Below are 55,802 nucleotides of genomic sequence, written 5' to 3'. Positions count from 1 at the left end.
TGGTGCCCACTTAAATTTAAGTGCACACCATGTCTTGGCTTTGCAGGGCTGGGTAGATGACTTCGCCGGACGGATACCCTGCGTTCTGGAACTGCTGTTGCTAGCTGGCAGGCACCACAAGCCCACCGTCTGGGCGCCGTAGGCGTGTAATGTCCCCCTCACGCTCAACGGTCCATTTTTCCCGCTCAGGCCTATCAGGAAAGCCGGCCAATACTTCGACTGATAGCGCACCCGGCTTGATCACAACGCAGATTGATTGACCCGCAAGTGCCTCGGCGCCGGCAATCTTTCCCACTGCTTCGTCTGGGGGTGGGCATTTATCAAAGCCGAAGATCGGAACAGACTGTCCGTTGATACTGACGCGGTATCCAGGTGCCATGACCAAAGTTGCGTGTTGATTGTGAGCAAACCCCGAAAGTGCAAGCGCCTTGCTGCCGACCGCTGCCATGAAGTCACATCCTGTCAGCAGCAAGGCGCAGGCGGAGCTCTGCGCAGCAGTTTTTACTATTCTAATTAGCACCTATCGTCCTTCTAAAAGCTTTTGGTCAATCGCTATGGAGGCGCTTAGGAGTGCATAGTGCTGGCGCTGTACGTTGACCCAAGCCACTAGGGCCGTAAGCATCCAATTGTTCATGCTGGGTGCTTTAAGGGTGCCCACTGAGATTGTCTCGACGCCCTTACGGATTTTGTCTCGTACATTGGGCGGGAAACGCACGATGAATCTTCTTTCTTCCTTGCACGTATCGAGAGTGAAGTCTGGAACCACAGCTAAAACATTTTTGGCCATTTCCTCGCCCAGGTGAGCTTTCAGAATCCTCACCTCAGACAAAGAACGTACTTGCCCGTCCAGTGAATCCAGAATTGCCGCTACGACTTCGGAATTGATGCTTCGGCCTTGGTGGGTGCCGATACCTGATATTTCCTCAAAAAGCTCGACATACCCGCGAATGACAAACTTGTCTGCGCTTCTACTATCCCCTTTGATCCTGCGAACTGGAGGCACCCGGCCTGCTGCTACAGCTGCACGGGTGAAAGCTGCAATAGCCAATGGGTTGGTCAACTGTTTCATAAATAATTCCTTTTGCAGGGCGTCAGCGGTCGCACTGCACGCTTTTGTCACGATAGGCTGCCCAGCTGTCTTCGAAGCCGGTGTGGTGATCTGCATTCACGAAAACGTTTTCACCACAATCGGGCTGAACTTTGAGCATGTAGGACTTGGCAACGTCAGGCGGCACCACGTTGTCGTTCATGCCTATAAAGTGGCGTTGAGGCACCTTGGCCAACTGGTCGGCGAAGTCCACAGGGTTAAGAGAGCCGGTCAGTGGGGCAATGTGTTTCAGTTCTGTCCAGGCAGTAGGGTCTACGTTGCCAGCGATGGTCTGGACCTGTTTGACATCGGTCCGAGCCGCCGCGAGCAGAAGCGCAACCGCCCCACCCCCTGAGTATCCAACCAACTCGAATTCTTGAACCCCATATTGGGATTTGAGGGTGTCCAGCACTTCACTCTCAGCCTGAATCACATCCGTGCTGAATCGGGCTGTAGTCCATACGCTCTGTGTGCAATTCGCCCCCAGGACGAATTGGCAAGGCCGAGCTAAGTACACGGATGGTTGCGGGTCGCGGACTGCAAGCCCCGGAGCCATACTCTTGATTGGTGTAGGGTCATTGCTGATCGTATGACTGGTGATCCAGGCTCGACCATCGCCTTCGATATACACCCGCAAAACCTTGCCCTGCACCGTGGTGGGTTGGAGCGTCTGGATAGTGAATATTGACGTTTTTACCGCAACGGGTTTTAACTGGCTGCCTTGGCTGGCGCTGTTCAGGTCCAGTGGCTTCATGGCGCAACCCGAAGCCAACACCGCAGCACTCAGTGCGCAGACTTGGCCGAGGCGCCGTCGAAGTTGAATCATCGTGTGTGTCCTTGTTCTGGGTGCCGGCGTGGTAGCAGGCCCAGGTTTTGATTCTGATTTGGTTTGTCTGCGTGGATGATAACGGTCTGGCCCTTTATATCCACCGAACTCATAGCACTTCATTATCTGAGGTGGCGGAAACAAAAAACCCGCCATAGGCGGGTTTGTGTTCTAGCAGGGTGGTCTGATTTTAAAAATCATAACGACCTGTTATCGAGAACGTATCGGCATTGAAATCAGCTTTATGCGTGTAGTCATAAGACGCGCCCACGGTGTACTGCCCTTGGGTCCACTCCAGGCCAACGCCAGCTTCGTAAGTCCATTTTGTGGCCGGGGCACCAGTGGTAGCGAAGGTGTTGCCTCCGAGCATGAACGACGATGTGGTGTTCGCATTGTCTTGGGCGAAATCGTGGAAGGCCATCAGGCGAGCATTCGGCTTGAAGTCACCGTAGTTACCTTGCAGCTTGAAGCCACCACCAACGTCGAACACTTCCAGCGACTGGCTACCGGCGTGCAGCGATGCGTCTGTGCCTTTCTCAGAGAAGCTGTCGATCTTGACCTTCGAGTAGCGGGAGGCAAGCGTCGGGATCAAGTCCAGGTTCTCATTCAACGGGAACTTGTAACCTGCGCTCAGATCAGCAGACAGAACGGTCGAATCGTAGTCGCCTTTGGCACGCTCTCCAGCCACATATCGCTTGGATTCGTTGTCACCTTTACCGAACGACAGGCTACCCAGTACTGACAGCGGGCCTTGCTCCCAAGAGCCGTAGGCGCTCAGCAGGTTTGTGTTCACCTCGGTGTCGTTACCGTTGTTGCTGGAAACATTGGTGTGAACGTGGCTGAACGCAAGGCCCAGAGTAGTTTCATCGTTCAGCTTGCCATCGGCGCCGATGATCAGGCCGTTGGAGTTGGCGCCGTAGCCAGAGATTCCGCCGCGAGAACCTTGGTCGCTGTTGCCGTGCAGTACTTTTACCCATGCGCCGGTATCTACCAGTGCATCACCGGAGTTGGCACCCACTGCCGCAGTGCGACTGCCGATAGCAGAGTTTGTCAGGCCAGTTGCGGACAGCGAAGCGCTCTGAGCTGCACGGTTGGTTTCTGGCTGGAGAGAGGAAGCAAGACGGCGAAGCGTATCGCCATTCGCATTGATGAAAGTCTGGTACAGGTTGCTGTTGGGTGGCAGCTTCGACAGCACGTTGTCGATGAATGCCTTGGAAGCAGCGAGACCGTTACGGTCTACACCGATGGCGCTCAGCCCATTACCAGCTTCCTCACCAGTCGCGAGGCCGATGTTTGCGGTCAGGTCGGTGCTGCTCCAGGTAACATCTGTCACGGACAGTAGCGGAGTCAGGCTTTTCACTTGAGCCCCAAGGTTTTCCAGTTCGCCGGCAGAAATTAGAACGTACTTGGTGGTAGCTTTGTTGAAAGCACCGGGATTGGTAGTTACACCAACAACTGAGCCCTGCTCCAGAGTCAGCTTGCCACCTACCGATACGATTGCTTTGCTCGGATCAGTGCTGTCGTTCACGAACAGGCTCACACCGGCATTATTGCGAACGAACATTTTGCCAGTCACGTTGGTGACTTCCGCGACGTACAGGTTGCCAGTCACTACGTCGAGCGAGTCGGCTTCAATCAGGTTGGAGGAAATGGACACGTCGCCGTTGACGAACGCGTTACGAATGCCTTCGATGTTGCCAACGATGCTGCCGCCATTCAGGTACAGATGGCTCTGGCCGTTGCCGTCGATAGCCGCGTCACCGCCGCTAATCAAGCCGTTGTTTTGGGTGATGCGGTAGAAGTTGTCTACGTTGCTGGTTTCACCGTTGCCGGTATTAAGCAAGTCATTGGTGATCTTGATGCCGACGCCTTCTGCAACGATATTGCCTTCGTTGATGATGCCGTTCTTCATCAGGTATTGACCGTCCTGTCCGGTGCTGCTCGACGGCCCGTTGTTCAGGACAGTGTTACCGAACGATTCGCGTACCTCGATACCGATAGAGTCCTTGCCGGTGGCTTGGATGGTGCCGGTGTTCAGGATGCGGTTGTAGTCAGTGCGATCCATGCGCAGTCCAACTGCGTTTTGGCCGCTGGCGTTGATTACACCCCTGTTTTCAACGTCTTGGTCGAAGTTGACCATGCTCAACTCAATACCGCGAGCGTCCTTTCCAGTCGCGTTGATGACCCCAGCGTTCACAACGTCGCGTTCGATGCGTGCGTATTTGAACGTGTCGCTAGCTACTGCGTCTTGACCATCTACCTTGATACCGGCTATGCCGTCTGCTGCAACGCTGATTACGCCGTTGTTAATCAGATCGCCGTACAAGCTGACGTGCTGGAGCACGATGCCACCTTGAACGTCAGTCGGTGCAACGCCGGAGTTGTCCCCGACCATGATGTTGCCGTTGTTGACCACGTTCCCGATGGCGTCATCTACCACTCCCGACTGACCAATTACTGTGTCAGAAATGTTGATGCCCATGGCGTTGTAACCATTGGCGTGGATGTTTCCGTTGTTAACGAAGCTGCCGCCGATGTTGCCGTCTGCTGAGTCGTTATCAATGGTGATGCCAGTAACGGAGTCACCATTGATGGCGAAATTGGAGTTGCTGACAAAATCCCCGGCCACTTGTGGACCATCGGCTTTCACGCCGCCTTGGCCATCAGCTCGCACGCCGTTATTGGTCAGGGTGATGCTGTCGTAGGAGCCGGTAGCGATTTCAGTGCGGTTCTGACCGCTTACATCGAAGTCAGTAGCTTGTGCGGTTTGTACCGTTGCTGCGATTGCGATAGCCAGGAAAGTCTTACTGCCGAAATTAGCCACGTTCTAATGTCCTTATGTTTTTGTCTGATTTCGCCCTGCATCTGGTGGTATGTGCTGGGCGTATTGCTTTGTTGGGGGGATAATAACGACCGTGTGTCTGGAATCCACAGAACTCGCTACTATTTTTGAATTTTTTCTATATAAGGTGCCCGGACTGACGATTTAGGCCTGTGTAACGATTGCGGCCCCTGAATCAGCAAGCTTGCGATTTGCCACTGCCTGTATTCATGGGCGTCTGTTTTTTGGCGTTGTAATCTTGGCATGGTGCTGCCAAAATGGTGGCACTTCTCGATTCCCATGATGGGCATTGAGATTAAAACTAAAAAGTCACTCCTTGATGCCTTCGGGCACGTGGGAATGACAGAAGACAGATCAAGCGACAATGGTGTGATCACAGTGCATCGCGAGTTTGCATCGCCTGCCTAGTGGCCATCGTCGTATTGAAACCAAGGGGATTTTGGTAATGCAACAATGTGCGCGTGCGCGAAGGACACAGTATTCTCCGTCCGAAGATAGTGTGATGGTCGCTCGGGAGCTTGAGGTTGCTAACCGTATTCGTGGCGGAAGTGAGATTTTCTCGATTCGTCAGATGGCTAGCATTCACCAGATGAGCATCCCCTTCCTGCGAGAGTTCGCAGACACACACGGGATCATTTTTGCAGGAGCTGACGGCAACCGTACCAAACGTTTGTCCAGCGCTACGATCAACCGCGAGCGTGTTCACACTTCCGCAATCCTTGCACGTTCAGTATCCCGCAAGCCGGTGGCCTCACTGGATTGCGAAAAGATCACACCCGAGTTGCGTGAGCGCGCTCGGCGCCGGGATCAGGAGTCAGTGAACGGCTTCGTCGAATACCTCCGCGAGTTGTCACTGACCCACACCCGCGAAGAAGCGGCCAAGCAGGCCGGTATCTCGCCCACCTTTATGCGCACCATGGCCTATGACCAGAACTTGGTCTTCCTCGGCGAAAGCACCTCCGTGACCCGCTCTGTCACCCCCGCAGAGATTAGAAAGCTCCAGGGCAGCCTGTTCCGACCAAGCAATAAAGTGAAGTCCGCCACATCGCGGCTGCTCCGTCAGTACGTGATGGATGACTCTGTAGACGAGTTCTAAGCTTTGATTGAAGCGGTAAGGTGCCGGTTTGCCGTCTGCGTTTAATCGTCACCACCGCTTTGTCGCTTCACCCTTCCCCGCAGTGCCTTTGCCAAAAAGTGTTCTGGCAGTTTACGGAGTAGCCTCGATCTGCTTTGGCTCTCCGTGTACACCATCAGCGCCAGCCTTCTCAGTATCGTCGCCCAGTCTCTCCAGAGCTTCAATGAACCGCTTTTTCCGGTTTTTGGTCCGGGCGGTGCCCAAGCCTTTATATGCCTCGAAAAGATTGATCGCATCGCGAGGAATGATCATAGCGATGAAGGTTTTGAGAATAAGTCGTGGGGTAGCGTTCTTCCCGCTGCCCCCGAACAGGATGGTTTCCCTGTCGAACTGGTGGATGATGCCGTTGAAGGAGGCCCCGGTTGTGGCGAAGACGGTCAACTCGATTCGTTTTTCCTGGCAATGCTCTAGGAATCGATTCTGTTCGCGCACAGTACGGTCTACGACTGTTTCCAACGCATAGTTGAATCTCGGGTTCCGTCGATTCTGCTTTTTAGGCACCGGCTGGTCGGGCATTAACTCACCATTTTTCCCTGTGTTATCCCTGCTAAGCCGGATGAAGAACCGTTACTTGGCTTCTGGCAATTCAGTCCATGAGGTAGTGGAGCGTTTAGTTGGATATTGGCAACGGGAGAGCTGACCAAGGTTCTGATGTTCAGAACCAAATCGGACGGTGCCATTCCCTGATTTTCGATTGATCCGGTCGAGCGCGAGCATCAATTCCTTACTGCGTGGTGTCGGTTCGGGTGCAAACAAATCCGGGGTGTAGTTCGACTCGGTTACTGTTTCGAGGATCACCACCCCAGCTCGAATCCACGACCCATGATCCGTAAAGCACAGCTTTAATGCTTCCAATGCGGCGCTGATTAGAACACGGGTATCGCTAGTCGGAATGATGAGTGCGATTGTCGCTGATTTCCCCTGTACTGTCACCGCGGAACTACGGCATGGCATCAGGAAAACTCGCACTGTAGTGGCCATTAGCCGTTGCGCCCTAAGCTTACCCCCAATAAGTGAAGAAAAGGTTGTTAAATACTTAGCAATTTCGCCAAAGCTATCAATCGGGCCGGGGAAGGTACGAGTGCAACTCATTGATTTTTGTGGGCTGCCATCATCATCAGGGCCGATGCACAACTCCCAATTCAACTCCCGTATCGTCCGGGCCAGCCCGATGCCGTGGAGCTTGCGCATACGTCTTGGGTCTGCCTCAGAAAGTTGAAGCGCGGTAGTTATGCCGTGGCTTTTGAGGTGATCAGTCAGCCGCCTACCAATCCCCCATACCTCACTCACATCGGCCACGGCCATCAGCTTCCGCATGCGCTCGTAGTCGGTTATGGCCACCACTGACCCCGTTTGCCGCTTCCACTTCTTGCTTGCCCAGTTGGCCAGCTTAGCAGTGGTGAAGTTGTGGGATATGCCTACGCCAATTGGTATGCCTACTGTTTTCAGTACGTGCTGGCGGATTCGATGCCCAATCTCCCCCAGGTCGCCTCTCATTCCGCTTAGTAGCAACCAGGACTCATCGACGGAATACGGAGATATTTGAACGACCAAACTTCGTAGAGATAGCATGAATCTTCGGTGAACGTCGGCGTACAGGTCGTGATTTGAAGATTTTAAGATAAGTCCTTGCCGGCGTACCAAATCATCAAGCTCCCAGCGGGGCTGGCTCATTTTTACACCAAGAGCTTTCGCTTCATCCGAGCGTGCGACTACGCTGGTATCCCCGTTAGACAATACACAGACAGGACGACCTTGCAGGCGGGGTTCGAACAACCTATGGCACGACACATAAAAGCAGTGACCATCAGCTAGCCCAATGATTTCATTGGACTTCTGCGCATGCTGTGCAAATTCCAAGTTACCACTCCCCAAATTTCAACCTGTTCGTCCTCACCAATCAGGATCGGCGCCATTGCTTGGTTTTCTGGAATCAACGCGTGCTGTCCCCCGGCCCTTCCCAAGCGCTTCACCGTGAAATCGCCGGCCACCACCGCAACTACAACATCGCCGTGTACAGGGTCGAGGCTTTTGTCCACCACCAACACATCGCCGTCGCGAATCAGTGGGTACATCGAGTCCCCGCGAGCGCGCACAAGGAACGTCGAGTAAGCACCTACGCTCACCAACTCATCGAGGGAAAGCGGGGCCTCTTCAAAATCTACCCCTGGAAGCGGCCAACCACAGGCGACCTCGGCAAAAAACCGTAGGGGTATAGGGTGGTCGTTTAAACCGAGTCGCCGTACCACATTGAACATATCGGTCTCGCATATACTGGCTAAGTATCCAGTATATGCAGATTCTTGGCTGGCCGTCATATACGGCGATGGAATGCACGGATTTGATACGCGGGGCGGCTATGGATGCACATTTACGAGAATCGCGCAGCCCAAAAAAAGGGCTCTGCTTGAGCCCTTTTTGCGAGTTTGGAAGGTTCACACAATGACCCAGTTCTGAAAAGCATGGCCACCTCTTCAAGGTCCAGCCAGTTTCAGTTCGGGGCTTTCATTTGCTCTGGGGTAATGGATAAGCGGAACACTTTCACTTGGGAGTAGGTTTGGTCGTTCAGGCGTCCGATTTCTGGGATTGTGCTCATGCGCAGCGCAGCTTTAACAGCGCCATTGTCGAACTCGATCTGGCCGCTGGTGCTGGCTACCTGAACATCTGTAAGTCGCCCTGCTCGATCTACAGCGAGCTGGAGCACCACAACATCATCGTCATCCAGACTTTCGGCGCCTGACCGGGTAGGTGCTATTTCAAAGAACGGTTGCATGCGTTTGCGCACTAGGCCATCGAAGCGCTCATTGACCCCGTTGGGAAGCGGGTGCTGTTCCTTCTTCGCAAGCTGGGCATTCTGCAATGCTTGCTGTTTGACGGCCTCGGAACCGCTCGGTGTTGATTTCGATCCCTTTTTGCTGTCTATCTGAGACTGACGAAGCACTGCGTTTTCAGCCTGCAACGCTTGGACTGTACGGGCGAGCTTTGCCAACTCGGCGCTCAGAATCTGGATGGCCCGATCCTGGGCTCCATCAACCCGTTGAGTGGTGGCTTGGAACGCTTCCAAGCCTTCGATCTTGTTCGCCGACTCAACGAAACCAACGGAGTTGAAAGCTGTGAACGCATGTCCGCCAATGGAGATAACCAGAGCGAGGCTAGCAGCCGCTGATGGAAACCACTGCGCTTTGAAGAATGACTTTACCTTGGCCTTCGTTTCCAAGGTCTGTTGCTGTTCCATAACTCAACTTCTCTATGGGTCTGCCGGTGGTGCGTCCAGTCTTTACAAACAGCTCAGCGCCAGCAACTCAACCCGTTGCTTTTACTCGATGCGTGCGAGGTGCCAAGTAAGTGCACCGACCGCAGTGGCAACGAACTGTGCGTTTTTGGACACTGTGAGGAACCGTACCCGAGAGATTTCCCATGAGCACTTCGCAAAAAACAGATCAATCCAAGAAACTATCTATTGCCGTTGCGCAAGCCAAGCCGATGTTGGCGGCGGTGATGGGGGCCGTCATTGGTTGTGGCGCCAGCCTGCACATTTATTACACGCTACTTGGCGGCGCAGAACAGAATCGGCGGCTAGCCCAAGTAGAGTCCACCGTTGAGCACAACCGGATGGTAAGTGAAGAAGCGCTGGACTTGTTGAAGCAGATGCGAGCTGAGGTTTCCGAACACACAGCCCAGGGCGATGCCCCTCTTTCGAGGAAGCCGACTCAACGTGAGCTGTCAGATGCCTTGGATGGGCTGTTCGAGAAACTGCCGGATGCAACTGAACTGGACATATCTCCGGTCTCTACGGTATCAGAATCAGTTCCGGCACCCAGCGAGCCCGCAAGCGCAGAGCCACAAGCGCTAGAGAATACCAGTGGTCAAGCATTGAGTAGTGATGGAAAGGCAGCCGCTTCGAGCGAAGCGGCAAAGAATTAAGGCAATCCTGAAAGACAAATGGGGCCAAAATTGGCCCCACGCTCCCCATCACATCAAGTCCGGTGCAAGTGGCTACCGAACTCCCCTTCTGTCACAGCGCAAATCCTTTGCCTCTCGTAAGCCTCAGCTTATCTCTTCCTATGCTGGTCACTGTGTGCCAGTCCTTTGGCGAAAGAGGTCATCTTTCGCTAAAGTTATAATAGCAAAGTGACAGTTCGTTTCCTACCCGACCACAAACACTGATGCTAAGGAATCTCCGAACAAGTCCCGGATATGCGAAAATCGCCCGACCACCTGATCCGAGCCTCCCATGAGCCAGATGAGCTTTTCCGACTTCGAGTACGCCGGCAAGCGCAAGCAAACCCGCCGCGAACGCTTCCTTGCCGAGATGGATCAGGTCGTGCCCTGGGCAGGTCTGCTCGGCCTGATCGAGCCGTTCTACCCCAAGGCCGGTGGCGGTCGAAAACCTTACCCACTGGAAACCATGCTGCGCATTCACCTGCTGCAGAACTGGTTCTCCCTCAGCGATCCAGCCATGGAAGAAGCGCTCTACGAAATCACCCCCATGCGCCAGTTTGCACGCCTGACGTTGAGTGCGCCGATACCGGAAGACACCACGATCATGAACTTCCGGCACCTGCTGGAGAAACATCAACTGGCTCCTGCAATCCTCGCGGTCATCAACGGTTATTTGCAGGACAAAGGCTTGTCACTGCGCCAGGGCACCATCGTCGACGCGACCATTATTCATGCCCCAAGCTCGACCAAGAACAAAGACGGCGAGCGCGATCCCGAGATGCATCAGACCAAGAAGGGTAACCAGTATTTCTTCGGTATGAAGGCCCACATCGGCGCTGACGTTGAGTCTGGACTGGTTCATCACGTCCATGGCACCGCTGCCAATGTGGCCGATGTCACCCAAGTCGCTGAACTGCTCCACGGGGACGAAAACGCGGTCTATGCGGACGCAGGTTACACCGGTGTCGAGAAGCGTGAAGAGCACGAAAATCGTGACGTGATCTGGCAAATCGCGGCTCGGCGCAGCACGTATTCCAAGCTGAACAAACGCAGCCTGTTGTACAAAGCCAAGCGCAAGATCGAGTACTGCAAAGCGCAGACACGCGCCAAGGTTGAGCATCCGTTTCGGGTTATCAAGCGCCAGTTTGGTTACGTGAAAGTACGCTTTCGTGGGCTGATGAAAAACACGGCCCAACTGACCACGCTGTTCGCCCTGTCGAACCTGTGGATGGCTCGAAAACGACTGATGGGTTTGGGTGAGTTGCGCACTTAACACGGAGAACCGGGCGGAAAACGCTCCGCTGCACACTGTATTAGGCCGTTTTCAGGGAATAGCGCTGATTGCCTGGTGAATTACGGCCTGCCATCGCTGCGCGGCAAGTTGATCGGAGCATCCCTAAGGATCGACTAAAGCATTAGTCGCCAATTAGACATAGCTGGCATTTATTTCGTAAAGACAACCCGCTTATTCAGAGTTGTTAATCGCCCATAATCCCTCGCGTTATTGGTGGGAATCAGGTCCTAACGGTATGGCAAGCAATAGTAGTTTCGAAATTACTGGGCTCAAGATTGGAAGTTCAATTGGCTGTCCATCGTAGGCCCAGGATTTGTAACAAGAGTGATGAAATACCCCATTTGGTACGCAATCTGTATTCCCCAGCCACATCCGCGCACGGTAGTCAATCACCCGCCCATCCTCCAATTCAAGCCAAAGGTGAGTTGGTGTGCAGCGATGGCCATCTTCTGATTTTATCCTTCCAATCATGCAAGTGTGCTCAATGCCGGCATGAGTAAGCGCTGTATGAGCCAGTCGTGCAAACCCGTCACATTCGACCGGGGCATCGATGTATGGCGCCAGCAGCTGATGTAGTTCAGTGTCGAGCATATGTCCGCCCTCAAGCTTGATCAGGGACCACACCGCTCAGGTGCAAGTCGTAAACACGGCGAGTAGCGGGTTTCCAGCAATCCGGGGCGAAAGTAAACACAGTGGCCAGATAGAGGTAGGGATCGGCACCGGGGCGCACACGCAGCTCACTCGCTACTTTCGCCCATTCCTGATTCCCGTATTGGGCATTGACGATGGGCTCAACAACAGACGCGAAGCGGTCTGCATCCTCAGCGTCGATAACTTTTAGCATTATGTTCCGGTTAGCCTCGACACGCGCCTTTGGGTACTCAGTGTTGAAGTAGCGTTTAGCAAACTTGAAGCACTTCACAGCCGGCAATACTGCGAGCGGGATGCTAAGCCACAACGGCATGAAGGTGTACAGGACAACTCCCACCGCTGCCGCACCGGCGCTGGCCATCAGGGCCGAAAAGATTATCGAGTTCGTTGCATGCACTGCGTTGCTGGCCAATGCTGGGCCTGCGCTCTCTGATCGAATGCTGAGGGAGAAAGCCAGGGGGGCAAAGGTGGGAACTCTCGACTGAGTTGCGTCCATTTGAATGTCCTATCAAAAGGCTAAATACCGGGGTTGTGATATGAGGATAACCGTCCTCCGCGCTCACTACACACCCCACCTCAGATTATTGGGTGTGGCCATTTTGCATGCTTCCCCCGATGACACCGTATCCCAGCCATTAGCCTGAACGCATCAAAACAGGCGAGCACAAAATGAACGACACCAATCTCCCAGCGTGGACAGCTAAGTACGCTAATGGCGAGCGTATGAGTAATGCTCAGGCCTATGCCGAGTACGCCTCGTATTTTTGTGTTGACGGTACAGCAGATAGCGAACCGGGCATTGAGGAACGATTGGCGCCGGCATCGCCGCTACTGCGTCCCTACGCGAGCAGAACTGGGACGAAGACTACGTTGGCCAACATGCGCAAGATGGGTTGGTCAATATTGGTTTCTGCTGCTGGCGTTCTCAGAACTGAGCACTTTGAGCGATGGGCCTTAGACAATGGCGCATGGTCAGCGTATCAACAAGGCAAAAGCTTCGATGAGGATGCTTTCTCGCGAGCGATCGACAAGGTTGGTGAAGGCGCTGACTGGGTTGTCTTGCCAGACATTGTGGCTGGGGGCATGGCCAGCCTAGACCTCTCGCTAAAATGGCTCCACAGGCTGCGTGGGATGCCAGAACAGCAGCTAATTGCAGTTCAGGACGGTATGTGTGTCGATGACGTGCGTGATTATCTTGGCCCAATGGTGGGTTTGTTCATAGGAGGCTCCACTCCGTGGAAGCTGGCAACGCTTGATGCGTGGTCCGCGCTGGCAAGGCGCAAAGGCTGCTATTTGCATGTTGGCAGAGTTAATAGCCTCAAGCGAATCAACGCCTGTGCGCAGGTGGGAGCGAACTCCTTCGACGGCACGTCGATTATTGCCTTCCCGGACAGCATCAACATGCTGACCCGTGGGGTAATCTCCAGTCAGCAGCAGCAGAGCCTTTTCAATCCTCGAACTAAGGAATTGAGCGAGGTCGATTACGACTGTGGCTGGCAGATGTAGCGCAAACAGCAAGCCTGCGAGGCGCGATACACTTGCTATCATTCTAGGGATGGTCAGCGCTGCACCTGATCGACTACTGGTAGCAAAATTTGCTGACGGATAATGAAATGTGTAGCCATTACGAAGCCCCTACCCCCGCGCAAGTCGCCGCTGAATTTGGCGTTAAACCTTACGATCAAGGAAAACTCGACCTTTGGCCTACCTATTTTGGTCCGTTCATCCGCAGGCCGGAAAACGCGGAAGCCCAGGATGAACCCGGTCCAACGCTGGAGTGCATGACAGGTTCTTTCGGACTTATCCCAGGCTGGGCCAAAGACACGAAAATTGCCCGCAGAACTTTTAACTGTCGATCAGAAACCGCTGCTGAAAAGCCATCATTCCGTAATGCCTGGAAACGGTGTCAGCGTTGCATTCTGCCAGCCTCTGCATTCTACGAACCAGACTGGCGAACTGGCAAAGCAGTACCTACACGCATCTTCCGGGCCGATGGCCAGACGATGGGGATAGCGGCCCTATGGGATTGGTGGCGCAGTCCTGCTGGTGAAATTATTCACAGCTACTCGATCCTAACAATCAACGCGGGCAACCACGAATTAATGCGCAATTTTCACAAGCCAAACGACGAAAAGCGCATGGTAGTGGTGCTTCCTAAACGGCTGTACACCGACTGGCTGGATGCTCCTGCCAGCGAGGCTATGGATTTCATGCGCCAGTTCCCTGCTGATCGACTGGCGACCAGCTAGACCCGTTCTGGCATGCAAATGAAACCAAGACACCTCTCGACTATTTCGATGGCCATACATCACGTCGAACTGCAAGTTCAGCCACTCACGGAGAAACCTGGGCATCTTTCCAACGGATTGAACTGGCTAGAAACCCTCATGAGACACTACCGTTACGGGCGCACCAAATAGGACGTTGGTAGCTCCGGTTATCTAGTCGCCCAACTGTGGGCCACGCAGGATCTTAAGTGACAGGCTCAACGAGCCTAGGGCTGGTCTCTTCCCGTACATCGGGGTGTTGATGTGTATACCTGGAGCACGGTCTGAAATCCTGTTGATCCCAACTGTCATGTCCGCCATGGGCAATTGCGACAGAGTTTATTTACTTCCGACAGACTTCATTTCGTGGCAGCACACCTGAATTCACAGAGTTACAACTTTCGTTCCGTTGCGCTGCATACGTGCCCACCAATGCGAGGCTACCAAATCGCAAAACTGTCGCAACACGTCAAAGAGCCGCTGGAGCGGCAAGCTCTAGAGAATTAAAACCGTCGCAACGAACGTAGATTGCGTGAGGGGGGCTTTCCTAGCCGAGAGACGGCGTGGCCACCAAATCAGTCATCATCGTCGAAGCTGTCGATCACAGACACCCATTCATCTACAACGGGTTTAATGCGCGCCCATTCGGCCTCCCTCTTTGATTCCCTCTCTGATAACGCCTCGAACACTGCCGTGGGCCATGTCATGAATGTTACATCCCGCATTGCATTGTTGAATGCGTATATACCGGCGCAGGTATCACGGTTGCCGCCTCCAGGGTAAAGGGAATGGCGGAAACGGTCCCGAAGCTCGATCACTTCCTTGACCCGCACTTGGGCAATGATCGCCAAAACAATCATCACTCCTTGCGTAAGGGCGCTTACATTTTTGCAGGCACGACGCAGGTAAGCAGGCCGCCGGCTCTCGGACGTGGCTATCAGCTCCTGGATGACATCTGCATGATATTTTTCAAAATCGTTGTTGCCCTGAATCGAGTTGGACTCGTAGCTCTCGCGCACGGCTTCCAGGTCGAATGACTTCTTAAGCCAAGCGGCCAAGGACAATGCGTCTTGCCAGGCAAATTGCTCATACTTATGCATATGCGCGTCGCGCAGATCCGTTTTTTGCCGACCCATAGCCCTAGCCACCTCAGATCCCACTCGATGATTTTGTGGCAACCATTTCACCACAATTGCGCAGTGCATTCTCAACAAGTGCCGGTATAACGCCGGAACATAAAACTGACGCAGATGGGCCGGACAGCTTTTATTCTTTTGCGACAGTTTTAATTCTCCAAAAGCACACCCTCACCCTTGGCGAAGCGGTCAGAACGAATCTAAAAGATACCATCATAAGGCATTTTCCCTATTTATAATGGCATCCCTCCCGTAAGAATCGCGTCGTCCTTACTGACGCAAAAACAGACCTGAGCCAACCCAAACAAACTACAAAACTTGCATAGCCTGAACGACACTTTCAGAACCTGCAAAATCGATACTCCAGTGTTGACTTTGACATGACTGCAATTTTGGCCTGTACCGGCCTACCCCACTCAGAAGAATGCGTAGCTGTTATACCCCCACTGCAAATCTGACACACCTCAACTAGATGCAGATACCAACACCCAAACCAATAAACAAGCTTCTAGGCCGCATACCTAAAGCCAAACAAGTGATAACCAGGAAGAGAAAAAAGAGGCAAAAAAAAGAAAAAAACAACGGAAAAAATCCTAAGTGGCGAAGCGTCACAGGTAGAAATGAAGAAGAAAAAAACAGTGAAAAAAACAGCCACTGCGAAAAATCGACATTGCCCCAAAAGTAGCCAAAAAGCAGTTAATCACGGTCACTGTGCCCGAACCGATTAGGCTCGGGAGAAACACCGAGAAAGGCTTAAGTTTTACACGGTTTTTCAGGAAAAATGGGGTAGGGCTTAAAGGAGGCGAAAATCTTATGATGGTATCTATTATTTCAAAACGAAGCGATTACGTGCCGCCTACTGCTTTGAAAGATTAAAAACTGTCGCAGCGTAATAAAAACTGTCGCGCAGAATCCGCGATGGCGTTTTCAAACATGGCACCGCCGAAACGGTTTTACGCCCAGGACTCGACTGCGCCGGCCACTTTGGAGAGCCCACAACAACTATAGTTAATGGTGGTCTGGACGTTCAGCGGGTTAGCATAAGCGGGGATCAATTCATAAATTGGGGTACACGTTCAATGGAAGACAATGAATGGCGACTCGCAGTTCAACGTTCGGCGTTACCAAGCGCACTACATTTCTTGGTTTGTCCCCACTCGCCAGACAGCGGGGTTCTGCTCAATAGGTACGGTGAACCAGTGCTGACTGACTACAGAGAGGTTGACTGGAAGGGGTTGGCTACTGCTGCTCGCGCAGCAATCGAACAGACTGTGCCTAAGAGCATTGGCCTTTTCATCGCCGATGATGCAGTTGATGTGATGGATGTTATGCATGTTTCGACTGAGACAGGCGGGCCGTTTAATAATGAGCCGACTTTTGAAAGTCGTGTCAGATCAACCCTGTCGCAATTGTCCATGAAGGACATGAGAGCCGGGATTACCAGGATTTCAGACAGTGCTCCAGGTATTCACATCAACACCCCGATGGACGGGAAGAGACCGCCCCTCGGATCGTTGATTCTCTCACTCAAGTTCATACGTGGCACCCAGATGATTGACTACCTAACCAGCGCAACCATCGGCCTATTTGGGGCGCCCACACTGGTAGCGACTGTTGAGGGTTTAAAACACGTTCAAACCGTTGGGAAGATGCCGAGGTTTCTCCGTGAGTGGCTGAACTCACAGTTCGGCGTGGTGTATGGCACCGACTGCACAGTATTAGCTATCGAGCGCACGTTTTCTGTTTGAGCATGGCCATCGAAATAGTCATGAGGTGCCTTGGCTTCCCTTTCACGCCGTTACTCCGACAGTTTTTATCCTCCATGGCTACCCACATGTGCCCCGGCAAACTTCTGGGGCAGAGACTTGTGACAACCTTCATTCTTAGGAATCACCTCCAGGCGGAGGGGTGCGCTGCCGACAAAACCCTGCGACCTCTTTGCGCCATCTGAGAAGGCTGGGGTCGGATCATCGGTAGGTGTCGGCTTCCGAACGAATGTGATGAGAATCTGCACAGGGTTGGCTCGCATCGCAAATGCCTAATGTGTGAGGCTTCTTGGCGCTATCGGGCAACTCCGATTATCCAGAGCATAGACAGCGAGCACGATATGAAAATGAGCAAACAGCAAGTGCGTATGGAAATGAGACTTTCGGCCAAAGCTGCGTTCGGCGCCGTGAAGCAGTATTTCAGTGGCACGGGAGCAAAGGGTCGCACAGCCACATTCTTGAAAAAAGTTGGTGCCTCCTTTGTCTATCTAATTTCTGGATTCATCGCAATAACTTCATGGGCAATCGTTGGCGCGTTACTCATTGGCCCTGGGCACGAGGATGTTCTACGCAGTTTTCACGCTTGGATGATCGAGACGCCTGTTGACCAAGTTGTCGCAAGAGGTAATGCGTTAGTGAGCGAACATGCGGCACAGTACCTTGCGTCGGCGCTGCTGATCGCGGTCATGTGGAGACTGGGTGATGTGACACAATCGGCAATAGCAGAGGCGAAGCTACGCTACCGGGCAATAGTAGCTGAGCAAAGTGGAGATACCCCCCAGGTGACTACAAACAATTAAATCCGTTTCTGTCCCGCTCTTGGCACTAGTTCAGGCTTTGCAGGGCTGGCAGCTTGCGCTGCCAGCTACGGACGGACACGTTCGGACACGTTCGGAGACAGGCGAGACAGTTTTTATTGTTTTCCCGAAGCTGAAAACCAGTCCGCTGGTAGGCCGAGACAGACTTTAAGATCCAAATTAACTGGCTACAACGCCTAAGGGACGTGCGGCTGTGAGACAGACATTAATCTCTACTATCACTACGCCTGTGGTTTTAGAGAATTAAAACTGTCGCAGCCGACGAAAGCCTGTCGCGACTGGATACTCTGATCGTGCCATTCAGATGAGCATCGCCCCGATCTGCGCAGTAAAACCGCTTGTCCGCTTGCAGTGTGCGACAGTTTTTCGACTCAACGGCTCTAGGCCGGAGTCGCCAGAGATTCAGCCTGGGCAGTGACAGCTTATATTCTCCAAAACCAGTCCTTGAACTACGAAATAAAGTCTGTCAGGAATTAATGGATTCTGACGCAGGCTTGAGGTATTCCAGTGATGGACACGCGGCTGATCGACCCAACGCTTTGGGCACATTCAAAGCTGATAAGTTTGAGAGGTTTGGCCGCCAAAAACCTAGTGGCGATGGCGGAACTGATATGGACACGGTTTTAACCTAAGAATCAACAACTAGTCCTTCAACCGCCCCGGTCGCTAGACTATTAGTCGTCGGGCTCTGCGTAGGCTTCTGCCAGAAGGGCCTGGGCGTGACCTTCCAGGAAGTCGAAAACCTCTTCTTGGATAAACCCTTTGTATTGCTTCCGCCTACCATTTGATACGACCCCGTTCTGGTCTAAGCACTGCATAATCAGCTTGCTCAAGAGGCTACCGCGCACGTCATAGTTGTCATTAACCACCTTGAGCAACGTGTCGTATCGTTGCAGATACTCGGTTTCTTCCCTCAGTTCGATTTCCAATGCCCGCTTGGCCATTTCCAGCGTGAAGGCCACACATTCAGTCGCATCCCAGTAGCGATAGATGCTTGGGTCTCCGGTGAAGTTAAGCGACATGTTGTCGGCATCGATCCACCGAACGTCCCAGAATTGACGGGCAGGTTTCGAAAAGCTCTGTAGAGCTTCAAGATAGCGTTGCTCCTCTCGCTTCATGGCAACGGAGACTGGCAGTAATAAACCGTTCTCCAGCGCACCGCTGCAACACAATGCCTGATGTATTAAGAAGCGTGACAGTCGGCCATTCCCATCCATGAAGGGGTGCAAGAATACGAACCCGAATGAGGCAATGCCTGCGGCCACCAGCGGGTCAAGCTCCAACGGTGCACGATTTGCGAAGGCCATGAGTTCGAACATTAGTTCCCGGCAAAGGTCTGGTGGCGGGGGGATATAAGTGACCCCTGCCGCTCCGCGAAAGGAGTTGGTAAGATGGTTTTGTTCATGCCGGAAGGCCACCGCCCATTCAAGCGGTTGGGAAATTGCATTGTTTTGCAGAGAGACCAAGTAGTCTTCGGTAAGCGGCTGGCGGTCATGCGCCTGGCGCAACAACTGAACGAAACGCTCTGACTTCTGCTGGCTTGGTGCTTCCTTTTCAATCGCAAATGAGGAATCTGTCTCGCTCAGATAAGCCCAGTTGATAGCGCGATCCATCATTTCCTTAGGCAAGGAAGCAATGAACTCTTTCGAGCGCCCTAGAATGTCGTATTCAAGCAGGGCTTGGACCTCAGGCGTGCGCTCTACCGTCGCGCAATATTGGAGTGTCCCAAGCCCATTGAAGTCCACGCGCCAGCGGTTGTTTCGCACCGATGGACCAGTGATGTACCGCTCTGGATCAAAAAGGAGGACGCCGGGGCCCCGAGGCTTGTCGGCGTAGTCCAGTAAAGCGCCCGTGTAGAATTCCCAGAGGAAGCAGACTTTGCGCAGATAGCCACTGCTGGGAGAATGGGTTATGGCCTCGACAAGGAGTTGACCGTCAATGCGAGGCAGAGCCTGCGCCAAAATAGAGAGATTGACGCCTTCATGTTTGAGCGCAAAGATGATGTGGGCGAGAAAATCCCCAGCTTCCGGGGCAACCGTTTGCGGGACTGCAAGCGCGCCGTTGATCCGCTCAATGCGGGTTACAGGTTGAACGAGTGCGGGCTTCTTTACCTCGATAGCCTTCAGCCCCATCGCATCGATTAAATGGGCGTAACCCACCAGATTTCCCATTTTTCCCCCTGTAATTGGCTAGATTTTTATAACCGAGCCAAGATTATCTTAAAATACGCGCTAAACGCCCAGAAAATATTAACCGAAATGGCCGCGTAACCACTAATTTTGAGGTCTCTGATTTTCGGCGAGCGGGGCATCTGTCTAGTGGTCATCGTGTATTGTTCTGTTGGGCGTATTTCGGCCCCGGACTCACAACGGGGGAGCCCGAAGGTAGGCTCATCCGCGAAACGAGAGCTGGGGACGTGTTTTTATGGGCGGATTGAAGGACGCTAGGCAAGTCAAGGTGACATATGCGTCGTTGACGCAAGCCAGGAAAGCTACCCCACTGAGCTTCGGTAAACTGATAGTAGACAGTCCCGACTCACCAGCGATCACACACGAAGCGTTGTCGTAGTGACATTTTTATGTATGTTCAAAGGAAAATTATGAAGGCTTTAGGAAGAAACGAGCAATGCTGGTGCGAATCAGGAAAAAAATATAAAAATTGCCACCTAAATATTCAGAGCCTACCCTCGGTAAAGCCATACGTGGTAACTCAAGCACTTAGCTCACTCAATAGAACCAAGACATGCAGCGTCCCAGATTCTCTGCTCCACGAATGCTCTAGCAAGATTATCAAAGCGCACACCGTTTCCAAAAGCTCGTCATTGAAATTAATATCTCACGAAGGGCATGTCCTAAAATTATCTGTATGCTCAAAAAACGGTGCGCCACCAAAACTTCAAGCTGAGGAAGTTGGCATAAATAACGCTTCGACTTTTACTGGATTTTGCTCAACTCACGACAAAGAATTGTTTTCGCCTATTGAAAACGAACCCTTTAGACCTATTCCACTGCACTGCTTTCTTGTTACATATCGTGGAGTCTCAAAAGAGATAGCTGTCAAAAAAGATGTTTTGCCAATTTTTGAAATAATGAAAACTCTAGATAAGGGCAAAGACTTATTCCAACAAATAGAAATCCAAGCAGCTGCAAAGATGCTCATTGATGTAAACAACTTATCAGCCAACGATCTAAATTACATTAAAGTAAAGCTCGATAAAATGTTGCTATCTGAAAGTTACACTGAATTATGCTACGCAGTCTTCACACTTGAATCACCGCCACCAATAATGGGAAGCGCCATAGCTGGACCAAAGTTCGACTTCAACGGCAAAAAAGCTCAACACATATCAAGCATTGCTACAGACATGCCAGATTATATTTCCATCAATTCATTTGCTAGTGATGGCAAAGGGTATGTAGTTTTATCATGGCTGCCAGAGCACTCTGACACTTGCAAAAAACTAATCGACCAGTTTTTGAGTATGAAGCTAACAGCTGACACGCTAGGTGCATTTATGATCATCCTGATTGAGAATTTTTACATGTCGCCATTATGGTGGCAATCACTCGATAATGAAACTCAAAAACTTATAACAAAACTGTACTCTCAGGGTGTAGATTCACCCGCCGATTTTGGCTCCATCATACTTTCTCGCTCACTACACTTCCCATCAATTTCAAACATTACAATGTCTTACTTGTTGTGACATTCAATTGGCGGCCTCACTCTAATGCGGCGCAGGTGATCCACCTGACGCCGGGTTGAGGAATACTCATAGGACACAACACAGACGAAGTAAGAGCTTGCGCCCTCTCAGAGCTTCCCTTTAAGAACCAATTGGTCGCAAACATCAGCGCGGTATTGTCCTCGCGTGTCCAGGGGATACCGGTCGCTAAGATTTCTGCGCGCAAAATTGAATGCACTATTTATTCTTTTTATATTCTGGCTATCTCCCTCGTACAGCACCAGTAACGCCTTGAACCTATTAGCTTGTTCTGCTTTAGACACCAGCAATCCGTCGCTGTCTAGGCTTCCGGTGTAGCAAGCAAGAACTACCGATCCAAGTATGTTGTTTTTGGTAGCAACATACCCACCAAATTCGACTTTTTTTTCCACTTTGGTTGCCAGGCTAAGAGCTTTTTCTTTGTTGCTATCTTTTCTGCACTCGTCCGCCTCTGCTTCTGTGACATTCTTGCCGAGCCTAAAGTCAACAAACCCACCAATTTTATCTACCATGTAGTAGCACTTATTTTTATTGCCATACTCATAGTCAAACTTAGGTGGATCACGCCAAATTAATTTTTTCTCCTTATCCAATCTCTCAACTTGATCAACTGCCTTTTCGTCCCAGCACACTCCTGAGCCATCCGGCCCACCTGCTTCACTTCTCAACCTGCCTTGTTCGTCTTTCGTCCACACGCAGTCAATATCGAAACTGCTCAGATGTGTGATTGTGTAGGGTTTATTGAGATAGAGTATTTCATTGTTAGCGTTCTCAGAAAATGCAAACGCCGGTGTGATTATCAAAAAGGATAAAGCCGCCAAATAACTTTTCATCGAATTAGTCCGTGAGTTTAACTAATAATTTTATCAGCTCCAATCGGTGGGTGCCGCACCGTTACCAGTGAGGCAGATGGCAGATGGCAGATGGCAGATGGCAGCTATAATAATCATTGCGTGACCCCACAGCCAAAAACGAGCACAAGATTCAGGATCAGACGCCGGCCATTTCACTAACTTCGACTGCTCGCCAAATGGCCGCTCAATAATCGCCTCCCCTTCCACCTGCCGTAAATGGCTTCAACCTGACAGGCGAATCCATAACGTACGATTTCATCCGTTATCTCTATACGCCCCTAAGTGACTCATTTGCTTCAACAGCCTGCTGTACGTGCTCTTCCTGTTTACCCCAATTAAAGGTGGGTTCACCCTGATACACGGCACGTCCCCCTAGCAATATCTGGTACTGCCTTACCGTTGCCGTTTTGCTTACCTTGGTAATTTCTACCAGCTACCACCGAGCACATACCTACCGCGAATTGGCCGAGCGTGTGCGTGAGGTAGCACGAAAGTAGTGAAGAATTGGCGCTCCAGGCCGGGGGGTGCAGTAAGTGCAACACATGCGGTGGCGCCGCCACCCTCTACCGACATACAGTGGCTACATATTCATCGCACAAGGACGTGAACCTTCCCCAAGGTGTTAGCCCTCCCCCCCAGGAGGGCTTTTTTTTGCCAGAAATTCAACTGTCCTGAGCGAGAATGCCCAGCACCATCGTTATCCTTTTGGGTCTAGTCACCGAATCATGGATCATTCAATGCCGGGTATGCCGATACCTCCCCTCAAGCGCACTGGTACTCATCCTGAGCGCTGGAACTCACGACAACACCTTGCCCATTGGCTGAGTGCATTTCGCACCTACTTCCCGAGGAAGGCTTTCATTGCTGAACGGGTTGCAGCAAGACTGGCTGGTTGCGATTCGCATAAACAACTGAAAGAGCTGTTGCCGGCAAATCCTGTGCATGATGAGTGCATGGAGCGTACCGACATGCACTACGCAAAGCGCAGAATGGTGCAGTTCAAGGAGGACCGATTAATTTTGATTCTGGAGTTCGGGATTCTCCCAGATGCAGCTAACCAGTTTCTGACTTCTTGTCCTGTGGGATGTGGCCAGTTCGTAGTCGATGAAAAAAAGCTCTACTACTACGATGACCGTCTCAGCTACTACCCAGACGATCAGACACCGAGCCCCCATGTGGGAGGTGTGATAGACCAGCAGTACCAAGAAGCACTCAACCAACTCGTTTCCAATGTGGATACGTCAAATAGGCTCGGAATGTACCTTCATCCCTCGATGCTGGTGCATTTGTTCCACTTCCTGAAATGGGAAGTGACCTTTGATACAGACGGGCGCGACTCACTGGGACCATCCGTACCGGCCACTCGCGTTGGTTGGGTTGTTGATAGTGAGCTTGGAAAAATAGAGGTTTTCACGCAGCGCTTCACAGCTCCACCTAACTGGGCACGGGACGAAGTTTTCTGGCAGGTGCTTCGGGCCATCAAGAGCACCCGCGACCTTGCTTCCAAGCCCGTTGTAATCTTGAACAATCAACCGATGCAGTTGTTTCGAGGTGGCCACACTTTCACCTCAGTAGGGTGGCTTGTCATAGAGTCGAAGGTGATGCCCATGCTAGTCAATCATCAAGGCCACCCTCTCAGCTCCCTTTTGGTCGAGCTTGTGACGTTCGACCCTACGACCACTGCAATGCTTGCTGATGAAGGTAACGTTGCGCTCTCGGTTTTCTGGTCCCTGCTACGCGCCAGTGACAAATCAATACCTCAAGCGCCAACATTTCATGTGCTACCAGATGGCTGGATGATCCCTGCTACACAATGAACCAACCTATCGGACAAATAAAAAAGGCGCCTTGTAAGGCGCCTTTTTTTCCAATCGCTGATTACGTATACCTACTGCTGAATGAGTTGGAGCTTTCCGTCAGTCTCAGGCAACTCGCTGATGCTTGTTCCGGGATTCCCGTGCCTGCATTGCATCAACCGACAATATCGACTCAGGGATCAACAACAAGCGCTTCAAACCGATTGGTTCGCCGGTATCCGCGCACCATCCGTAGCTGTCATCCGCGATTGCTCCCAGGGCATTACTGATTTGCTTCAACATCAGGTTGTCCATGTCGATCAACCGTAGCGCCTTTGCTCGATCTTCCTCTGTACTGGCGGCGTCAGACGCGTCTGAGTAACGCTCGATCATGCAGAGCGACTGGTTAGCCGAGATGCGTTCACGCACGCTTCTGGCATTGCCCTGCAACAGCAGTTTGAAGTATTCCAGCTGGCCAGCGTTCATGTAGTCGTCGGCGCTCTGGGCCAGCAATTGTTCCTCGGTCATCTTGATGCCTCGTAGTTGCGGTGAACCCTCATGAAGGGTGATCGACAACTCAGGATAACGAGCTCGCTGGTGAAATCCCTCTCAACTCAGTGCAGATGCACCAACCACGCAGCAATCGACACGGAGGCGCTAAGGAAGCAGGCTGTCGGGTGCTACATGAACAGAGCGATCTGACAAACAAAAGGCGCCTTTTAAGGCGCCTTTTTTTTCTGATCGCTGATCATGTATGCCTACTGCTGATTAAACTGGACCTTGCCGTCAGAGTTAGACAAACCGTTGATGCTTATTACGGAATTCCCGACCCTAATAGGGATTCTGGGGCCAACAATAAGCGTTTCAAACCGATTGGCTGGCCGGTTTCAGCACACCAGCCGTAGCTGTCGTCTGCGATTGCACCCAGGGCATAACTAATTTGCTTCAACTTCTGGTTGTCCATGTCGATCAACCGTTGCACCTTGGCTCGATCTTGCACTGTGCTCGGGGTGTCGTGCTCCATCACGCCGTTCGACTGGTTGGCTGAGAGCCGTTCGCGCACGGTTGTGGCATTTCCCAGCAACAACTGTTTGAAGTATTCCAACTGGTCAGCGTTCATGTAGTCGTCGGCGGTCTGGGCCAGCAATTGTTCCTCTGTCATCTTGAAGTCTCGTAGTTGCGGTGGACCCTCATGAAGGGTGATCGACAACTCAGGATAACGACATAGCGGGTGAAATCCCTCTCAACTCAGTGCAGATGCACCAACCACGGAGCAGCGGCTATATTCCTTTGCTTGGCACTATCCAGATAACCAGCTTCCCCCGCCCACCGTAAAGAACACTACGACCCGAATTTTATTTGTCCCTCATTGCGGATTTTGGGAATTGGGCCGTTATCGTCTAGCTATCGAAACGGAGGTTCTATGGAAGCAGGCTTTGTGGTGGCGCCGGTTACGGCTGGGTTCGTTTACGGGGGATTGGCACCAGCCATCTTGGAAGACCTTGGCCACAGCTACCAGGCAGAGGCTGGAATTCAAGCCCGACACTGGGCAATGTGGGTATTTCCCAACGGCAGTAGCGTCCCCGTTCCGACCCAGATCGACTCAGCCCAGGTTCCGGCAGTCCGTGCTTGCCTTCTGTTAAAGCGTACCTTGCAGAAAGTGGCACGACTTGAAATGCGCAGAATGAGCGAGGCTGATAGATTCAATATCAACACTGCACTCAGCCAGTTGGATGAAATCAACACCATTGGCTTTGCATAGGAGGTTCCCAGTGCTCAAAGCCCTGACGCGTGACACTAGCAATAAACGCTTCATAGCCTACGTAACCCTTTTCTACATCATTGCCGTGACCGCAGGCGCATGGGTGCCAGTAACGAGCCCAGCCTTTGAATACGCTAAGTACATCAAGCTGCTTTTGGTCCCCCTTGCCCAAACCATTTTGATGCAAGGGGCACGCTACCGATGGCCAGACCATTATTTTCTGATCGGCATCGTGGCATGTGCTTTCTTCGCCGGCTTGATCCTTTCAACTTTCAGTTTCGGAATCTCTTAACACAAGACTTCCGAGACAAAACAGGTCATGCCTTACAGCTGGCCGTATGCGTACCCCAAAAGGAAGAGACTATGAACAAATCTGAGCTGATCGACGCAATCGCAGAGAAAGCTGACATTTCTAAGGCCGCAGCTGGCCGCGCACTTGAAGCAGTTACGGAGTCCATCACCGAAACTCTCAAGGCTGGCGAAACGCTGACTCTCGTTGGCTTCGGTAGTTTTCAGGTCAAAGACCGTGCTGCTCGCACTGGTCGTAACCCTCAGACCGGAAAAGAAATCACAATTTCTGCGGCAAAAAATCCTACCTTTAAAGCAGGTAAGACGCTGAAAGAGGCCTGTAATCCGTAATTGCACGTTCCAGTTTCTGTGGCTAAGAAAGTCCTGCATTAGCAGGACTTTTTTTATGGGCAGAATTTAGGTTTCGCCTAAACGTTTCAAAATTGTTCCCATATGTGCACTGATTTCAGCCCTTTCGGAACCTGCCGCCACAGGGAGCTCATAAGAACCCCGCAACTGATGGCGGGTTTTTTTGCGCCTGCTTCAAACAGGAACCAGTGCGGTTCAGGAAATATTTTTATGCCTGGGCATTAGTTCATAGCTCCTTTTGCCCACTACCCCCAAAATCAGGGGCTTCTGCCCCCCACTTATAAGTAGAGCAAACGGAGTTTCGAATGACCCATATCTACACCCGACAAGCGCAGTCGTTTCTTGTTCCAGATGACGGCCTTTACAAGCGCCCGCCTCCGCATCAGCTGATCCCCTACATGGTGAAAATGAGTGGGGCTATTCGCAGCACATCAATGCAGAACCGGACGGGCGCCATCAAGATGGTGCAGGCAAACATGAAAGAGGCGTGGGCAAGCATTCACCGCGCCATGCGGCCCTACTTCTTTAAGCCGATTGATGGGGTCATCGCCGAATACTTGGGCACCCCTATGCCCATCCCGGACCTGTCCGATAAACAGCACATTCACGTAGCGATGCACTTCTGCATCGACGTTCTTGTTGACCTCGACCGCTTGACCATTTTGGTGCAGTCCGACCCGGACGCAACGGACGGAGCGGAAACTATCTTTGCCTGCTGGAATGCCGTTTATCGAGCTACCGGCAGGGTTGATGGCCTTGAGAAGCGCATCAAGAGCGGGAAACAATTTGGAGGCGTATGACTGCCGCTGAAATCCCTGATCCGCAGGTTTCGAATCGAGAACTAGGAACGCTGGTTAACGTCATCCATCGCACCCCAGCTAGTCCGTGGGCTATCGCTTGTTTTCGCCGTGAGGATGGCACCACCTTTGAAGCTACTGGAGACTTTGGCCAGACTGTTCTGTACGAGGAATTCATTCTTTACGGCAAGCGTGTACCGGACATTGAGGGCGGTGATTTCGAGGTCAGCCAATTCACATCACGCCCGCCGCGTTCTCTAAAAGCCATTTCTGGGTATCTGTCAGCACTGACAGGTGCTAGCAGACCATCAACCGTTCAATTGGTAGAGCATTTCGGCGAGAACACTATCGAGGTGCTTGAGCGTTCACCAGACCTGATCGGTGATTCAGGTATCCCCGAGCGGGACATAGAACGAATCGTCACCGGCTGGAAAACCCTACGATCTGACCGTCTCGCGCTTTCAAAAATCGAGGTTAAAGGGATACCGATCTACAAGCTGTCCAAGCTTGAGCGCTACTACGGCAACGACGCAGACCTCAACCAAATCATCAAGTCTGACCCGTATGCCCTCTATATTTTCTTCGACGACCTGCCCTTCAACAAAGCAGTAGGGTTGGCAAACCAGCTCGGGGTAGGCAACCAGTCAGAAGCCGCCATTCGAGGCGCGGTAATTGCTGCACTACGCCGCGAGGCTTGGCTTGGTCACTCACTGATCGAGGGCAAGCAACTGGGAGTGCTGGTAATGAAGCTGCTCCGCATCAGCGTTGAAGCAGTACGCCCACTCCTGGCTCCAGCAGTGGCTGAGTTGCGCCGGCTGGGCCTGATACACGTAGAGGACCGCCGCGTTCAGCTCAAGCAGCTACACGACGCAGAACACCGGTTATTCAGCCAACTGCCCCGGTGGGTCAACATCGACATGGAAGAATTCCCTGACCTAGTACCCTCTGAGGAAATGGGGCTCAAGATGCTTAAGCCCATGAAGCTCAAACAGGGTCGCTCAAAAGCCTTGCTTACGGGCCTGTCAGCTTTATTGACTGAGCCTTTCGCAATAGTCGAATGCCAGACTTACAGCGACCAATTGTTCGTGGCCAAGGCTCTGACGCTAATTTTGGAGGCTTACAGCTCCCAAGCGGTGATCACCACCTACACACTGGAAATGCTTCGAGAGGCGCAGACAACGTTAGGCACCACGATCCCCTTGATGACATATGCAGAAATGGTGGGACTCGACAGCGATACGGGTATCCCGTTGCAGCGATCTTCAAACCCCATCCAGGCAGAAGTAATTGTCATCCTGGGGGCCGATGCGCTGGGCGTCGAGGAAATGAACTACTTGATCGAAGCGGCACCACTAGATGGTCGCCTTTATCTGCTTGGATGCCCCAAAGACTTACCGAGCCTGTCAATCGGACAGCCGTTTGCTGACCTAATGGAGTGGCGCCAGTTCAAAGCGTTTCATTCCAGATTTTGGGGCATTACCGAAAGCATGCAACACACAGTTCAGGAATCACTCTGGAAGGGTCAAGTCCAGCCTGAACTGGAAGACTTCGACCCCACGCAGCCCCTGTCGTGGCTCGCATGCGATGCGGATGATCTTCACAACGTTCTACCCGGTCTGCTGCGGGAGCTCGCTCATAGCTTGGATATTGACCCGTTAGGTGACATTAGGATCGTGGCTCCAGCTGTTGGCAACGACATTGTGAAGAAGGTCAATGAGGCGATCATCGCCGAGTTCTCCGCTGACTCACTGCCCATTACCTTTCAGGGCCGGCAGTACCATGAAGGTATACCAGTGGTCGTGCGCCAGCCTCTGGAATCTGCTGACTGCCCAGCGTTCTCTGTCTTCTGGCCAACTGAAATCACCCCTACCAAGCTCACGCTCAAAAGCCTTAACGGCTCTGTGGCAAGCGTTGCAGTGGAAGACCGTCTCGACGTTTTTGATGCATTGATAATGACGCCGAAATTTGTGCGAGGCCGGCGCTACGAGTTGGTAATTCTGCTGGCCATCAAAGACCAGCTCGAAACCATTAATCAGGAGCTTTTGAGCAGCTTGCTCAATACCTCGATTCGCTCGCTGATCATTGCGGGCGATATTCAACAGCTGGCGGTTGGGATTACTGAACGCCCCTCCAGCAGAACTCGCTCCAAGCTCCTTGATTGGGTATCCGAACGATGACCATCCGTAACGCTCGTAAAGACATTCAGGAAAAGCAGCGTGAAAAACTCACCCGACAGCGAAAACTGACACTTACGACCGCACTATTCGGCGCCGCAATCCCATTCATGCCGCTGCCGTTGATTGTTGCTATGGGTGTCGCTGCCGCCTACCACTGCCTAGGTATCAACAAAGTCCTGAGCGAGAGCGATAAGCCGATAGTCTGGGACTCACAACTCGAAGAAACCGAGCTGAACGACTGCGACCTAAGGCGAAACACCTACTTCGGCCAGGTAATGCCTTACTCCGAGTGGAAGGCGAACATCAATGCCGTGAACAACGAGAAAGGCACTGTCACGCAGAACGATGTGCGCAAGACACTTAACGATGTGTATTCGCAAATGATGCCGTTCATGCTGACGGACGACCTCATGACAAGGCACGTAGCGTTGCTGGCCGCAACCGGGACCGGGAAAACCGAGCTGTTGCTGGCGATGGCCCAACAACAGATCAGGAAGGGGGCAGGTCTAATTCTGGTTGAAGCTAAATCAGACTCCGACTTCGCAGGCTGCATTTACGCAATGATGGAGGAAGCCAACCGCCTCGATCAGTTCAAGTGCATCAACTTCGAGTTCCCCGAGCAGTCGCATACCTATAACCCTTTGTACTCGGGTGGGGTAAGGGCAACGATCTCCACGCTGATGAAAATCCAGGCTAACTCAAGCGAGGAATTCTGGACCGATACCGCACGATACACCCTGACAGCAGCAACTCTGGTGTTGAAGCTACAACCCGGCTCACCAGCTTTTAACATCAAGGACATGATCGCCCTCCTGATGGATTTCGATCTGTTACGCGAATACACCCAGCGCATCAGACCAGAAGACAGTAAGAATCACAAAGACGGTATGGACTGGCTTTACAGCTACATGCGCAAGTGGTGGAAACCAGAAGACGAGACTTGGAACTACTACCAATACAACACCCTTACGAGTGGTCTGGTTTCGAAACTTTCTGCCTTCGCCCACTCGGAATACGGGTCCATCGTTAACACCTATGCACCTGATGTAGACATCAAACAGGCAATCCTCAACAACGAAGTTGTGGTGCTATCCATGTCGAGTCTTGCCGACAAAGACGGTGTGGAGCTATTCGGCAAGCTGTTCATTTCTGACCTTGCACGGGCCGTTGGCGAAATCCAGCTGGAGAAATCGAAGCCGCTAACCATGTGCCCGGCTATTTTCGATGAATACCCTTCGTTCATGGATGAATCCCATGTCCAACTTTTCCAGCTAGCCCGATCTGCAAACGTGCCGATAATCATCGCCTTCCAGGGTGTTGGCTTCTTGGAAAACATATCTCCTGCTTTCGTGGAAATGGTATTGGGCAACTGCTGGCATCACCTTTACTGCGACATACGCGACACGAAGTCGAGGGAATTTGCAGTCAAGCTTGCGGGCACAGCAATCACCAGAATGGAGTCCACAGCGGAAGGACAAAGCATTGGAGAGAGCCACGCATCTGATGAGTCAGGGCTTGTGGCCAACCAATCGGGCGGGGAAAGCGTATCGATTTCAACGAAGTCACAACGTGAAGACATGATCCAACCGGAAGACTTCGCCACCCTCGACCAAGGTGACGGGATCATGGTCGGTAAGTCGGGGACTTATCGTATCCGCATGCCACTTGTACGAAACACATTCCCGAACGTGCAGTTCAAGGACATGAAGCTCGTCCGTCGCAGGCCTCGCGGGCGCCCCGGCATCTATGCCTGGGATGAATTCACGCGCAGAAACAAAGCTATTTTTAACCGGGGATAACCCTGGTCTTAACCCGCTTGCGCGGATGCACTATCGCGAAGGCTAAACACAGTAGACCCGATATTTCCGCGCATGCGCGGAAAAAAGAGGATGGAATGGCAACCTGGATCGACAATTTAAGAGAGTGGAATTATGACCTTGCCCCTGTGGCAACTTGGATCATGGACACAATCGATTACCAAGCAGTGCGTTATGGACCTATAGCCTACGTAGTGGCTGTACTAATAGCGATCATGTTGCTCCTTTCATTTCCACCGACGCGGGGTTTGACGAAATCCATCTGCTCAGTGATTTTCAAACAAGCAATGACATACGTGCAACTGGTCGCCTCATTGCTGACTGTACAGCTAGTAGCATTCCTCGCTCGGTTCACCCTCACGCTGTTCCATAAGGCCCGGATTTGGGTGGTCGAAACCTTCCGCCGCGCTCGCGATTAGCCCATCTGAAAATTTAATTCTCAAGACCGCGCAAATAGGCCCCGAAAAGGGGCCAACGCCTTTGCACTGTAAATGTGTAAAGGAGATTTTTATGCGCACCATCACCCTCTGTTTAGCCGCCGCATTAGCGGCCATCTTTGCCGGCACTGCTCTGGCGGCTGACCCGTACCTGATTGATCAGCGTGACCCGAAGTATCAGGTGTCCCTTGAACATCTTTCACGGGCATCACAAGCGCTCGCACTCGCAGGAAAAGAACTTTCTAAAGCCCAAGCGGCATACCAACTTCCGGGCCTCAACATCCAGCAGATGCTCGGACAACTGAGGCCCATGGAAGACACCCTCGCGGTGTTGCTCAGTCCCGAGAAGAAGCGCATGGCGCACCAAGAACTGGTGCCCGATGGCCTCTTTTTCACACCTGTCCAATCTGGAGATTAATCGTGGTACTCACCAACGTCATGCCTCGTTACGGCCAACGTGAGCATCAGCGACTCGGCATTCTGCTGGTCGCGTTGCTTGCATTCGCCGTGTTCATGCTCATGCCCTCTATGGCTTTCGCCTTCGACGGCACTTTCAAACCCGACTCTGCCACTCAAACCAACGTAGGCACCTCGTTTGCCGCGTGGTGGCGCTTCATCGCTGTTCCAGGTCTGTGGCTCTCGCTGGGCGGGCTGGTGTTCACCTGCTTGTTCATGGGTATGCGCGGTTGGTACATCCCTTTGGCCCTAGCCGGCATCTTCATGTTCGGTGAAATGGCCATCAAGGGCGTCATGTCGCTGATGAGTGCTTAAGAAATGAACCTTAGAGTCACAACAGAAACCGACACCTTCGTTTACGCAACTTCAACGCTGCGAATCGGCGGTTTGGACCCGGAGGATTTCATCATCCTCATATTGCCTATGGCGACCCTTAACACCGCTGGATTCCAGCCGGTGGTATGCACATTCGTAGGTGCCTTCTGCTTGTGGCTCTACAAGAACATGACTAAGGACCAGCCACCTGGATTCCTGCCAGTACTGTTCGCCATTTGGGCAGGCGCGAGTTTGAACACGCGCTTTGTCCAAAGCATCCCGCCGCTTCGAAAAACGTTCCATGCGCTGGTGAAGCTCATCAACAACATCTGGATCAGACACGGCCTGTTGCCGCTGCCCAGCTATTGCAATTATTACGAGCGCTAGTAATGCAGAAGAAAACAAACTACGGGCCACCGCTGAAACAGTTCAATCTACTCGGCACGTCAGAATTGCGGCAAGGCAAGATGATGGTAATTCTGCTGGGTGTCATTGCGGCAACAGTAGCAATTATCGGATTTCTTGTATTTCAGCTTGCGGCTCTTACTCGCGCAAACACGATACTTAGCGAAGAACGCATAATGTATGGCTTTCCTTCTGCCGAAGGAGTGTTTGTGAGCTCGAAGGTAATTCCGCGCACGCACATTGAAGGGTTCGTAACTTGGTACATTCAGAATTATTACAACTTTACTCCTGAATCTGCTGAGGCTAACGCCACCGAAGCACTTCGGATCATGTCACCGAAGTTGAGGGTTAGTCAGGAACAGCCATTAAAGTCTCTAGCTCGACAATCTATTGAGCAAGAAATCACTCAGGTGTTTGCGCCAGAAACCAGATACACCATCGAACAGAAACCGGGCGTAGGTTACATCGTATCGTTCCGTGGGCAACGCATACGCGCAACGATGAACAAGGTTTACAACTCCCGTAAATATGACGTGAAGCTGCTGCTTCGCACTATTAAACCCTCGGCTCACTTTGATTGGGCACTGGTCGTAGACGACTTTATAGCGCAGGAGATTTGAGTTTGAAGATAACTATTCTAGCTGCCTTGGTTGCAGCAGCTATCAGCATGCCAGTGATGGCCGACAACGAGTGCAACCGCTCGCCCCGCACAATCGTCTATGCCGATAAGCCAGTAGATGTGTTCATCAGCGACGACTCTCAACGAGCCAACGTGACCTTCCCGGAACCCTACCTTGAGGGTATATCCGTGGAGCGGCCGGAAGGGATGAACTTCTACCCTACCCCAATCAAGAACCGCCTTTCATTCATGTCCACAGACCCAATGTACACGGGACTTGTGACAATCGACGGAGGGACAGCGAAGTCTTACATCATCAGGCTGATTACCCGCCCAGGATGCGCAGATAGCGAGGTCACGATCCAGAGTGAGCCATTGGCGGATCGTAGCCAAGTAGCTACAACCAACGGCCACAAGAAAGGCCTCATGAATTATATGTTTGACGGCAAACTGCCATCGGGCTACCGCCAAGCAGATTTCTCCACAATGTCGAAAGATGAGCGTGTGGTGTTCAAGCAAGGTTCTCTTGAATTCGTACTACAAAGCCAGTACATCGGCCCTAAATACATTGGAACCACTTACGAGGTAGTAAACAAAGGGCGCACCGCCACTAAAGTTGCGATAGACCAAATCGACTACAGCAACCCTGCCATACGCAAAACCCTGGGCATTACTCGGCAAGTAGCAATGCTGCCCTCGTCTCGTATTCTCGGGCCGGCCCCTCAATTCTTAACTGAGGTCTACGCCGATAGCCATCGCGGGCTCCTATTCATCGTTTCGGAGAAGCAAAAGTGAGCGATGAAGATAATAACAACCCGAACCTGATGACGAAAAAAAACGTCCTTATTGTGGCGGCCATTATTGGCTTAGGTTTGGCTGTCACATTGTTCAACACAGGCGAAAAAAAGCCTGAGCAAGTTGATGTGGGCGCTAAGCCGATTGAAGTTGGCAGTGACCCAGTTAACGCAATTAGTGTCAAAGATAAAGATGCCTCGCTGACAGTATTTGCAAAGAAGTTTGAAACTGTAGATCAGAAATTAGATTTACAACAGAAAGACTTTTTCGAGCGGGAACAGACGTTACGCAAAGAATTTAAAAACGATACAAATACTTTAAAGGCTCAACTTTCGGCTCTCTCCGATGACTTAATCGGTTTGCGATCAGCAGGAGTTGAGGCTACCTATCAGAATGCTAACAAGAACGACAGCAAGACGATCCAGGCGCCACCGCCTATGCCTGAAAGTCTCCCAGACCTTGGTATGAATGGTGGGCTCAACTTTGAAGGCCTGAACTTCAATATGGATGCCCCCAAGCCTCAGAGCACTGGGCAGCAGGCTGCCAATCGCTACGGACCAAACTATTTCATTCTCAAGCCGGAATCCGTAAGCAATACCGTATTGAAGAAGAGCGGCGGCGATTCGTTAAACGCCTCCGAGAGCGATCTGTTCAGCTCGATGAGCACCCCTGCGGCCCAACAAAACAATTTCTACGATCAGAACGCAGGACGCGGGCAGTCAGCGCCACAGGCTAACGAGCATTCCCAGCCACAGCAGCAGTACGCCAGCGCAGCCGAAGCCTACAAGGCACAGCAGACAGCTTCCCAGAGCGGAAATATGCAGCTGAACACTGGGCCGAAGATGGAAAAGATCACCATCCCGGCATTTTCGTTCGTCGATGTGACGACCCTGCACGGAGTGGCCTGCCCTATCGGCGCCAATTCGCCTAACTCGAAATCCAAATCTGAGATTCCAGCACGGCCAATCGTATTGCCGGTGCGAGGCGTATTTCGTGGACCAAACGGTTCAACAGTTGACGTAGGCAGCATTCACTTGATGGGCCTTTGCTCAGGTCGCCGCACGGCCAGCAGCAACTCTGGAAGAGCCACCATCCGCGTAGAGCAAATGTCGTATTGGGATGAAAGTGGCGATTCTCAAATGTCTCGAAGCCCCGGCTACATCGTTGATAGTCGTGACAACGAGCAAGATGTTTATGGTCGCCTGGACCAGGCTTCGGGCCGCACGCTGGCGCTCGAATCCACTTCTGCGGCAGGCGCAGCATTTGCGGCTGCATTGTCGCAATCGGAATACACCACCTCGAACAACCTCGACTCTAACGGATCGACCTCAGTTTCACAGCTGACTGGCAGTGCAACCAAGGCTGCTACCACACAAGGGATCGCGGCCATCTTCACAAAGATCGCGGATCGCTTCGAGCAAGAAGCTAACGCAGCTATCGACACCGTAGTTGTTGAGCCGGGCATCCGCCTGCGCTTAGTCACCGAACAGCCAATCACAATCTATAAGCCTGCCGAAGCATTCGATATTGATGCCGGCAAGAGCGACGTACTGCTTTGAGGAACCCAGGAATGAAAAAGCCGCTATTTGCCCTCGCCTTCCTGACTCAGCTTGCGGGGTGTTCTTCCGAGCCGACCTTTCACAATCAGGCGTCGATGGATGAGATTTACGATCAGGTCCACGCAACAGCTCAACGCGAGACTGTAAGCCTTCTACGGCAAGGGCTTCGCGCACGGCCTGAGCTAGGTAGCTCGGAGCCGTACTACCCGATCCGACAGCCTGATGTAGTGGCGCCAGTTTGGATAGTCCCCTACGCGGACAAGAAAACCGGCATCAAGCATGGAGGCAACTGGGACTACATCGTTGTGGAGGAAGCGCAATGGGCCGATTGACCATGACGCTCGCTCTGATGGCCGTTTCGGGTGTATCCGCCGCTCAAGGTGTACCTCAGGGTATTCCACAGCAGCAGATGGACTCGATTCGTGAGTACCACACCAAACAGATTTTCGGTAGCAGTCAGAACCTGACAAATCTCCAGCCAGACGTAGTGCTGTACCGGAAGATTTTTGAGCGCCGGGAGAACAATTTGGACGTGCAGCGCCAAGTCCCTCTGGACCCAGTGCCAATGGCACAGGTCTTCAAAGCTCACGACCTGACACTCGGCCAACTGGTGAACGTGGCAACTGCTGCAAGCGGTTACGACGCCGTAATGCACCCCCAGGTAAATCAGCAACAGATCGTGAAACTCAACACTCGGCCCAACTCCCTAAACGACATTGCAGAGTACCTAACCCGTGTGACGGACTCCCAGTTCACTGTTTATCAGGAGACCCGCGTTCTGATCGGCCTGCCTAAAGGAAGCGCGCAATGAGCAACGCAACGCAACGCGACCACTTGCACCTGTTCGACACAGACTTGGAAGCGCTCGCTCGCCGCAACTACCAGGGCGGCATGCCAATTGAACTGCTGAGTGATGCCTACCTGTTCGAAGAACACGGCAATTACTTCCACACGGTCGATGGACGATTCGCAAAAATCTGGCGTATTCAGGGTGCCAGTGGGGCCATCCTGAACAACGACGAACTGTTTAGCGTCTGTGCTTCCTTTGGTGAAGCCCTGAACAAATATCCCAATGGTTGTTGCGGCCAATTCATCCGCCACACTCACCGCGACATTCGCGGTGTTATGGGGCACTACTCAGACAATCTCGACCCGGACCTCGGTGAATTCGAAACTGCTCTAGCGGACTCCATCCTCAATCGTCAGTACAACGCCGCAATATCGCCAAACGGATTTTTTGCCAAGCTCACTACTGCCGAACTGGACCTGATGCGCCAAGACGCATTATTGGCACTCGCCGACGAAGAATCGGATGACGTCCGTGAGAACGTCACTACCTCGATCCAGCGTGAAATTAACGAAGGACGCTATCCTTACGTCACTAGCTTCTACCTGATTTTCATGTGGGAGCCGGAATACATGTTTGGCAAGTTCATCGACAAGACCTGGAAAGCCGCTATGGCTTCTGTAGGGCTTGCTGATGCAGACCAACTTGCTTTCGAGGCCTACAGCACGCACGCCGATCAATTTGGTGTACTAAGCAACGGAATTGCTCAGGCATTAGCTGCACAGAATTTCTGTCCAGAAGAATTGAATGGCCAAGGCTTCATTAACTGGCAGTACCAGCTGATGAACCCTATTCGCTATTACAACGTTGAGCCCCCGCGATACCGGCCTGACATGCCGATCTATGAGTGCTTGAAAAATCCTGAGTTGACCCCCTCTCACCAAGCACTAAATACGGCTCCCAACTTTGCCACCGTACAGCCGACCAACAAAGGCTGGATAATCCACGACTCAGACTACGAGTACCACGTCCGGCCCGTCTCCGTGCTCGGCAAACCTCCAAAAGGTGGGCCGGGGATGATGCAACGTGCGATGCGAAGCATTGAGAGTGAATCTCTCATCACGCTGAATTGGTATGTGCCAAGCAAGGCCAAGGTTCTGGCTCGGCTTGTCGGTCGTGGGCGAATGATTGCTGCGAAGAAAGGCCTTCGCATGGGCGACAAAATCACTTTGCAGAAACAGATCGATGAGTTGGAGGCTGTGACCGAGAAGGTTTCTGCTGAAAACGTAGTTGGCCGTGAGCAGTTCTTTGACACCTCCGTCCACGTTTGCCTTATGGGCTTTGACGATCAACGGCTCGATGACCAGTGCCAGCAGCTGGAGACACTTCTTTTTCGTATGGGCTACAGCGAGAAGAAGCGCGGGGATTCCGTTGTACGTACCTCACTGCCGCTCAACTACGTCCAGCAAAGTAGAACTCTATTACGTCGAGATACGCCCCACCTGACAGAAAGCCTATCTCACATGTGCCCGATTTTCATCGAGTACCAAGGTGTCCCTGATCCAGGGATCATCATGAATAACCGTGCTGGCCAACCAATCTATCTCGATCTTTTTGGCAGCCTTGTTGTAACCGGGCACTCGTTGATTGTGGGCACCACAGGTTCAGGTAAGTCATTCGCTTTCAACAACATCCTGATGGGCACCAGGGTGAAGTACAGGCCGAAGGTCTGGATCATCGACAAGGGTGACAGCTATGAGTCGCTGTGCGTGGTGTTGGGCGGAAACTACATCCGACTGGCCACGGAGCCCTTCGTAGAACCGATCACAAACCGGATGATCTACCCGATTTGCATCAACCCCTTCTTTCTCAACAGAGACGAAGACGGAAACAACGAAATTCCTGGCAATGATGAAATTATGTTCATCGCCGATCTGTTGGTTATGGCCATGACTACAGGTAACGGGGATGCCACCCGCTCCGTACACGCCAAAACTACGCCATTGCTCTACAAGGCATTGTCCGAGTTTTTTGCGGACTGGATTGAAAAGCGGCCTCATGACGAACCGATCATGAGCGACTTCATGGTCCAGCTAGCAAAAACGAACTTCACTGGTTTGGCAGGCCAAGACCTTGTTGAGTTGCTGTCCCTGTTTTACGGAAAAGGCCCATACGCAGCCATTTTCGACGGGAAGTTGCAGGTTGATTGGGAGAATGACTTCACCGTGCTGGAAACCCAGCGAATGGCAAAGTCCAACGCGCTTGGGATTGTCACATTGGCACTGTTCCGCCAGATCGATCTGTACTGCAAATACAAGCTGCCTAAACCACGCAAGAAGCTGATCGCAGTTGACGAAGCATGGGCCACCCTTTCGTCACCCACAGCCGCAGCGGCCCTCGCTGGTTTCTACCGTGAAATGCGTAAGTACAACGCAGGTTGTTTGTTGATCAGCCAGACCGTAGGCGACTTCGTACGCATTTTGAGCGCAGAAGCGAAATCGTCAGGGGACAACCAGGACGGGATTCTGGAGAACACCTCCCACTACTTCTTTCTAGCTTGCTCTGAGTCCGACTACAAGCTGGCTCAGGACAACCTTAGCTTTACCCATGAGGAAGTTACGCTCTGGCGCTCCCTCGCCTCCCTACCCCCCCTGTACTCCGAGGTCTTCTACCGCATGCGAACGAAGACTAACCAGTATTACTCGGGGGTTTTCAGACTGTTCGCCAGCTCGGTACAGCTCTGGATTGCATCGTCGAGTCCCGACGACTTCGCATTGCGAGAGAAGAAGACACAAGAACTCATGGTCTCGAACGACGTGGACGAGAAGATCGCTCGCCAACGCGCCATCGTCCAACTTGCCAAACAATATCCATACGGAGCCCGATTCCATGTTCAAGAAGCTGCGTAAAGCTGCGTTGTTAGTCCCTATAGCGCTAGCTTGCGCGGGCTGCTCGTCTAAATACGAACCCCGCGAAAGCATTATCGATGAGGCCAAGGCCGAGGCACAGGCGAAGCCGAAGATTGTAGCCCCTCAGTCTGTACAGGAACGCCGAGCATACGAGAAAGGTGTTCAGGACGTGCTGATCGACATGAAGGGCAAGATGCGGGCGCGTGATCGCTTCACATGGGAGGCCCCGATCATCGAATGCGGCATACAGATTCCAGGGCGTGTCGTAAACGGCATGCTCGTTCCAAGTCATGAAGAATGCGTACAGATCGCCCCTGGACGTTTTATTGAAGAAGCTCCCACCTATCTGCCGGCTCTGGGGAAAAATTAAATGAGCGATACAAAATCCAAACTGAACTCAGTCGCCACCCGTATCAGGGAGGGGTTGGGGAAGCTCAACAACGAAGCCAAGGCAAAAGCTGCTGCAAAGCAATCTCCCCCTCCTGTAGAAGATTTGGACCTGGACAAGGAGTTTGATCAGCCTCCACCCCCTGCTGCTGGCGAACGCTTGTCTGCAAGGTCCGCAGACGATGGCGAAATTGAAGATGCTTTCATTATCGAAGGCGAGTCTGAGCCAGCGAAGCCGAAAAAAAAGGGCCTAGACACCAAACAGAAGATATTGGTTGTTGTGGCTGCTGTAGCGGTTGCTCTGTGGTACTCGAAGAACCAGAGCGAAAGCACCGTTCAAGTACCAACCGCTCCAGAAGAACAGCATCTTGAAGGTTTCCAATCGGAAGACTCAGCGAGCACTAACGTAGCTGGCCCGGTCTTTGAAATGGATGATTCGTCAAATAGCGCTGTTGAAGCAGCCGGGGGCTCTGACGATATGTTGGGCTTTGGCGGCTCAGGCCCAAAAGATGCAGCAAATAGCCCTCTTGGTACTGATGCACTCACTGCTGATCTGAATCAACAGTTCAGTGGCACTGCCGAGGAAAGCAACGAAGTTCTCGATCCGTTCACTGGAAAGGTGAATACGGTGGCAGCTCATCCAGCAGACCTTCCAGTTCCTGAGTCGCATGAGAACGCTCCATTAGCGATGTTGCCGGAAGCGGACCTCACGACTGGCTCCGCCAAAGGCAATATGGCAATGATCGGAACCCCAGGCGACAGCCCTTTCGGGGGGGCTGACAGTAACTCCACCGAGTTGAGTGGCACCAAAAATCAAAACCCGGATAGTAAGAAGGGCGTACTGCAAGATCAGAGCGCGAACGCTGACGTGATTGCCCTCAAAGCAAAAGCTGCTGAGAAGGACAGTCGGATTGGTAGTCTGGAAACTGAAGTAGGCAATCTCAAAAAAGAACTTGCCACCGCCAAGCACGATCTCAAAACGGCCAACCAAGGCCCAGCAAAATCGAGTCCGAGCAAGGTAACTCAGCACAAGCCTGTCAAAGCCGTACACACCACTCAGCGTTCGACCCCTTCGCAGCGCGTAGCTTCTGCTCCAAAGGCTGTGCCAAGACCGCAGATTTGCGTGACGGCAGTTGCCCAGGCAGCTCGGAACTGCACCACCTGCGTACCACACGCCTTCATTACCCATCGGGGTACTGAGACGATGGTTGGCCAAGGGGACTTTCTGGAAGGGCTACGCGTGAACATAGTTGGGGACCGACTTGATCTACAGAACGCCAACGGCGATGTAGTTCACAAGTTTTGGAGTTCACCCAATGGCTGCGCAGCAGGCTAAACGGACACTGACAATTCAGCCCACGGAGAAAGATAATCTCCAGCTGCTACAGCGTCTCGCGGCCATCAACAAAAACCGCTTCAACGGCAGGCTCAAAGTATCTGCGCGCTGGGACTATCCCAGCGCCGTAGAGCCCCGCGATCCATCGGAAGAACTCAAGCTGCTGCCACCAGAGGAACAAGCACTGGTGGCAAAAGCCATTCAGGCTTACGCAGAGAAAGACTTCACACGGGCAAAGGAGCTACTGCTGCCCTTCTGCCACTATGAGTTGCGCCACATCAAATGCCTGTACACCAGCGCAATGAGGCACCTCAAAGAGCCAATCTGGTTCACTACATCTCAAACGATCTGGAAGCCCGATCCTGACGCTATAGCACCAGCCGTAGCCAGCATCGAGATTAAGGACGATGTTGAAGTCATCTTGGTACACCCAGCCTTATCGAGTATCGGCCACAAAGCCCCGCTATACGTTCTCGATTACGTCCTATTCCATGAGGGCATACATAAGGTTCTCGACACCTCACCTTATAACCCCCACCCGCCATTGTTCCGGCGTATTGAAGCAACGGCTTTCCGGCGCAATGCAGCCGTTGATTGGATTCGAAAGCATCGGTTCTCAACCATTGAGGACTTAGCGTGATTCGCTTGATTTTGTCGGGTCTGATTTTTGTATCCGCCCCACTACTCGCCAATCCATATGACGCGCTCATCGACTCTGCGGCTCGAAAGAATGGAATTGACCCAATCGTAATGCGTTCTGTGGTCCAGAAAGAAACGACCAAGCGTCCGTGGGCATTCAACTGCGACGGTGAAGGATTTTTCTTCGATACAAAAGAAAGGGCAATTATTTCTCTCTGGCAGATCAGCCAAAACCCATGGCTGGTAAAGATCAGCACATCCAACCGGAAGACGCTTCGCCAGTTTTTCCCTAATGAATCCGAAGCCCGAGCATTCCTAAAAACATACAGGGCTGCTCAGTACCGGGTTGGTCAATCTGCGGTGGTTCTAAGGACCGATTCTGGGAAGTCAGTTGAGGTTGGCGAAGCCCGTGTTCGCCAGTTGTGGGTTGTAAACACTGACATTGGCATCGCCCAGGTGAATTACCGCTTCCACGGTGTGACAAGGGCACGGGTTCAGCAGTGGTTCGATCCAGCTTACAACCTCAACTATGCCGCATCGCTAATCGCGAGCCACAAGAAAGGCGGTCGTAGTGACCTAGAAGCTGCTGCTGACTATCACTCGAAGACGCCAAGTGTGCGGGCCGTCTACATGAAAAAACTACGTCCCATTTACCAAAGCGAGAAAGCCCGTGCGGTTACTGCCCTTGCTAATAACTAGCGTCTTGCTGATTGGCCACCAAGCTCAGGCCGCTGAGACGCGAATGATCACTCAAAGCCCTGAGTTGAAACAGGGGCTTGTGGCTATGCGAAGCGGAGACAAGACAAAAGCTTGGGACTTGATGTTCCCACTCGCACAAGCCGGCGATGTGCAAGCGATGTTCTATCTTGGCGAAATGATGATGCGCTCACCAGAGTACGGCGACAACTTGGAGCGTGCATTGAGGTTCTTCACCGTAGCGGCTGAAAAGGGCCACACGGGGGCGAAGGAATTGGTGCCCCGCGTTAAGCAAATGCTGGTGCAGGATAAATCGGGAGCAATTCCAACCATCGCTGGGGTGAGCGGGACTGCAACCCCGGCAGAGGTGGCCGCCGCAAACGCCAAGCTTGCTCAATACAAGGCACAAGTACTTCGGTACACCGACATTGTGACTGACGGCTCAGACCTTCCAAGAATAGAGGTAATGGTTTTCATCGCGAAAACTGACTCTACCGCCGAACGCATCTACACCATGACCCAGGCGCTGGAAAATCGCTTCGGAACCAAGATCAAAGTTCGTTTTTTCGTCGTGATCAACCCATCCGAATGGACGCCAAATGGTTCACCAATCGGCGGCACCAAGTTTCCTCCCAACGGTTTTACCCCCGATTTCAAAGGCCAGCTAGCGGCACAACATGGGGTCAAGCACTTGCCCTCAGTTGTGTTGGTTCCGCCCAACGGCCAAGAAAGGGTCGTCAATGACCTTTCATCCCTCTCCAATCATATTTCGAATCTGCTCTAAGCGAGGCTTACAAAGTGAAGACCAAAATTAAATTTGCTTTGGCATTTGTTGCCGGGGGCGTGGTGTTCAACGCTCCGTGGGCTTTGTCTAACGCAACTTCAACAGAGGAAGTACTGTCGAGAGCGATGGCAGGCGCCATGCAGCAGGTCGATGACTACCGACAGAAACGTGAAGACGACGAGCTGGCCAAGCTGCCGAACATCATGGACTGCCAGAACATGCAGTGGATGCAGAGTTGCACAGAGATCAATAAACAAGCCAAGAAGAACCCCAACGCTCCTATCCGCGTTACCAACCCTACCGGAGTCGAATTCAACTTTGTTCCCGGCACGCCATCCGCAGTAATTCGCCTGCAATTAGAGCAGACCCCAGAAGCAGCAATGGCTGCTGTGCTGTACATGGACAGCACTTGGGGCGAATACAAGAAATCGGCCAGCCTCTACCAGAACGCGATGTGGGATGCCGGTCAACTCAAGAACATCATCGGTCTGGACAAAGCCAAAGCGCAGTTCGATAGCCCCAAAGCAATCAACCAGAAAGACATTGCCCTTTCGGTTTTCGTTCACAGCATGTGCGGGGCGTGTGAGGTTCAACTGAGCACCCTGGCCAAGGTGCAAGAGCGCTACCCAAAACTCAAGATTACCGTCTTCCAGGTTGATGAAAACGCCGCAGGGTTCAAGGCAAAAGTTACCGACCGTGGCCTGAAAGGCCGGATGTTAAACCCGCTCGAAGCTCGTAACGCATTGAAAGCTGGCGTTGATAAATGGCCAACGACTTGGATCGACAACATACCTCAGAAGCAACGCCAATCACTCCCCGGCGTGCGAACCATCGTCCAGCTTGAAGAACGCCTGGAAGCAAACACCCACGTACTGTCCGCGAAGAAGTGAGAAAGCACAAAATGAAATTGTCAAAGATCGCGATCACACTGACGCTCGCCTTCGGGACCATGTTCGCGGCAGCACCCACAATCGCTGCAACATCTGGCTCCAACGTATCAGCCTCCAGCAATGCGACCATCAACGACCCCTATGCTGACGACCAAGCGAACTCGCCCTGGACAATGAGCATGGAAAATGTGACCACTTTCGGTGGCCGCGTGGTCCGTGGTGACGCAACGATGCTCGACGGTAAAGGCAACGGCTTCGACACTTACACTCCGTACTTTCCAGATAAGACCACAGCACTCAGTGGCTATGGTTCAACCAAGGTCAGCGTAGGTTGCGACGGGATCAACCTCGGTGGCGTTATTGACGGCCAACTCGCGCAATACCAGCAGATGATTGAGCAATTCATTCAGAACGCGCCATCCCTGGCCATCATGTACCTCGCCTACTCCCAACCTACGGTGAAAGCTGTAATTGACGAGCTTAACAACGTAGGTCAATTCGGCCTCGACCTCACAAACATGAGTTGCTCTGGCGTGCGTGCAATTGCGGACAAATCCGCAGAGGAAAAAGCACAAGCCATGGCAGAAGCACGTTGCACCGCCGAGGCCGGCTATAAAGACCCTGAGTGTATGTCAGATGATGGGTTGCTCAGCAACGTGGCAAGCGTAATGAAGGACACCAAAAACACCATCACTGAACGGAGCAGCCAGTACCTAGGCAAGGTAGGCGGCGCTACTGGAGGGTTGGTGTCGTTCAAGACGGATGTAAACGGTACAACCAGTAGTTCTAATGGTTCCAACGGCTCAGGCACCACTAGCCCGACCAACAACGGGGTTCGGACTCAAGCTTGCACCCGGATCAGTAGCGAAGGCCTGCGTACCATGCTGCTAGCTTCCAGCGGCATCCCATGCGACGACATTGAAAACTACGGCCCCTTGCTGCCCGATTACAAGATCAGCGAAAGCGGCGAGAGTGGTGTAATTCCGCGCACCCTTACCCTGCGCAAACTCGCTTCTGATTTGGTTGTTAACTATGAAGGTTGGGTTAATGAAGTCATGGGCGCCGAAGAAGCTGACTTCGTAAAAACTGATGGTTTCAAAGCTATCTACAACCGCACCAGCGTAGCTATTTCTGTTCAACAGCACCGCAAAATCAACCTGTTGATGAAGCAGAACCCGGCCCAGGGCCTAGCAATGATTCGCAACATGTCCCAGTTGATAGCGCTAAAAGACCTGACATTCATCGTAAACAACCTTGAAGTAGCAGTTCTGACTGGCATACAGAACCAGCCTGATGACGAAGTTCTTTCGGACCTGCGCAAGAAGCAATACGTACATGCCATAGATTCGCTCAAGACCGAACTCGCTAACCTCACAGGGGAAGTGAACATGGACCTCAAGCGAAATGAAATTTTGAAATCTAACTGAGAGCACGCTCATGGACTCGCAGTTCACAAGTTGGCTATACCTCCAGCAGATCGTTGGTAACTTCGAAGGCCTAATTCACTACTATTTTGGGTCTGCTGCGTTCTTTGGGCCTTGGTTTCGTCAAGCCGGAGTTGGGGTGCTGTACTCCATGGGGCTGGCATGGGCAGGTTTTTGCTTCGTAAAAGCTCCCGTGGACAGGCTCCAACACGGTATTACCGTAATGGGTATGGTGATCATTTCAGGGTTCTTGCTGAGCTCTACCAAGAACACAAAAGAGTTGGGTGCCTATTCGGGCACCGAGCTTTCTGTCGGTGGCTACTACTCCTACTACCTTGCTGGAACTATGAGTCACATATTCAGTGACGTGCTCGCGGCTGCGTGGAAGAACGCTATTGTTGAGTCCGTTGGTGGTGGTGGCCCGACAAAGGATGCTGTAGCTCTGGCATTCAATGATCAAGCAGTGAAATTTGCTGAAAAATATATAAAAAGTGAGGGCAGCAAAGCCTATGTGGATTATTTCAAGCAATGCGGTTCTCAAGCGCTCGCAGCAGCCAAAACCCCTCAGGAAAAAGCTTTTCTAAAGTCTGTCGGTGTAGGTGCCGCCACTCTAGGCATGAGTGCCAAAGAGGCAGACAGTCAACGCCAGATTTTGGAACGGCAAAAGGCGGGGAGCTTAGACTGGAAGGCGCTCATGTCTATGACCGCTTTGGCACAAAACGTACCATTCGGCAGCATGATCGCGGCCAACTTAGAAGCGAAGGAATTCGAGTCGAATAAGGTTAAAGCCAAGAAATTCATGGTTGAAATGCCTAATGCAAACAACACAATTGATGGCACTATCGGCTATCGAATCCCAACATCAACTTACTACAAAACTTTGCTTTCGGACGTTGATGGAACTCAAACGTCAACGACGCCCATGTTCAAATCAGTGTCGTCCTCTAATGGTGACTTTTCAAAAATGCTCGCTAATGGTGCTACGAAGACGGAACCTGGAGGCGAAGATGACTTCATTTTTTATCCAAAGAACTGCTCGGACTTGTACGAAGTAGCAAACGCAACTATGGCGAGCCTGCGCGAAGGCGCAAAGGGTGTGCCTGAATACGACAAGCTGCCTCAAGCCGGTGGAGTGGTTGCCATGACCGCAGCAAACTTGGTAAATCGCGGCATAAAAGATCAGATGAGCGATGTAGCCAAGCAAGCTGGCGTTGACATTAAATTTGATGATGGCGTATGGGAAAGTACTGTCAATAACTTCATGGGCGCAATGAGCAGTATTGGTAACGCGTACAACGAATGGATGCTGAAATATCAAATACCGTTCACTATTGCTTCTATGGCGATGATCGTTGCAATACTATTAATTACTTTCCCTGTTTTCGCATGTATCTCAGTTATTTATGGCCATAGGATTCTCGTAACCTACTTTAAGCTAATGGCATTCCCATTCTTAGTGGTGTTCACAAATAACTTGCTTTTGATTCTTGCTGCTAATTCAATCGCTTTTAATAAGGCTATGAAAGCCCAGCAAGAAACATTCATAGTTGGAGGTGTTGACCTAAACAACGCTATTGCTTCAATGAACACCGAAACTGTCATCTTCACAGTCATTTGTATTTGTGAGGTTGCAATCGCCAAGATGATCCTATGGGATGACGTAAGGGCAGTTACCTCGATGAACCTGAAAGCAGCTGCTGGCAGCAGTAGCGAAAAAGGCATGAGCCTCGCAGGTCAGGTTGTATCCATGGTAAGCGGAGGTATGGGCCGTGTAGGGAAAATGATGGCCGCAGGCAAAGCCGCCAAACATGCTCAAACGGCATCACAAACCAACAACCATATTGCCAGTATCAGTAAGAGCGTCAGTGCGATTGCAGCGCGAGGTGGTCAACAGGGACAGCAGTTTGGTGCACAGCCAGGACGTGGCCAAGGCAACAACTCCAATCCTCCAGGAGGGGCGCCGAGCGGCGGCGGTGGAAGCCCTTCATTAAACCCGCCAAAACCATAAACTCAAAAGGCCCGGAATTTCCGGGCCTTTTTTTGAGATAATCAATGCTGGGCCGTTATAACAAGGGTATCGGAGGAACACATGAAAAATATCAAATTCGCTGTCCTGGCCCTCGCCTGCGCTATCGCGGCAACTGGTTGCCGTGAGGATAAGACGCAAAACGAAGCTGGCCTGTCGGAAGCCACCTATAAGGCATCAGGCGTTGCCGTTCAGCCAATGGTTTATCCAGGCTTGCAAAACACTGTCTTCAAAGTCGGCGGAAAATTCAAAGACCCGCAGCTCCCACAACGCTGGGAACAACCGAAAACATGGACGGTTTACATGGCCGCACCCGGTTGGACTAATGGGGGCTTCCCTATTGTTGACCGGCTATCTACTGATGCTGTCGCAGTATCCAAGGTTTATGACTTTATCTGGAAGAACCACCTGCGTGATCAGGTAAAAGTCGCATGGCTGCAATACGATCAGAACCCGAACCCACAGTTCATGGATGACCTCACGGTCGTACCTGACAATTTCATCCCTCTGTTTCTTAAGCCAGCAGGGCCACAGGTGGACTACTACATCTACTCGCCGGCCGTCCGCCACGGCTCCGGCCAAGGAATGATGCAGTACGATCGGTGGGTCAAACCATTCCTCCCATTCGCAAAGAAACAAGGTGGTGACTACGTTGCTGCTAATGATTTCCAGCGGAACGAAGGCTTTGACGACACGAACGGCAAATACTGGGATAACTGGGCTCGGCACTGGTTCATCGTCAATCCGCAGGGCGAAGTGGTTGATGCCTATTTCTCAAACCTCGGCAACCGCGTCATCCAGGGGGCAGATAAGCCTATCAACAGCTTGATTCATCACCTCAAGCTCGACGGTGAGAAGCTGATCATTCCAAAGATCGTGACCTATCAGTACCAATCCTTGTTCACAGCACCCTACTGGAACAAGATCGATGCAGAGATTCGCGATGTTCTACAAATAGATGGTGCAGCGAAATGATCGAGTTCAGTTACTGCCTCGACGCTGCTGGCAACCTCATCAAGCTCAATCTGAACGACAAGGGCAGTGGGTTGATTCCCTTCGCTGAGGAACTTATCTCGACCGCTGACGAACTGGCCTACCCAACGCCTTGGATAAAATCAGTTAATGATGCGATCAATGAGGTTCGTTTTGTGCCGCGCCCTCACGTTACAGGGACATTGGCACAACAGATTCATGAAACTTCTAAGCTACCGCGTGCGGCATTCGTGTTTGTCCCACAGGCTAGCGTGTCTCCTGTGGACGAACAGGTAATGGAGTTGATCGATTTGTATGATGAACTCCCCGAAGGTCACGCTTCTCGGAGCGAAATTGTGCAAGCTTTAGATTCCGAAGGCGTTCAGATGATTCCGCTGATCAGCGAGCTTCATGCGGAGCTTCATACTGGAAAATCAAAAGGCACTATTTCGTCGTACAGCAAGCCCGGCTGGCTCTCGCACAGCAAGGTCTACCGTAAGGCTCAGGTCGCATGAATGCTGGGATCATATTGATGGACAACGATCTATTTTACGAACCGGAAGACGGCTTCTGGCTTGGCACAGATAGACTAATGTTCGAGGCAAACAATCTTGAACCTGAGTGGCCAATGTCAGCCAATGTGTTCATCAACAAAATGGCCGAGCCTGCCCGCTTGACTAAAGGTCTACAAAAAATCTCCTTTGCTGACTTCAAGCAAATCTTAGGCTCACTGATTGAAACCGACCCTAAAGCAACTCACCGCTTCCTGGTCATCCCCCTACATCGGAGTGGTAAAAGCCTGTCGATACGACTTCTACATACCTCCATTGGTGAGAGCCCACCACTGATGGCCGACAACGCTTGCTCACTGAGCACCGCCGTCGAATGGATGGCTAACAAGACTTCACACTTTGAAGTCTCCTTCACAGCTGGCGGAACCTACTGGGTACACAAGCAATGATCATTGCGGAAGATGCTGCTGACCTTGGAGCCAAGCTATACGCTCTTGCAGGAAAGCAAATGGGTGAGCGAATTCGATTTAGTGTCAACCCGAGCCAGATGACAGCTCTGGAAATGCCATGCGGGTCCGCTGTGGTTCCAGACCTCACGGGGCACGGTGATGGCGCTGGGCTCGCAGAAGTGATTCATTCGTATCACCAGTGGGGACACACGATCAATATCGGGCTGATACAAGCGGAAGGGATATTCCAGTTCTGGGTGGAGAAAGACGATTTGGCTTGAGTGAAGGCGCCCACCTATCGGGCGCCTTTTTTGTTTCAAAGGCCTGTAGAAATCAAGGTAACTGGGTCAACTACCCCCCCAGGCTGGGCTTCTGTAACTGTCGCAGGTACGTCAACCCTGCCCTTCCCTATGAAGTCATCTGCGCCGCTGGGCACTCTCCCGGCAGGTTCACCACTAGAAGAAGCTCTCTTCTCAACTAGATGCACGGCAGGTTCCTTGGTGTCTTTGTGTATTGGATCTGGTCGACTAGACCAGTAGGTCTTTTCCAAGAGTCTCGGATCAGCATCCGCCAACGTCGCGTAGTGGTTCATTAGGTTGATGATCACCATCGTACGCGAACCATATGGTAGTTCTTTGTAGAAAGCCCACATGAGCGGGTGCTTGTCTTTTTCAATGCGGATGGCGACTTTCCTTGCCACCTCAGCATTCTCTGAGACGTTGGACTGGAACAGTGCCAATGAGGGTTCGTAGTCTGGGATCACCCCCTCGCATAGCTTCAACAGAAGCTTGTTAACGAACAGCCGACTGAACCGCATGTAGAACTCAATCAGGGCATCGTGCTCACCAGCGACGAGGTTCCCCTTGATCTGTACTGAATCTTTCATTGTGGAATCTTCGGCAGAATTTGAGTTTTCGCAAATCGGTAAAACCCTCTAACAATACTCAACTCAGGTGTACTTGCCTTGAATATAGGGCAATGGACGTACTGTTTGAACACTTCCATACCAAGCACGGTGGCGCCACCTCCTGCGACAATCATCCCGTCAAGGAAGTCAGTTGAGCCCCAAACCTTTTCGATACAACGTGGGAGCACATCCTTTGCGAACTCGTTTCGAGCTGGCAAGCCAATGATATTCATGTCGAGTTTCTGGCCGCGCCAGTTGATAAACCCAGCTCGAAACCACTGGTCTGCGGTGTGCTCTGTAGTCTGTTTGTCCAACTCGAACTCTTTGGGCAGGTAGGCATTACGCTTGCCCTCTACAACGATAGATTCGGGCTTTGATTTAAGGGTGGTAAACACTGACTTGTGAATGTCGGATACACCCTTTGACTCACCGTAGCGTTGATCTGATACCCGGCCATTGTTGAACTGACCAATATCGGTAGTACCCTGGCCAATGTCGATGATTCCCCATTTACCACTCAAGACACGATCCAGAGCAATGCGAGTGCCCTGCTCATCCTCAAGCTGGTCATCAAACCAAGGCCCAGCCCACTGCGGAACGACCTTTACGTTTTGCAGTTGATAGCCTTCACCCTTTGCCCAGCGACGGATATTTTCTTCGAACCCTTTAACCTCTTGGTCATAGAATTCGGTAGGCAAACCCGTAACGATGATCGGGGTCTTGATGCCGCATTCGTCAAGAACCTTGAGCAGGAGGATGTGAATTATGTCCGACGAGTAGAAGGACGAGTCCGTACTACGCGAACGTGCATTAGCGTCCCGACAGCTTTCCCCTACCAGATAGGTATTGCCATCTTTCGTTCTGAACACTTCCTTCGCAAATTCTGACCCTAGGCCACTGGTGTCTTTGTACTGGGTCACCAGGGAGGGGAAGCTGCCCTGTTTACCGTTTCCAGCAATGTAGGATGTTGTCCCGTTGCCAAGGTCAATTGCGATCAGGTTCTGCTCGTTGCTTACGTTACTCATGGTTCCCCCTTCAAGGTAGTAGTGCTTGCAGCTGCGACCGGAGTGCGTTCCAAGGCTGCATAACGGCTACGATATTTTTTTGCGTTTCAAAAACATCGGTGCTCAACCGTCCCAAGTGACAGGCTTTGATCACCTTCGTGGTGATCCAGTCAGATTCACGGCGAGGCCTGAACGATTTGAGTGTCAGGTCGATTTCTTCTTTGCTTGGATCACGGCCGAAATCAAGCCGCAGTTCTTTCGAGATTTGTTTCTTTTTCAAAGCTCTTTTGAAGTCAGCCATACGGTTGTAACGACGATTGTTTGTTATCGGATTGATGCTACTGACGACCTTGAATCCAGGGTCAGAAGGCCCTAATGGGTCTACGTCATCAAGCGTGTAGGTACAGCGAATAGAGCGATACCTGACCTTCCCCATCATCGAATTGAACTCGAACATTTCGTAATCAAGGTCTCCTGATAGCGTTAGAAATTCTGCCAGCCGATCCTCAAGTAATGGCCGGCATTTGCTTCCATAGACCTCCAATGATTCGAACCAACGCGGCAACACAGGACCACTGCCTACAGGCGGTGCAAATTCAACACCTAGGAACTTAAGCGCGGCAACGCGGTTGTTGAACCTAACCAGTCGTTGAAACGCAGTAGCGTGCTCTTTGGAAAGCTGAGGGCCACAAAACGGACGTAACACTGTCCCTAATTCCGCAGTCGTCAGGTTTGAAAGGTCGGTACGCATGGACTCTGTGCGCAGTGAGACTCCAAGGGTGCCGTACCGTTTCGATGACTGGTGAAGTTCAAGCAGGAGCCTGAACGTGTCATTGCGCTTATGAAATGGAAATAGGTTGAACATCGGCTCAAGGTGGATGAATTCGGATGCCGCGAATTCGTCCAGCCGCGACAACCAATCCAAAAGCTGCTTACCGGTAGAAACGATGCGAGCACGCGCATCGGTCAACTGCTCAATATAGGTATCAGCTGAGTATCTGCCGGGGGGATTGGACGGGCTCATTTGCTTGGGTAATGACGGTTGTGGGTTTATGAGCATTCTCCAGAGAACGCCTCACCGTTTCATTCGAACTCGATGCGGTTACTGCCACATTTTTCCTCATGTCATTTTTTGGCCTAATAATTCCAAATACCCACAAACCCACAACTTGAACGGTTTTCCGCAGGGATCGCCGAAAAACAAGCGGATATGACCCAGCAAGACTCAGCTACTCATTGGGGACACTATTGGGGCACTTCGAAGCACCACCAAAAAGGTATCGGCATCACACTGGCGATCACTTCCAATCCCACGAAAGTCATTACGAACCCTTCACGGAAGCTCTCAAAAACACTGACACCGATCCAGCGCACCTTGGCTAAACCTACGGGGTCGATCAGGGGATCACTAGAAAACCACTGAGATTCATCAGGAAAGCTCTCCCGCCCTCTGATAGCCACCTATGAATCATCTCGAACACCACACAAAGCTGCTCTAAAACACCTAGCAATGAGTTAGCAAAGTCTAGAATCCGCTGAGAGGCACTTGTTACCCCTGGATAGCCATCAGGCGTCAGCTTCTGGCTTGCTGGCACCACTGCTTTTCACTCAGTCACCACCCATGCTTCTAAATCTGCGCATTTCCGCCCCCTCCCCACGACAACAAATTCTGCCATCCCTGCTGATGGAATCGCCCTCACTTGATCGGTGCTCCTGATACCACCAGCGGTGAAAAGAACCCGAGTGAAGACAACGACTTTACTGAGAAATGTTGACGTGGGCAGATCAGCGCCAGCCCCAGAAACTATGGGTTTCTAGGTGGTTTATTCCAAGCATGCAATTTTTGACCAATTTCACCGACTAAAGACAACCCAATCAATTCTTTGCTGTCGCCTAGTACATATTGAGTATGAATCTCAGATCAGGACGAACTCGAATTGACCATTTATTCTGGCTATAAGTAACCGCTAACGAATATTGGTTATTTGCATTACTGATTATTGGTCATTCTCGCCACAGCGCAAAGAATGACCAAAGAAACATCCTAAATGGCGTCTAATGTAATTATCGCTACTGCATCATCAATTTCTACATCTTTATCCCCTCCCGAATCCCCACCTTTAAAGCAGACACAAAAAAACCGACCCAAAGGCCGGCTTTTTAAGCACTCAAATCGTTCAGAACTCTAGTTCTTCACCCACTGGCTTTTTGTGTTTGGCGGTATACAGGTCGATCAACATCTGCACGACATGCACAGACGCCTTCATGCTTTTGTTAGCTACCCGCACCACTGACAAAGCATCAAATCCGGGCTCACCCAGATAAACGACTTCCTTGAAGGTCTTCTCAGGTGACTCGTTGCGGATTCCACGCCATTCGGACACTCAGCCCACGCTGATCCGGACACCTGTTCCACGCTCATTCGGACAGGCAGTCGGAGCGCAGCGACGCAGGGGTGGCATTGTTAGTCCGGGTTGGCTGGCGTCGTCAATTTCTGCGTCCGTTTGCGCATTGATTCACCCTTCAGATTGATCCGATAAGCGTTGTGCACCAGGCGGTCGAGGATGGCATCGGCCAGGGTCGGATCGCCGATCAGTTCGTGCCAGTTGTCCACCGGCATCTGGCTGGTGACGATGGTCGAGCGCTGGCCGTAACGGTCGTCCAGTAGCTCCAGCATGTCGCGCCGTTGCTCGCCGGTGAACGGGGCCAGGCCCCAGTCGTCGAGGATCAGCAGGTCGGTCTTGGCGTAGCTGCTCATCAGCTTGGCGAAGCGGCCGTCGCCATGGGCCAGACCCAGTTCTTCCAGCAAACGTGGCAGGCGCAGGTAGCGCACGCTGTAGCCCTCCCGGCAGGCCTGGTGGGCCAGGGCGCAGGCCAGCCAGGTTTTACCGACACCGGTGGGGCCGCCGATGATCAGGTTGAGGCCGTCGCGCAGCCACTGACCACTGCTCAGTTGCAAGATCAGCGCCTTATCCAGTCCGCGCGGGCTGCGGTAGTCGATGTCTTCGAGGCAGGCGTTGTGCTTGAGCCGGGCCTGGCGCAGGCGGCTGCTCAGGCGCTTGTCATCGCGTTCGGTCAGCTCGCGGTCGACCAGCAGGCCGAGGCGTTCTTCGAAGCTCAGGCTGTCGATGTCCGGGGTTTTCAGTTGTTCATTCAGCGCCTTGAGCATGCCGTGCAGGCGCAGGGTTTGCAGCTTGTCCAGGGTCGGATGGGGCAGCATGGTGGGATTCCTTGGGGTCAGTGGTAGTAGGCGGATCCGCGCAGGTTGGCGTGGTCGTCCGGCAGCAGCGGCAGGTTGGTTTGAGCTAGCGGCAGGTTTTCCAGCCCCTGGCGCAGGATCGATTCGAGGCTCTTGTAGCTGCACGTGCCGAGGCTGATGGCGCGACGGCAGGCCAACTCCAGACGCGCCTCACCGTGGGTTTTACCCAGGCGCAGGATGCCCAGGCAGGCCCGGTAGCCCTGCTGCGGATGGATGCGCCGTTCGAGGATGTGCCGGATCACGCCGGCGGTGTTCGGCCCGGTCTGCTCGGCCCAGCGGATCAGCCGTTGCGGCGTCCACTCGGCATGCTCGCGATGGCTCTTGGGCATGTGCTCGGCCTGCGTGCTGTGCCTGCCCTTGTGCATTGAGCGCAGGTGGCTGGCCACTCGCTGGTTGGCGTGGAAAAACTCGACGGTGCGCGCCGTCAGGCGCACCTCCAGCTGCTTCTTCACCAGTTGATACGGCACCGAGTAGTAATGCCCATCGACCTCGACGTGGTAGTCGATGTGCACCCGCGCCTTCTTCCACTCGGCGTAGACGTAGGGTTGCTCCGGCAGGGGGCGCAGCGCCGGACGATCCAGGCTGTCGAAGGCCGACTGCCGGGAGCCCGGCAGCTTCTTGAACGGGCGTTGGTTGAGCCGCTCCAGCAGCCCGGCGATGGCCGTGTTGAGTTCATCCAGGGAGAAGAACTGCCGATTCCTCAGTGCGGCGAGGATCCAACGCTCGACCACCTGCACGCCGACTTCGGCCTTGGCCTTGTCGCGCGGTTTGCGTGCCCGCGCCGGCACCACCGCCACGCCATAGTGCTCGGCCAGATCGCGGTAGCTGGGGTTGATGTCCGGCTCGTAGCGGTGACTCTTGCTCACCGCGCTGCGCAGGTTGTCCGG

56 protein-coding genes and 2 pseudogenes are annotated in these 55,802 nt (G+C 52.4%); 39 read left to right on the top strand and 19 right to left on the bottom strand.

Annotated features, from left to right (window positions below; genetic code table 11):
- Positions 1-520 precede the first annotated feature (520 nt).
- The 3 genes from GHO41_RS11305 to GHO41_RS30720 form a co-directional block, all read right to left on the bottom strand.
- A complete protein-coding gene (locus tag GHO41_RS11305; RefSeq protein WP_153433609.1) occupies positions 521-1,069 on the bottom strand; it encodes an Arc family DNA-binding protein in 549 nt (182 codons plus the stop codon).
- A gap of 22 nt (positions 1,070-1,091) precedes the next feature.
- Positions 1,092-1,913, bottom strand: a complete 822-nt coding sequence (locus GHO41_RS11300) for an alpha/beta hydrolase (RefSeq protein ID WP_153433608.1) — start codon at positions 1,911-1,913, stop codon at positions 1,092-1,094.
- Positions 1,914-2,103: 190 nt separating this feature from the next.
- A complete protein-coding gene (locus GHO41_RS30720; protein WP_153433607.1) occupies positions 2,104-4,737 on the bottom strand; it encodes an autotransporter outer membrane beta-barrel domain-containing protein in 2,634 nt (877 codons plus the stop codon).
- Between the two features lie 589 nt (positions 4,738-5,326).
- On the opposite strand from GHO41_RS30720, the gene GHO41_RS11290 reads away from it, so the two are divergent.
- Positions 5,327-5,851: a hypothetical protein gene (locus GHO41_RS11290; RefSeq protein WP_153433606.1), complete on the top strand. Its 525-nt coding sequence runs from the start codon at positions 5,327-5,329 to the stop codon at positions 5,849-5,851.
- 111 nt (positions 5,852-5,962) lie between these two features.
- Here the strand turns inward: GHO41_RS11290 and GHO41_RS11285 are convergent, their stop codons facing one another.
- The 4 genes from GHO41_RS11285 to GHO41_RS11270 all read right to left on the bottom strand — a co-directional run bounded on the left by GHO41_RS11285 (position 5,963) and on the right by GHO41_RS11270 (position 9,125).
- Positions 5,963-6,406 carry an RNA chaperone Hfq gene (locus tag GHO41_RS11285; RefSeq protein ID WP_153433605.1) on the bottom strand — a complete coding sequence of 148 codons (444 nt, stop codon included), beginning with the start codon at positions 6,404-6,406 and terminating at the stop codon, positions 5,963-5,965.
- A gap of 51 nt (positions 6,407-6,457) precedes the next feature.
- The gene (locus GHO41_RS11280; RefSeq protein WP_178126495.1) at positions 6,458-7,750 is read right to left on the bottom strand and encodes a Y-family DNA polymerase; all 1,293 of its coding nucleotides are present in this window, start codon (positions 7,748-7,750) and stop codon (positions 6,458-6,460) included.
- Positions 7,702-8,148, bottom strand: coding sequence for a LexA family transcriptional regulator (locus tag GHO41_RS11275; protein ID WP_153433603.1), 447 nt, complete (start codon positions 8,146-8,148; stop codon positions 7,702-7,704). Before GHO41_RS11275 ends, GHO41_RS11280 begins: the two co-directional genes overlap by 49 nt.
- Before the next feature lie 233 nt (positions 8,149-8,381).
- Positions 8,382-9,125 (bottom strand): energy transducer TonB, encoded by a 744-nt coding sequence (locus GHO41_RS11270; RefSeq protein WP_153433602.1) that lies wholly within the window; start codon positions 9,123-9,125, stop codon positions 8,382-8,384.
- Between the two features lie 182 nt (positions 9,126-9,307).
- On the opposite strand from GHO41_RS11270, the gene GHO41_RS11265 reads away from it, so the two are divergent.
- Both GHO41_RS11265 and GHO41_RS11260 read left to right on the top strand, forming a co-directional pair.
- Positions 9,308-9,814, top strand: coding sequence for a hypothetical protein (locus GHO41_RS11265; RefSeq protein ID WP_153433601.1), 507 nt, complete (start codon positions 9,308-9,310; stop codon positions 9,812-9,814).
- 310 nt (positions 9,815-10,124) lie between these two features.
- Positions 10,125-11,105 carry an IS5 family transposase gene (locus tag GHO41_RS11260; RefSeq protein WP_096144393.1) on the top strand — a complete coding sequence of 327 codons (981 nt, stop codon included), beginning with the start codon at positions 10,125-10,127 and terminating at the stop codon, positions 11,103-11,105.
- A gap of 622 nt (positions 11,106-11,727) precedes the next feature.
- Here GHO41_RS11260 and GHO41_RS30085 read toward each other — a convergent pair.
- Entirely contained in the window at positions 11,728-11,970 is a 243-nt protein-coding gene (locus GHO41_RS30085) for a hypothetical protein (protein WP_218580253.1), read from the bottom strand.
- Between the two features lie 476 nt (positions 11,971-12,446).
- Here GHO41_RS30085 and GHO41_RS11250 point away from each other — a divergent pair, with 476 nt between their 5' ends.
- Positions 12,447-13,283, top strand: coding sequence for a hypothetical protein (locus GHO41_RS11250; protein ID WP_153433599.1), 837 nt, complete (start codon positions 12,447-12,449; stop codon positions 13,281-13,283).
- Between the two features lie 107 nt (positions 13,284-13,390).
- On the top strand, positions 13,391-14,026 hold the full coding sequence (locus tag GHO41_RS11245) for an SOS response-associated peptidase (protein ID WP_153433598.1): 636 nt from the start codon (positions 13,391-13,393) through the stop codon (positions 14,024-14,026).
- 593 nt (positions 14,027-14,619) lie between these two features.
- On the opposite strand, the gene GHO41_RS11240 is transcribed toward GHO41_RS11245, so the two are convergent.
- Positions 14,620-15,180 (bottom strand): hypothetical protein, encoded by a 561-nt coding sequence (locus tag GHO41_RS11240; protein ID WP_178126494.1) that lies wholly within the window; start codon positions 15,178-15,180, stop codon positions 14,620-14,622.
- 35 nt (positions 15,181-15,215) lie between these two features.
- On the opposite strand from GHO41_RS11240, the gene GHO41_RS11235 reads away from it, so the two are divergent.
- The 3 genes from GHO41_RS11235 (at position 15,216) to GHO41_RS11225 (ending at position 17,746) form a co-directional block, all read left to right on the top strand.
- Positions 15,216-15,419 (top strand): hypothetical protein, encoded by a 204-nt coding sequence (locus GHO41_RS11235; protein ID WP_153433597.1) that lies wholly within the window; start codon positions 15,216-15,218, stop codon positions 15,417-15,419.
- A 960-nt stretch (positions 15,420-16,379) separates the two neighbouring features.
- The gene (locus GHO41_RS11230; protein WP_153433596.1) at positions 16,380-16,928 is read left to right on the top strand and encodes a hypothetical protein; all 549 of its coding nucleotides are present in this window, start codon (positions 16,380-16,382) and stop codon (positions 16,926-16,928) included.
- 365 nt (positions 16,929-17,293) lie between these two features.
- On the top strand, positions 17,294-17,746 hold the full coding sequence (locus tag GHO41_RS11225) for a hypothetical protein (protein ID WP_153433595.1): 453 nt from the start codon (positions 17,294-17,296) through the stop codon (positions 17,744-17,746).
- 692 nt (positions 17,747-18,438) lie between these two features.
- Here the strand turns inward: GHO41_RS11225 and GHO41_RS11220 are convergent.
- A complete protein-coding gene (locus tag GHO41_RS11220) occupies positions 18,439-19,935 on the bottom strand; it encodes a Fic family protein (protein ID WP_153433594.1) in 1,497 nt (498 codons plus the stop codon).
- A gap of 407 nt (positions 19,936-20,342) precedes the next feature.
- On the opposite strand from GHO41_RS11220, the pseudogene GHO41_RS30715 reads away from it, so the two are divergent.
- Positions 20,343-20,432, top strand: a pseudogene (locus tag GHO41_RS30715) (SEC-C metal-binding domain-containing protein); the annotation flags it as partial.
- Positions 20,433-20,585: 153 nt separating this feature from the next.
- Complete coding sequence (locus tag GHO41_RS11215) at positions 20,586-21,470, top strand: hypothetical protein (protein WP_256678731.1); 885 nt, start codon at positions 20,586-20,588, stop codon at positions 21,468-21,470.
- Between the two features lie 107 nt (positions 21,471-21,577).
- On the opposite strand, the gene GHO41_RS11210 is transcribed toward GHO41_RS11215, so the two are convergent.
- Complete coding sequence (locus GHO41_RS11210) at positions 21,578-22,321, bottom strand: hypothetical protein (RefSeq protein WP_153433592.1); 744 nt, start codon at positions 22,319-22,321, stop codon at positions 21,578-21,580.
- A gap of 758 nt (positions 22,322-23,079) precedes the next feature.
- On the opposite strand from GHO41_RS11210, the gene GHO41_RS11205 reads away from it, so the two are divergent.
- Positions 23,080-24,159: a hypothetical protein gene (locus GHO41_RS11205; RefSeq protein ID WP_153433591.1), complete on the top strand. Its 1,080-nt coding sequence runs from the start codon at positions 23,080-23,082 to the stop codon at positions 24,157-24,159.
- Positions 24,160-24,264: 105 nt separating this feature from the next.
- On the opposite strand, the gene GHO41_RS11200 is transcribed toward GHO41_RS11205, so the two are convergent.
- Together GHO41_RS11200 and GHO41_RS11195 are read right to left on the bottom strand one after the other, a co-directional pair.
- Positions 24,265-24,666: a TraR/DksA family transcriptional regulator gene (locus GHO41_RS11200; RefSeq protein ID WP_153433590.1), complete on the bottom strand. Its 402-nt coding sequence runs from the start codon at positions 24,664-24,666 to the stop codon at positions 24,265-24,267.
- Positions 24,667-24,952: 286 nt separating this feature from the next.
- Positions 24,953-25,300, bottom strand: coding sequence for a TraR/DksA family transcriptional regulator (locus tag GHO41_RS11195; protein WP_153433589.1), 348 nt, complete (start codon positions 25,298-25,300; stop codon positions 24,953-24,955).
- A gap of 261 nt (positions 25,301-25,561) precedes the next feature.
- On the opposite strand from GHO41_RS11195, the gene GHO41_RS11190 reads away from it, so the two are divergent.
- The 28 genes from GHO41_RS11190 to GHO41_RS11055 all read left to right on the top strand — a co-directional run bounded on the left by GHO41_RS11190 (position 25,562) and on the right by GHO41_RS11055 (position 50,026).
- Complete coding sequence (locus GHO41_RS11190; RefSeq protein ID WP_153433588.1) at positions 25,562-25,900, top strand: hypothetical protein; 339 nt, start codon at positions 25,562-25,564, stop codon at positions 25,898-25,900.
- 10 nt (positions 25,901-25,910) lie between these two features.
- The gene (locus GHO41_RS11185) at positions 25,911-26,192 is read left to right on the top strand and encodes a hypothetical protein (protein ID WP_153433587.1); all 282 of its coding nucleotides are present in this window, start codon (positions 25,911-25,913) and stop codon (positions 26,190-26,192) included.
- Positions 26,102-26,539 (top strand): HU family DNA-binding protein, encoded by a 438-nt coding sequence (locus GHO41_RS11180; protein WP_305977933.1) that lies wholly within the window; start codon positions 26,102-26,104, stop codon positions 26,537-26,539. Before GHO41_RS11185 ends, GHO41_RS11180 begins: the two co-directional genes overlap by 91 nt.
- 323 nt (positions 26,540-26,862) lie before the next feature.
- Entirely contained in the window at positions 26,863-27,357 is a 495-nt protein-coding gene (locus GHO41_RS11175; protein ID WP_153433585.1) for a hypothetical protein, read from the top strand.
- The gene (locus tag GHO41_RS11170) at positions 27,354-29,531 is read left to right on the top strand and encodes a helix-hairpin-helix domain-containing protein (RefSeq protein ID WP_153433584.1); all 2,178 of its coding nucleotides are present in this window, start codon (positions 27,354-27,356) and stop codon (positions 29,529-29,531) included. Before GHO41_RS11175 ends, GHO41_RS11170 begins: the two co-directional genes overlap by 4 nt.
- Positions 29,528-31,330 (top strand): type IV secretory system conjugative DNA transfer family protein, encoded by a 1,803-nt coding sequence (locus GHO41_RS11165; protein WP_153433583.1) that lies wholly within the window; start codon positions 29,528-29,530, stop codon positions 31,328-31,330. The genes GHO41_RS11170 and GHO41_RS11165 overlap by 4 nt, the downstream gene beginning before the upstream one ends.
- Before the next feature lie 95 nt (positions 31,331-31,425).
- Positions 31,426-31,767, top strand: a complete 342-nt coding sequence (locus GHO41_RS11160; RefSeq protein WP_153433582.1) for a hypothetical protein — start codon at positions 31,426-31,428, stop codon at positions 31,765-31,767.
- Between the two features lie 91 nt (positions 31,768-31,858).
- A complete protein-coding gene (locus GHO41_RS11155) occupies positions 31,859-32,203 on the top strand; it encodes a hypothetical protein (RefSeq protein ID WP_153433581.1) in 345 nt (114 codons plus the stop codon).
- A gap of 2 nt (positions 32,204-32,205) precedes the next feature.
- Positions 32,206-32,556, top strand: coding sequence for a hypothetical protein (locus GHO41_RS11150; protein WP_153433580.1), 351 nt, complete (start codon positions 32,206-32,208; stop codon positions 32,554-32,556).
- Between the two features lie 3 nt (positions 32,557-32,559).
- On the top strand, positions 32,560-32,943 hold the full coding sequence (locus tag GHO41_RS11145; protein WP_153433579.1) for a hypothetical protein: 384 nt from the start codon (positions 32,560-32,562) through the stop codon (positions 32,941-32,943).
- Positions 32,944-32,945: 2 nt separating this feature from the next.
- Entirely contained in the window at positions 32,946-33,581 is a 636-nt protein-coding gene (locus GHO41_RS11140; protein ID WP_153433578.1) for a hypothetical protein, read from the top strand.
- Between the two features lie 2 nt (positions 33,582-33,583).
- The gene (locus GHO41_RS11135) at positions 33,584-34,375 is read left to right on the top strand and encodes a hypothetical protein (protein WP_153433577.1); all 792 of its coding nucleotides are present in this window, start codon (positions 33,584-33,586) and stop codon (positions 34,373-34,375) included.
- Complete coding sequence (locus GHO41_RS11130; RefSeq protein ID WP_153433576.1) at positions 34,372-35,934, top strand: conjugal transfer protein TraB; 1,563 nt, start codon at positions 34,372-34,374, stop codon at positions 35,932-35,934. Before GHO41_RS11135 ends, GHO41_RS11130 begins: the two co-directional genes overlap by 4 nt.
- 11 nt (positions 35,935-35,945) lie before the next feature.
- The gene (locus GHO41_RS11125) at positions 35,946-36,266 is read left to right on the top strand and encodes a TraV family lipoprotein (protein ID WP_153433575.1); all 321 of its coding nucleotides are present in this window, start codon (positions 35,946-35,948) and stop codon (positions 36,264-36,266) included.
- Positions 36,254-36,745 (top strand): hypothetical protein, encoded by a 492-nt coding sequence (locus GHO41_RS11120; protein WP_153433574.1) that lies wholly within the window; start codon positions 36,254-36,256, stop codon positions 36,743-36,745. Before GHO41_RS11125 ends, GHO41_RS11120 begins: the two co-directional genes overlap by 13 nt.
- Positions 36,742-39,630: a VirB4 family type IV secretion system protein gene (locus tag GHO41_RS11115; RefSeq protein ID WP_153433573.1), complete on the top strand. Its 2,889-nt coding sequence runs from the start codon at positions 36,742-36,744 to the stop codon at positions 39,628-39,630. The genes GHO41_RS11120 and GHO41_RS11115 overlap by 4 nt, the downstream gene beginning before the upstream one ends.
- A complete protein-coding gene (locus GHO41_RS11110) occupies positions 39,611-40,000 on the top strand; it encodes a hypothetical protein (RefSeq protein ID WP_153433572.1) in 390 nt (129 codons plus the stop codon). Before GHO41_RS11115 ends, GHO41_RS11110 begins: the two co-directional genes overlap by 20 nt.
- A complete protein-coding gene (locus tag GHO41_RS11105) occupies positions 40,001-41,353 on the top strand; it encodes a hypothetical protein (protein WP_153433571.1) in 1,353 nt (450 codons plus the stop codon).
- Complete coding sequence (locus GHO41_RS11100; protein WP_153433570.1) at positions 41,334-41,993, top strand: hypothetical protein; 660 nt, start codon at positions 41,334-41,336, stop codon at positions 41,991-41,993. The genes GHO41_RS11105 and GHO41_RS11100 overlap by 20 nt, the downstream gene beginning before the upstream one ends.
- A complete protein-coding gene (locus GHO41_RS11095; RefSeq protein ID WP_371928899.1) occupies positions 41,990-42,691 on the top strand; it encodes a hypothetical protein in 702 nt (233 codons plus the stop codon). Before GHO41_RS11100 ends, GHO41_RS11095 begins: the two co-directional genes overlap by 4 nt.
- Positions 42,692-42,734: 43 nt before the next feature.
- Complete coding sequence (locus GHO41_RS11090) at positions 42,735-43,472, top strand: SEL1-like repeat protein (protein WP_153433569.1); 738 nt, start codon at positions 42,735-42,737, stop codon at positions 43,470-43,472.
- 14 nt (positions 43,473-43,486) lie between these two features.
- Positions 43,487-44,362 (top strand): TlpA family protein disulfide reductase, encoded by an 876-nt coding sequence (locus GHO41_RS11085; protein ID WP_371928898.1) that lies wholly within the window; start codon positions 43,487-43,489, stop codon positions 44,360-44,362.
- Positions 44,363-44,373: 11 nt separating this feature from the next.
- A complete protein-coding gene (locus GHO41_RS11080; RefSeq protein ID WP_153433568.1) occupies positions 44,374-45,789 on the top strand; it encodes a hypothetical protein in 1,416 nt (471 codons plus the stop codon).
- Positions 45,790-45,799: 10 nt separating this feature from the next.
- Complete coding sequence (locus GHO41_RS11075) at positions 45,800-47,794, top strand: hypothetical protein (protein ID WP_153433567.1); 1,995 nt, start codon at positions 45,800-45,802, stop codon at positions 47,792-47,794.
- A gap of 81 nt (positions 47,795-47,875) precedes the next feature.
- Positions 47,876-48,787, top strand: a complete 912-nt coding sequence (locus GHO41_RS11070; RefSeq protein WP_153433566.1) for a hypothetical protein — start codon at positions 47,876-47,878, stop codon at positions 48,785-48,787.
- Positions 48,784-49,299 carry a hypothetical protein gene (locus GHO41_RS11065; protein WP_153433565.1) on the top strand — a complete coding sequence of 172 codons (516 nt, stop codon included), beginning with the start codon at positions 48,784-48,786 and terminating at the stop codon, positions 49,297-49,299. The genes GHO41_RS11070 and GHO41_RS11065 overlap by 4 nt, the downstream gene beginning before the upstream one ends.
- Positions 49,296-49,745, top strand: coding sequence for a hypothetical protein (locus GHO41_RS11060; protein WP_153433564.1), 450 nt, complete (start codon positions 49,296-49,298; stop codon positions 49,743-49,745). Before GHO41_RS11065 ends, GHO41_RS11060 begins: the two co-directional genes overlap by 4 nt.
- Positions 49,742-50,026 (top strand): hypothetical protein, encoded by a 285-nt coding sequence (locus GHO41_RS11055; RefSeq protein ID WP_153433563.1) that lies wholly within the window; start codon positions 49,742-49,744, stop codon positions 50,024-50,026. The genes GHO41_RS11060 and GHO41_RS11055 overlap by 4 nt, the downstream gene beginning before the upstream one ends.
- A gap of 35 nt (positions 50,027-50,061) precedes the next feature.
- Here GHO41_RS11055 and GHO41_RS11050 read toward each other — a convergent pair whose 3' ends face one another.
- The 6 genes and pseudogenes from GHO41_RS11050 to istA form a co-directional block, all read right to left on the bottom strand.
- On the bottom strand, positions 50,062-50,631 hold the full coding sequence (locus GHO41_RS11050; protein ID WP_153433562.1) for a hypothetical protein: 570 nt from the start codon (positions 50,629-50,631) through the stop codon (positions 50,062-50,064).
- Positions 50,628-51,677: a ParM/StbA family protein gene (locus tag GHO41_RS11045; protein WP_153433561.1), complete on the bottom strand. Its 1,050-nt coding sequence runs from the start codon at positions 51,675-51,677 to the stop codon at positions 50,628-50,630. The genes GHO41_RS11050 and GHO41_RS11045 overlap by 4 nt, the downstream gene beginning before the upstream one ends.
- A gap of 10 nt (positions 51,678-51,687) precedes the next feature.
- Positions 51,688-52,716, bottom strand: coding sequence for a hypothetical protein (locus GHO41_RS11040; protein WP_153433560.1), 1,029 nt, complete (start codon positions 52,714-52,716; stop codon positions 51,688-51,690).
- A gap of 1,117 nt (positions 52,717-53,833) precedes the next feature.
- Positions 53,834-54,040, bottom strand: a complete 207-nt coding sequence (locus GHO41_RS11035; RefSeq protein WP_153433559.1) for a hypothetical protein — start codon at positions 54,038-54,040, stop codon at positions 53,834-53,836.
- Positions 54,041-54,120: 80 nt separating this feature from the next.
- Positions 54,121-54,876, bottom strand: coding sequence for an IS21-like element ISPpu7 family helper ATPase IstB (gene istB / locus GHO41_RS11030; protein WP_019437637.1), 756 nt, complete (start codon positions 54,874-54,876; stop codon positions 54,121-54,123).
- A gap of 17 nt (positions 54,877-54,893) precedes the next feature.
- Positions 54,894-55,802 (bottom strand): annotated as a pseudogene (istA, locus tag GHO41_RS11025) (IS21-like element ISPpu7 family transposase); the annotation flags it as partial.

The organism is Pseudomonas sp. FSL R10-0399 (assembly GCF_009600165.1).
Classification (GTDB): domain Bacteria; phylum Pseudomonadota; class Gammaproteobacteria; order Pseudomonadales; family Pseudomonadaceae; genus Aquipseudomonas; species Aquipseudomonas helleri.
This window is presented reverse-complemented; position numbering and strand designations above follow the sequence as displayed.

Coding starts and splice junctions, on each gene's coding strand:
- GHO41_RS11305 (WP_153433609.1), bottom strand. CDS start 1,069: ATGAAACAGTTGACCAACCCATTGGCTATTGCAGCTTTCACCCGTGCA.
- GHO41_RS11300 (WP_153433608.1), bottom strand. CDS start 1,913: ATGATTCAACTTCGACGGCGCCTCGGCCAAGTCTGCGCACTGAGTGCT.
- GHO41_RS11290 (WP_153433606.1), top strand. CDS start 5,327: ATGGCTAGCATTCACCAGATGAGCATCCCCTTCCTGCGAGAGTTCGCA.
- GHO41_RS11285 (WP_153433605.1), bottom strand. CDS start 6,406: ATGCCCGACCAGCCGGTGCCTAAAAAGCAGAATCGACGGAACCCGAGA.
- GHO41_RS11275 (WP_153433603.1), bottom strand. CDS start 8,148: ATGTTCAATGTGGTACGGCGACTCGGTTTAAACGACCACCCTATACCC.
- GHO41_RS11270 (WP_153433602.1), bottom strand. CDS start 9,125: ATGGAACAGCAACAGACCTTGGAAACGAAGGCCAAGGTAAAGTCATTC.
- GHO41_RS11265 (WP_153433601.1), top strand. CDS start 9,308: ATGAGCACTTCGCAAAAAACAGATCAATCCAAGAAACTATCTATTGCC.
- GHO41_RS11260 (WP_096144393.1), top strand. CDS start 10,125: ATGAGCCAGATGAGCTTTTCCGACTTCGAGTACGCCGGCAAGCGCAAG.
- GHO41_RS30085 (WP_218580253.1), bottom strand. CDS start 11,970: ATGCTAAAAGTTATCGACGCTGAGGATGCAGACCGCTTCGCGTCTGTT.
- GHO41_RS11250 (WP_153433599.1), top strand. CDS start 12,447: ATGAACGACACCAATCTCCCAGCGTGGACAGCTAAGTACGCTAATGGC.
- GHO41_RS11245 (WP_153433598.1), top strand. CDS start 13,391: ATGTGTAGCCATTACGAAGCCCCTACCCCCGCGCAAGTCGCCGCTGAA.
- GHO41_RS11240 (WP_178126494.1), bottom strand. CDS start 15,180: ATGGGTCGGCAAAAAACGGATCTGCGCGACGCGCATATGCATAAGTAT.
- GHO41_RS11225 (WP_153433595.1), top strand. CDS start 17,294: ATGAGCAAACAGCAAGTGCGTATGGAAATGAGACTTTCGGCCAAAGCT.
- GHO41_RS11220 (WP_153433594.1), bottom strand. CDS start 19,935: ATGGGAAATCTGGTGGGTTACGCCCATTTAATCGATGCGATGGGGCTG.
- GHO41_RS11210 (WP_153433592.1), bottom strand. CDS start 22,321: ATGAAAAGTTATTTGGCGGCTTTATCCTTTTTGATAATCACACCGGCG.
- GHO41_RS11205 (WP_153433591.1), top strand. CDS start 23,080: ATGCCGGGTATGCCGATACCTCCCCTCAAGCGCACTGGTACTCATCCT.
- GHO41_RS11200 (WP_153433590.1), bottom strand. CDS start 24,666: ATGACCGAGGAACAATTGCTGGCCCAGAGCGCCGACGACTACATGAAC.
- GHO41_RS11195 (WP_153433589.1), bottom strand. CDS start 25,300: ATGACAGAGGAACAATTGCTGGCCCAGACCGCCGACGACTACATGAAC.
- GHO41_RS11190 (WP_153433588.1), top strand. CDS start 25,562: ATGGAAGCAGGCTTTGTGGTGGCGCCGGTTACGGCTGGGTTCGTTTAC.
- GHO41_RS11180 (WP_305977933.1), top strand. CDS start 26,102: ATGGCCAGACCATTATTTTCTGATCGGCATCGTGGCATGTGCTTTCTT.
- GHO41_RS11175 (WP_153433585.1), top strand. CDS start 26,863: ATGACCCATATCTACACCCGACAAGCGCAGTCGTTTCTTGTTCCAGAT.
- GHO41_RS11170 (WP_153433584.1), top strand. CDS start 27,354: ATGACTGCCGCTGAAATCCCTGATCCGCAGGTTTCGAATCGAGAACTA.
- GHO41_RS11165 (WP_153433583.1), top strand. CDS start 29,528: ATGACCATCCGTAACGCTCGTAAAGACATTCAGGAAAAGCAGCGTGAA.
- GHO41_RS11160 (WP_153433582.1), top strand. CDS start 31,426: ATGGCAACCTGGATCGACAATTTAAGAGAGTGGAATTATGACCTTGCC.
- GHO41_RS11155 (WP_153433581.1), top strand. CDS start 31,859: ATGCGCACCATCACCCTCTGTTTAGCCGCCGCATTAGCGGCCATCTTT.
- GHO41_RS11145 (WP_153433579.1), top strand. CDS start 32,560: ATGAACCTTAGAGTCACAACAGAAACCGACACCTTCGTTTACGCAACT.
- GHO41_RS11140 (WP_153433578.1), top strand. CDS start 32,946: ATGCAGAAGAAAACAAACTACGGGCCACCGCTGAAACAGTTCAATCTA.
- GHO41_RS11125 (WP_153433575.1), top strand. CDS start 35,946: ATGAAAAAGCCGCTATTTGCCCTCGCCTTCCTGACTCAGCTTGCGGGG.
- GHO41_RS11120 (WP_153433574.1), top strand. CDS start 36,254: ATGGGCCGATTGACCATGACGCTCGCTCTGATGGCCGTTTCGGGTGTA.
- GHO41_RS11115 (WP_153433573.1), top strand. CDS start 36,742: ATGAGCAACGCAACGCAACGCGACCACTTGCACCTGTTCGACACAGAC.
- GHO41_RS11110 (WP_153433572.1), top strand. CDS start 39,611: ATGTTCAAGAAGCTGCGTAAAGCTGCGTTGTTAGTCCCTATAGCGCTA.
- GHO41_RS11105 (WP_153433571.1), top strand. CDS start 40,001: ATGAGCGATACAAAATCCAAACTGAACTCAGTCGCCACCCGTATCAGG.
- GHO41_RS11100 (WP_153433570.1), top strand. CDS start 41,334: ATGGCTGCGCAGCAGGCTAAACGGACACTGACAATTCAGCCCACGGAG.
- GHO41_RS11090 (WP_153433569.1), top strand. CDS start 42,735: ATGATCACTCAAAGCCCTGAGTTGAAACAGGGGCTTGTGGCTATGCGA.
- GHO41_RS11080 (WP_153433568.1), top strand. CDS start 44,374: ATGAAATTGTCAAAGATCGCGATCACACTGACGCTCGCCTTCGGGACC.
- GHO41_RS11075 (WP_153433567.1), top strand. CDS start 45,800: ATGGACTCGCAGTTCACAAGTTGGCTATACCTCCAGCAGATCGTTGGT.
- GHO41_RS11070 (WP_153433566.1), top strand. CDS start 47,876: ATGAAAAATATCAAATTCGCTGTCCTGGCCCTCGCCTGCGCTATCGCG.
- GHO41_RS11065 (WP_153433565.1), top strand. CDS start 48,784: ATGATCGAGTTCAGTTACTGCCTCGACGCTGCTGGCAACCTCATCAAG.
- GHO41_RS11060 (WP_153433564.1), top strand. CDS start 49,296: ATGAATGCTGGGATCATATTGATGGACAACGATCTATTTTACGAACCG.
- GHO41_RS11055 (WP_153433563.1), top strand. CDS start 49,742: ATGATCATTGCGGAAGATGCTGCTGACCTTGGAGCCAAGCTATACGCT.
- GHO41_RS11050 (WP_153433562.1), bottom strand. CDS start 50,631: ATGAAAGATTCAGTACAGATCAAGGGGAACCTCGTCGCTGGTGAGCAC.
- GHO41_RS11045 (WP_153433561.1), bottom strand. CDS start 51,677: ATGAGTAACGTAAGCAACGAGCAGAACCTGATCGCAATTGACCTTGGC.
- GHO41_RS11040 (WP_153433560.1), bottom strand. CDS start 52,716: ATGCTCATAAACCCACAACCGTCATTACCCAAGCAAATGAGCCCGTCC.
- istB (WP_019437637.1), bottom strand. CDS start 54,876: ATGCTGCCCCATCCGACCCTGGACAAGCTGCAAACCCTGCGCCTGCAC.